This is a genomic window from Brevibacillus sp. AG (assembly GCF_028369215.1).
Classification (GTDB): domain Bacteria; phylum Bacillota; class Bacilli; order Brevibacillales; family Brevibacillaceae; genus Brevibacillus; species Brevibacillus porteri.
Genome location: NZ_JAQMYO010000022.1, coordinates 1 through 42,887 on the forward strand (window position 1 = coordinate 1; position 42,887 = coordinate 42,887).

Below are 42,887 nucleotides of genomic sequence, written 5' to 3' on the forward strand. Positions count from 1 at the left end.
GCATATCGTTCTTTTCTTTCGTCGTTAGCGCTTGTGGCGCCGACCTTTTAAACTATATCAGGTCTTCTTTTGAAAATCAAGAGTTATTTTTAGAAGTTCGAAGTTTTTTTCATTCTCTCTAAAATTCCCTTCAAAAGCGACAAGAGTTATCATACCAAGCCGGAAGCAAAAACGCAAGCATTATTACCTAGAATTTTATCCCACCCCCTGTTCATCCAGAACAGACAGCAATTCTCCCATAGAACCAATCACAATTCGCGGCATGAAAAGCTCCGGAAGCTCTGACAATAATGGATTCTTGCACTCCCTCCTCCACTTCTCCAAACAGAACAAACGCATTCTGTGATCATTTGCACGCATCTGCGGTTGGAACATCAACAATTCCTCTGGCAATTTTCGCTCTATTAATATAGAGGTCACATGACTGCGGTTAGCAAGTTGAATGTCATGATCCAAACGATCTCCTACATGAGCAAGTACTTTTCCCTGCAGTTTTTGCAAAATAACTGGGTCTGGCTTGCCAGTACCAGCTCGTTCTGGCGTAATGATCTCATCAAAGTACTCCAGCAAGCCTAATGCCTCCATTACTGGTGCCTGAAACTTGTGGAATCCATTTGTGACCACTGCCAGCGAAAAGCCCCGCTTCTTTGTCTCCTCGAGCATCTGGAGAATCCCACCCTCGAGCAAATTAACCTTGGGCATTACAGAGTGTTTCCGAACCAGCGATTCAATATCAATCTTTTTTTCTATACTCAATGCATCACATCTACTAACAAGGATATCATCCCAATCATACGCTTCTACGTAGCGTTCTTGGGACATACGCCGCTCATGCTCTGTTACCATTTCTGAAACAATGTCGTGCTCTCTCCCCAATTGACCGGAGATTACACGCGCAATCTCCGGAAATACCCACGCGCCAAACGGGTTTTGCATCAAGGTTCCATCCAGATCAAAGCTAATCCAGCGTTTGCTCATTTTATCGCCCCCGACGTAAGTCCTTCGATAAATTGCTTGGAAGCAAATCATCGGCAATGAATAGTGTAAGCACACTTAACGGAATGGTGCTAAAAGAAGTCATCCCACACTCCGATCAGATGAACTATCCTCACGATCGCCAGTTTCACATAAAAAAGAGACAGACGATTTGTCTGCCTCTCTTTGAAGAAAACGGCGCGCCGCTTTCTTACATCATGCCCATACCGCCCATGCCACCCATATCTGGCATGCCCATAGGAGCTTTGTTTTCTTCTGGTTTGTCAGCAATTACTGCTTCTGTAGTCAGGAACATAGCCGCTACAGATGCAGCGTTGGACAGTGCGGAGCGAGTAACTTTCGCCGCGTCAACGATACCAGCTTCGAGCATGTTTACATACTCTTCAGTAGCTGCGTTGAAACCAATGCCCACTGCTTCTTTTTTCAGACGCTCTACGATTACAGAACCTTCGAGTCCTGCGTTCGCAGCGATTTGACGAACTGGCTCTTCCAGGGAACGGAGTACGATTTGTACACCTACAGCCTCTTCGCCACCTACATTGATCGCTTCAACCGCTTTGATTGCGTTGATCAAAGTAGTACCACCACCAGGTACGATACCTTCTTCTACTGCTGCGCGAGTAGAGTTCAGAGCGTCCTCGATGCGGAGTTTTTTCTCTTTCAGTTCGGTTTCAGTAGCTGCACCGACTTTGATTACTGCTACGCCGCCAGCCAATTTAGCCAGACGCTCTTGCAGTTTTTCACGATCGAAATCGGAAGTCGTATCTTCGATTTGTTGACGGATTTGGGTTACGCGTCCCTCGATGGAAGCCTTGTCGCCAGCACCTTCAACAACAGTTGTGTTTTCTTTTGTAACCACGATTTTACCAGCGCGACCCAATTGCTCCAGCTTAGTGGATTTCAGATCCAGACCCAGCTCTTCCGTGATCACTTCGCCGCCAGTGAGAGCAGCGATGTCTTGCAGCATAGCTTTGCGGCGGTCGCCGAAGCCAGGAGCTTTAACCGCTACAGCTGTGAAGGTACCACGCAGTTTGTTCACTACGAGAGTAGCGAGCGCTTCGCCTTCAACATCTTCAGCGATGATCAAGAGAGGTTTGCCGCTTTGTACTACTTGCTCGAGTACAGGCAGAACTTCCTGGATGTTGGAGATTTTTTTGTCAGTGATCAGGATGTAAGGGTTGTTCAGAACCGCTTCCATCTTGTCAGTGTCAGTGATCATGTAAGGGGAAGCGTAGCCACGGTCAAATTGCATACCTTCTACTACTTCCAGTTCTGTTACGAATCCTTTGGATTCTTCAACAGTGATTACGCCATCTTTGCCCACTTTTTCCATTGCTTCAGCGATCAGGTTTCCTACTTCAGGATCATCAGCGGAAATAGCAGCTACTTGCGCGATAGAGGATTTGTTCTCAACCGGCTTCGCGATGGATTTGATTTCTTCTACAGCTGCACGAACTGCTTTTTCCATACCACGACGGATAACCATTGGGTTAGCGCCAGCAGTTACGTTTTTCAGACCTTCACGGATCATAGCTGCAGCAAGTACAGTTGCAGTTGTTGTACCGTCACCAGCGATGTCGTTGGTTTTGGTAGCAACTTCTTTAACCAGTTGCGCACCCATGTTTTCGTAAGCGTCTTCCAGCTCGATTTCTTTCGCAATGGTAACACCGTCGTTCGTGATCAACGGAGAACCGAATTTTTTCTCAAGAACCACGTTACGGCCTTTTGGACCGAGGGTTACTTTAACCGCATTTGCCAAAGTTTCAACACCGCGGAGCATGGAGCGGCGAGCGTCTTCAGAGAATTTGACTTGTTTAGCCATCTAAACTCAACCTCCTGTTATGTGTTTATTCGTTCGACTTCCTATGTTAAGAGCCTTAACCGATGATCGCGAGGATATCGGATTCGCGCAGCACGAGGTATTCCTTGTTGTCTACCTTTACTTCAGTACCAGCGTATTTGGAGAAGATTACTTTATCGCCTTCTTTTACTTCCAAAGCGATGCGCTCGCCGTTGTCAGCAACACGGCCAGAACCTACTGCGATTACGCGGCCTTCTTGCGGTTTTTCCTTTGCAGAATCAGGCAAAACGATACCGCTTGCAGTCGTTTCGTCTTTGGAGATAGCTTCGATTACCACACGGTCACCCAATGGCTTAAGCACTAAAAACACCCTCCTCAAAAAATGTAGGTAAACAATATTTCTGTTGTTAGCACTCGACTGTTATGAGTGCTAACACCCAATTCCTATAATAATGAATCACTATGTACTTTGCAAGTAGTTTCCCTCACTTTTTTCCATCTGCAACTGCTTGACCACTCTTCCTCCTATCAAATTGCACTCTCTAGCAAAAAGGTTCTAGTATTCGGACACGCTCATATAAATGAGACATAGAATCTGGCAAGCTCGCTAAGGAGGGAATTGTTCCATGCACAAATGGCTCTGGATTGGCTTAATTGCCCTGGGAGTCTTGGGAATCAGCCGACTCTTCACTTCGGATACTACTTCCTTTATACGGGTCAACCTTAACCCCGCCTCCATCTATTGGGATGGCCGTGAAATTGTCGCAAGCGAAAAGCCCGGGTACTACACGGAGGAAGGCAAGGAAATACCAGCTTCCTTCGAATACGAAGGAACATTATATGTACCTCTGTCCATGATCAGTCGCCACTTGAATAAACCTATCGGTTGGGATGAAACTTCCCAAACTGCTTGGGTCGGTCATACTCCTGTATTCACTATCGGACAGCCTGAAAAACAGACTACACCCGATGCGGTTCCTGCCTCTCTGCCGCTTCCCCAAAAGGCTGCAACAACCAAACCACCTGCAGCACCCATTCGAGTGGAGAAGCCTAACACGATTTTTGACATAGCTCTCGGCATGTCTTCTGAGGAAGTACACAAGCGATTAGGTGAGCCCGCCCGCAAAGAGCCAAGCAGTCTCGGCTATCAATGGTGGGTGTACAATCGCGAGCCTGCCCGATACATGCAAGTCGGCATCGCAAATGACAAAGTCGTCGATGTGTACTCACTCGCTCCGACAGCAAAGCTCGGAAACATCGGAGTCGGCACCAGCCAGCACTCACTCGAGCGTCAGTTGGCTGTACAAAACATTGTTTCTTTCTCTTTTCAGGGGGCACAAATCCAAATTACCAATCAAAAGCAGCAACGCCCTCTCGTCATGAAAGACGGTACCCCCTACATTTATTACTTGGACAAGCAGAATGGCAACAAGGTCACCGCTGTACGTATGATGGATACGCAAATGCTATTGCGCGGTAGTTTTTACGAAACGAAATGGTCCTATCAAGGTCAGGCGCCCAATTTTGATCCCCCGCCGCTTCGTGTTGGTGAACGAGAACAGGTCAATGCTGCATCAGAGAGGCAAATCCTCGATCTGGTCAATATCTCCCGCTACCGATACAAGCTCCCGCCCCTTCAATGGAACGAAAAAGCTGCCGATGTGGCACGAAAACACAGCATGGACATGGAGGGCAACAATTTCTTCGATCACATCTCTGCAACTACTGGGAGTAATCCATTTGACCGCATGAAAAGTGCCTCTCTCGCTTACAGCATGGCCGGTGAGAATATTGCAGCAGGCTACACGGATGCCATCGAAGCCCATGAAGGCTGGATGAACAGTCCAGGCCATCGCAAAAACGTACTCGAAAAAGGCTTTACCCAGTTAGGAGTGGGCGTATATACAGACTACTTCACTCAAACCTTCCTCACTCCCACGAAATAATCGAAAAGCCCGGTTCGTCGCTTTTTATGGACGACCGGGCTTATTTTTTGCAAGAAGAAGCGCCACTTTACGGCAATTTCACTTGCTCCCTCAGATGGTCAACTTTTTCGGTAAACTCCACAACGACCGTCTCATATTCTTTCGTGTGCAGAATCAGCCACGGACGACGCTCCCCTTTTTTGGGCATGATGACAAACATATCTGCAATCATCGCATCGAGATTAGCGGATTTTAGTTTCATCGACTTTGGGGGGACTAGCGGAATTTTCACGATCATGGCAGAATTCAACGATGGATTAAACTCTAAGACCCGCCCACTCACACTCTGCAAAATCTGCTGGGCTTCCTCCTGAAATCCAGCTGTATTTTCAAAGCTAGCCACAACACGCTGCTTGTCCGTATCAAACAGTTCGATAGGCTCTCCCAGCCCGGCGGCATGAGCAGTACTCCCTGAAAAGAGTAACGCCAAGCATACGATCAGCCACATATTCAGCACCTCCCGGATCATAACGTCCGTAGTATTTCCCAATTTCTGCTGAAATACAAAAAAGTCCTCTGCCACTCGGGACAGAAGACTTTTTTCATGCTCGTTATTGAACGGGTTCGTTTGTTTCCAGACTGCCGTATTCTTGTTCCCACGCTTCTTGTTCTTTCAATTGCTTGCGATAAACAACACGGGATAGCCAAATGCTCAGCTCGTACAAAAGCAGCAAAGGAATGATCACAAGAATATCGCTGACAATCTCAGGAGGCGTCAAGGTAATCCCAACGACAGCCAGTGCAAAGTAAGCGTAGCGTCGTGCCTTTGCCAGCCTCATTGGATTGAGGATGCGCAGTCTCGTCAGGAACATGACGATAATCGGCAACTGGAACAGTATCCCGAACGGAATGACCATATTAAACATGAAGCCAAAGTATTGCGCGATTCCGTAGTTCGGGTCTGCACCCATCGATGCTGTAATACTGGTCATAAACTGCATGACCATCGGGAAAACGACGTAGTAGCCAAACAGGATACCAACGATAAACAGAAAACAAGCCGCCGGGATGAAATAAAGCGTCCCGCGCTTTTCCTGTACTTCCATCCCTGGCGAAACAAAACGCCAAACGTGATAAAGTGCTACAGGCAGTGTAATGACAGCGCCCACTATGAAGGCAACCTGCATGTAAACACGAAGTGCGTCTGACGGATGCAACGAGACAATGGGCACGCCATCCGCAATCGGTTCTTGCTTTAAATAATCCACGAGTGGACCGGCGAGGAAAAAACCGACGATCAATGCGACAATAAACACGGCCAGCACCCATATGATGCGCTTGCGCAGTTCCGTCAGGTGTTCTACCACTGTCATTTCCTGATCCTTCATGGTAACCACCAACCTTACCTGTTACGCGTTCTTCTGCTCTTTTTCCATTTGCAGGCGCTCTAGCTCCAGCTTTTCGCGGATTTCTTTTTCCAAGCGCTCGCGTTCCATTTTTTCACGAACTTCGCGTTCAATTCGCTCCCGCTCCGCTGCTTCCTTCTCAGCGACAACAGGCGTTGTTTTGGCAGACGCTTCTTTGGAGGCTAGCTCCTTGCGCTTTTTTTCCTCATCGTCGTCTTCATCGTCGCTTGTCAGACTACGCGTAGCATTTTTGAATTCTTTCAAAGTATGACCTACCGCACGCCCCAATTCTGGAAGCTTTTTCGGACCGAAAAGCACCAAGGCTAAAACTAAAATTAAGATTAATCCAGGAATCCCAATTGAGCTCATACGTGTTCACTCCTTTTTCTTGTGAAGTCGTTTGCTTTTCGTTATTTGCCAGTCTAACCAGCTAGCACTTTCGTAAACCACCATATCCGAGTCTTGTCATATCGGATGCCACAATTCGCTCCCCAACCAGAATACGCGGCAAAAATACATCAAAGGAAGTAAACGTTTCATGCATGACCGCTCCCGGCAATCCGAGAATCGGCACTTCACCTTTGTAAGCAACCATCAACATGGAACCCGGCAGCATCGGCGTACCGTAGCGCACTACTTCCGCTCCTACTCCTGCAATCGCTCCCGGCGTGCGGTCATCTGGATCGACAGACATGCCCCCCGTGACCAAGATCAGATCGACCCCTTCATCGAGGAACGAATGAATCTGCTGTTCGATCGCTTCCTTGTCATCTGGCGCAAAACGCTGGTCTACTAGAGTAGAGCCGAGAGCTTCTACCTTGTTTCGAATGACAGGACCGAACTTGTCTGCAATTCTGCCAGAGAAAACTTCTCCCCCTGTTGTAACAAGTCCCACTCTTTTATCCTGAAACGTTTTTACTTGTACGATCGGTTCGTCAAACTGTTTGGCCAGTTGCTCCAGCTCGATGATTCGAGACTCTTCCATAATTAACGGGATGATTCTCGTAGCCGCCAATGTATGTCCCGGATGCACGACCTGATCGCCGTAAATCGTGGAGAACGCAATTCCTTCGAGCTTGTTCAACGCATGGACAGCTTCCTCATTGATTTTAGCTAAACCTGTTCTCGCGGCCTTCATCGACACCTTGCCCTCATAAGGAGGCGTCAAGGTCAAGCCTTGTCCGGAAACAGCCTTTGCAATACGAATGCCCGCTTCTTCCTCATGGATGTAGCCTTCTGGCATCTCCAGCACGTAAATATGCTCTTTGCCAATGGACAACAACGGCTCAATATCCGCCTCGGTGACAACATGTCCTTTTTTGAACAAGCGTCCTTTGAATTCTCCAGGTAAAATTTGTGTCATATCGTGAGGAAGCATCATGCCGATCGCTTCACGCACTGGCACTTCCCGCATCTGAGGTTTTTCTACCAATGCAATCCTCCCCAATCTTCGTTTGCTTCTCCCGTTCCTTGCAAAATGTGCAAAGCGTCGGACAGCATATCGCCAATCGCATTGAAACAGATTTCTACGCCTTTCGGATTACCAGGGAGGTTGATAATCAACGAATTACCCCTGGTTCCCGCAACTGCACGGGTCAACATCGCCCGTCGGGATTGCTTCAAACCAGCACGGCGCATTTCTTCGGCCAAGCCTGGGACTGGTCTGTCGATAACCCACGCAGTCACTTCTGGCGTTACGTCACGCGGGCTAAGTCCTGTGCCCCCCGTAACAATCAACAGATCGCATTTTTCGCGGTCTACGAGCTCAATCATATGTTCTTGCAAATCTTCCATATCATCACTAACGGCACGGTATACAGCGACATCTACTTGAAGCCATTCCCTTGTCAGATGACGAACGATTGGCATACGATCGTCCACACGATCTCCTCTGGCAATCGAATCACTTGCAGAAATAACGCCTACCTTCCATTTGCTCACGATACATTCCTCCGGTTTCTCATTCGATAGTATTGTACACTTTTCTGTCAAAAACGTCTCGTCGTTTTTCCTTGGCGGATAGCACCATTCGCTACAGTAGAAGGCATGACAAAGCTACCGACACAAAACATTCAAAAATGCAGAAGACCTTTTTCGGTGACAACTGCATCTAGCAAAACATCATGATACTCTAGGGGTACATGCTCCACAACCTGTATAGAGAAGCCGACTCCAACCAAGAACGGGAGCTTTTTCAGCGTTGCCAGAAAGCGGTCATAATAACCACCGCCATACCCCATTCGCCCGCCCTTGCTATCAAAAGCAACACCAGGAACAATGATCGCATCCAAGTGTGATACGTCCGCTTCCTCTGCCAGAGCAGGGTCTGGCTCCCAAATCCCGTATACTCCTTGCTTTAGCATGTGCGGTCCCGTATACCGATAGGGAATGAGACGTCTCTCGGCAACGTTTGTGAGAGGTAGCCATATGTCTTGGCCCCGCTTTTTTGCCTCATACAGAAAGGGCAAAATATCCGGTTCATCGCCAAAAGGATGGAAAGCCATGATTGCTTTGGCATCAGCCAGCCTTTCATGAGACAGCAAATGATCGCATACTTCTCTGGAAAGCTGCTCCCGTTCCTTTGCAGACATGGACTTGCGTCTCTCCAAAATATGGCTTCGCAGCTGTTTTTTATTCGTTTTTTGGTCCATGACAACCTCTTCCCTCTTTCGTCACGTGCATGGACATTCCCACGAGGCTTGTCCCATGCGCTCTCTCTAGGCTACACTGGCATTAGTATATAAAGAGGTGAATCCGATGATTTTGCTACAAGCTGAACATATAGAAAAAACGTATGGTATCGAAACCATTCTACAAGACATCTCCCTGCAAATTCAAACCGGGGAACGGGTTGGTCTGGTTGGCGTAAACGGTGCAGGAAAATCGACTCTGATGAAGATCCTCGCCGGCGAGCTAAGCTACGACAAAGGAATTATCCGCATTCCAAAGGATGTTACACTTGGCTATTTGGCACAAAACAGTGGCCTTGAATCGGAACGATCGATTTGGGATGAGTTGCTCTCTGTATTTTCCCATCTACAAAAAGAAGAGTTGGAGCTTCGTGAGCTCGAGGCCAAAATGGGCGATCCGACTATTCTCGCTGATGAGAAGCGTTACCAGCAACTGTTGGAAAATTACTCTCACCGCTCGGAAGCCTTTAAGGAAAAGGGCGGCTACAGCTACGAAGGTGCGATTCGTGGGGTTTTGCACGGCCTGCGCTTTGCGGACTTCGATTACACGACTCCGATCCGCACATTGAGCGGCGGACAAAAGACTCGTCTGGCACTAGCCAAGCTGCTGCTCCAATCTCCCACCATTCTCCTGCTCGATGAGCCGACGAACTACCTGGACATCGAGACGCTGACCTGGCTGGAGACGTATTTGCAAAACTATCAGGGCGCCATTCTCGTAGTTTCCCATGACCGTTACTTCCTGGACAAGCTCGTGACCGTTGTCTATGAAATCGAACGGACACGCGCTACCCGCTATGTCGGTAACTACAGCCGCTTCCTCGATGAAAAGGCGGCTCGGCTCGAACAGGATTTGAAGCGATTCGAAAAGCAGCAGGAAGAGATCGCCAAGCTAGAGGATTTCATCGCGCGAAACATTGCAAGGGCTACAACAACTAAACGAGCGCAGAGCCGACGCAAGACCTTGGAAAAGATAGACCGCTTGGACAAGCCGATTATGAACAACAAATCCGTCCACTTCTCCTTTGATGTGGCAAAAATGAGCGGCACCATTGTGATGAAAGCAAACAATGTCGCGATTGGCTATCCGGATGCTGTCCTTTCTCAGGGCCTTACGTTTGAAATCGAGCGTGAAGAACGTGTGGCCTTGGTCGGTCCCAATGGTATCGGAAAATCGACACTGTTAAAAACGATTGTAGAACAGTTGCCTAAGCTGCGGGGCGATATTCATTTCGGAAGCAATGTAACAATCGGGTACTACGACCAGGAGCATCGTAACCTGAACGAACGGAATACAGTGCTCGGCGAAATTTGGGATGAGTACCCGAACATGCTGGAAAAGGACGTCCGCACCTTGCTCGGCAACTTCTTGTTTAGCGGTGATGATGTACAAAAGAAGATCAGCGACCTGTCTGGAGGGGAGCGTGCACGCGTCTCTCTGGCAAAGCTCATGCTGAAGCAAGCAAACTTCCTGATCTTCGACGAGCCGACGAACCACTTGGATATTTTCAGCAAGGAAGTGCTTGAGAACGCCCTCTACGATTATCCGGGTACGATCCTGTTCGTCTCCCATGACCGTTACTTCTTAAACAAGATTGCCACCCGCGTCCTAGAGCTGACAGGTGATGGCGTGACCAGCTATTTGGGTAACTATGATTACTTCGTGGAGAAAAAGCAGGAACTGGAAGAGCTCGCAGCCGAACAAGCAGCGCAGCCCGCAAAAAAACAAGGCGGTACCATGGCGGCACAGCCTGAGAAATCCTCTTATGAGCTAGATAAGGAAGCGAAACGTCGCGAACGTCAACGTCAGCGCCGTTTGGAAGAGATTGAGGTCACGATCCAAAAACGAGAGGCTGACATTCTCAAATGGGAAGAAGAGCTCTGTCTCCCGGAAATTTATAGCGATCATGTGCAGGCAAAAGAACGCAACGATCAAATCCATGCCGCCAAAGAAGAACTAGAGCAGTTGTATGACGAGTGGAGCGCGCTATCAGAAGAGTAGTCCCCTCTTCACGTGGAACAGCGCTCCTGTGCAGGCTCCTCCAAGGCGGCATAGAGAGCAGGAACCACCAGAAAGGTAATACAGGTAGCTGCTGTGACGATGCCTGAGTCATTGAGGATCAGTCCAGCCAGTGCACCTACAATGACACCAGCAAAGCCTTTGACCAAGTAAGGCGTATCCTTCGCTAGATGATGCAAAAAGCGGTCATTTTTCAAGGTGAGAACGCCTAGAGCAATCAGGGAGACGACAAATGCTTTGCTCCAAATGGAAACGCGAATCAAACGGAGATTCATCGCCAGCTTGCGTTCAATCATCTGCCCTACCTCGGACCATTCACCATGTACAATCTGCTGAGAAAGCCGTCCAACATGGGTCAAGGGCTGATCTGACATGAGACTGATCGCCATCAAACTGCATACACCCATAACCAGGCCGCCTGCCAACAGCAGGAGGCCTTTTTTGCCGATTCGCCAGCCCTCAAGACGTGACAATGCCACGGTAAATCCGATCAGCCCAGCAAGAAAACCGCCTGCGTCTGTTCCCAGGTTCGGTGCCACCATGTAATAAAGCACGACACTGTATATGGCTGTGGAAACAGCAGGCAACCATTTATTTTCCCGACTTAGCTCCTTTTGTCCCCCACGAATTCTCTCGTACAGCGAAGCCACAAGCATGATCGTGCTGCCGATCAGGACCCCTTCGTATTCATTTCCTAGCCCGTAAAATCTCGCTCCGATTACTGGATCATACCCGAGGTACGATTGCCGCATCAAATGAGCGCCAGTCCATCCGTCCACGAGCAGAATGGCTGTCGTCACTCCGCTAACCGTCATCACGATTCGCGGGAGAGCATGGGCTTCCTGCCAAAAGGCCGCAATCAGGGCAGTCATGATGAGCCCCCCCAAGACAACCGCGCCAGAAACCTGCCAGTCGAGTAGGCTCTCTGCCAAAAGCATTGCGGGAAACCATAATAAAGCCAGCAGCGCCAGACGTATTCCTCTACGAAGTCGCAAAAGTCCTGCCCCTTCTCTCTCCCTCCCAAACCACCAAAGAACGACCGCACACCCAACAATGACAATCTGCAGCATGACGTAGGTATAGAGCACTGCTGACCTTGTCGCATACGTATGATGAATCTCACCTACCTGATTCTGAAAGGCAGTGAGACCATTCCCTTTTTCGATACGTATGACATGACCAGCCAACCCTTTTGGTACGGGTACGTCCAGCCAAGACAGTATGGTTGGTACCATATCGAGTCCACTGACCAATCCCGACTGCCTCGTGGTAGCTGATGTCAAAACTCCACTCGCTTTCTCTCCCCAAATGAACACTGGAGTTAAGAGAGCCTTTTCTTTTGTCGCCAAATGATTGACAGCTGGTGATGCCAATACAATGCGTTGGTGTGGTTTACGTTCCACAAGGAGCTGGTCAAGGAAAAGGGACAAGTCGCGCAAAACGCGCTGATACTGCCGGGTAAACTGACCTGGGTCCATATCCGCACTCAACTGGTATAACCGGGATAAATCTGAGAGTTGAGTAATGATCAAGCCCGCTTGACGCTCGCTGTGGATTTTCTCAAGCAGGTAAGTGTAGTTTGTCTTAATCCCGTACGGATAGCCACGAAGGAGCTCCATGCTTTTTGTAGAAATGTCCCCTGTCGGAACCCTTCCTTGCTGATCCATCGCAAACAAAACGGCATGTCTCTGTCGGGCATCCTCATAGTCACCGTTTCCATATAAAGCGACCTGAATGTTGTTTGCAGCAAGCACGGTCCCAAGGAGCCCGATTTGCGCAGAATACGGTTTCTCCCGATTATCTGCCAAGAGCCGGAAAATACCCGGAAAAATAATCGAAGAGCGCGCCACCTCCTGCGCCTGATCACTGCCCAGCTCTTGCGCCCGTTCACCGGCTGTTTCCCTGGTAGAGAGCGATTCATACGGATGATAGCCTGTCCCGCTCTTTTCAGAGTAAAGCGCTTGACCGCCGCTCCCCATGAGCAGGTAGCCGTTTGCGGCTGTGCGCGATCCGGATGTTCTTATGGACAGAGCCCCAGCTCCTGCATCACCCAACCATTTATCCACAGTAGATAACTTTTTGAGCTGCTCCAGATCATGAAACGACATCCCCTCCACAAACAGCAAGATGACCTGTTGTTTTTCCTTTGCTATCAATGGTTTTCCTATATTTGTAGCTAGAAACAATATCAGGAATGACAAGCAAATCAGCGCGAGTTTCTTTCTCACGAGTCTCCCTCCTGTTGATAACTCGACTTTTTTATCCACATTTTCCACAGAACAATCCACAGAGTACATGCGGTTTTCCCGGTCATTTTCTCGTGTTATCACCAGTATTCACAGGAGTATATGTGAACAATCCAGAAAGTTATCCTATGATGTGGATAAATCATATACAGATGGACGAAAAACAACTGAACCTTTTTGCCTCTGTTAGCGAATATAGGGGTGTAATACGTTCTGGAGGGCCCCCCATGAATGATAAAGAGTTACTCCCTTGGCTTGAAAAGATGCTGACGGGAGACGAAGCAGCTTTTCGCGTCGTTTATCAAGCCACGCACACCGATGTTCATCGTACGATCGCTTTTCTTGTCTACAATAAGCAAGACATCGAAGACATTGCGAACGAGACCTATATTCGTATGTGGCGTTCTTTTCACACCTATGACCAGAATCGGCCGTTTCGATTTTGGCTTCACGGGATCACTGTTCGTCAGGTGCAGGACTGGAAAAGGAAGGCTTGGCGAAGAATACGGCTCTTTGAACGAAACCGCCTCATGCACGATGAGCAATTTGATTGGACAGATTCCGAAGTAATCAAATCAGAGACACAGCTCGAATTGCTCGGAGTGGTTCGTATACTTTCGTACAAGTTACGCGTAGTGGTCATTCTGCGCTATTTTCACGATTATGCGCTGGATGAAATCGCCGAGTTGCTGCAAATCCCGCTGGGTACCGTGAAATCCAGGCATCATCTGGCACTGAAGGCACTACGCAAGCATTGCGAATTAACGGGAGGAGACTCTTATGTCCATAGACAAACAACTACGCGATGAGCTTCTTCAACATGCTAAATCGTTGAAAACCCCACCCGAGATCGAGAGTCGTGTGTACCTCTCCTATCAAAATGACTTCTTGCAAAAGAAAGGGAGATTATCGATGAAAAAACGTTTGGTAAGTGGAATCATAGCTGTGGCTATCCTAATTCCAACGGCAGCCTTAGCTACACCTTATTTGGCTGATCAAATCTTCGGGTCATCGCAAACTATCATCGAGCGTGGTGGCACACAGGAGGATTATCAGGAAATCGAGAAATTGTTTCAGGAAGCGAAAAGCAAGCTGACGGAAGAAGAGTACGCGGAGTTTTCGGCGGTTATGAAACAACTCATGGATTTAAAAATAAAGATTACGGATCAGAACGGGGTTATGCATGAAGATCAATTGACTGCTAAGGAACGGAAGCAGTTTGAAGAGATACTCCCCCAAAAAGCCGCACCCTATTTCGAAAAGATACGTGGTGGCAAATAAAAAAGAGGGACTATCCGTCTTGGGTGATCCCTCTTTTTCTTGTTTTGATATGTTGAAAAAAGCCGCGTAGGAAGAAGCGCATTTCCAGTCCAAGCGCCTCTGGAGCCCGCCCCAGCGTAGGATTGAATGTCGGGGAATTTCAGCTTCACTTATGAACGACTCCATCGAAACTTCTACGTTTGAAGCGCTCCCGACATTCAATCTGGAGCGAACAGTCTAACCTCTTGCGGGGCGTAGGCCGAAGCGTAAACTGGAAATGCGCTTCTTCCTCCCACTGCAGTTACTCATCAAACAAAAAAGCATCTCTGATTCAACTTCAGAGATGCTTTTCATCCATTCACTCTATTGTTCAGAAAGCGACAAGCTTGGGACCCCGTTCAAATCAAGCCCCTCAAACTGTCCTTTTTCATACTTGATAAAGCCTGCCGCCGCAATCATCGCCGCGTTATCCGTGCATAGCGTGAACGGTGGAATCACCAACGGAATTCCATCTGCCTCACACCTTGCTTGCAATCGCTCACGTAATCCGCGATTCGCCGCAACGCCGCCCGCCAGCAATACCTGCTTCGCTCCATGAGAACGAGCTGCCCGAATCGTCTTTTCTACGAGCACTTCTGTTACAGAATCTTGGAAGCTCGCAGCCAGATTCGCCGGTTCGATCGTCTCTCCTCGCTGAGCTGCATTGTGCAAGGTATTGAGCACAGCTGACTTCAAGCCACTGAAGCTGAAATCGTAGGAGTCTGGCTCCAGCCATGAACGAGGGAGCGGTACATTTGCCTCCCCTTCATGTGCGAGGCGATCAATATGAGGTCCTCCTGGATACGGCATATTCAGTGCTCGTGCTACCTTGTCATACGCTTCCCCTGCAGCGTCATCTCGCGTTTCCCCTAAAATCTCGAACTGACCGTGCGCCTTCATCCAGACAAGCTCTGTATGTCCGCCCGATACGACGAGTGCGATCAGCGGAAACTCCATTTCTTGCACCAGACGATTCGCGTAAATATGACCCGCGATATGATGCACGCCAATCAGCGGGATGCCTCTGGCCATGGAAATAGCTTTTGCTGCTGCCACGCCAACTAACAGGGCTCCGACAAGCCCAGGCCCGTACGTCACCGCAATTGCCTGGATGTCATCCAACGTTTTCCCAGCCTCAGTCAGTGCCTCTTCGATGGTAAGCGTAATATTCTCTACATGTCTACGAGAAGCCACCTCTGGCACGACTCCGCCAAACCTTTTATGGATATCAGCTTGGGAAGCAATGACGTTCGACAGCACCTCTCGGCCATCACGGATGACAGCAGCCGATGTCTCGTCGCAGCTTGTTTCAATTCCTAAAATATAAGTAGGAGCACCTGATTCCCTATGTGCTTCGTATTTTTGCTGTATGCGCTTCTCGTAGCGCGACGTATACGTCTTGTTCATTACAATGTCACCCACATAATGATTGCGTCCTCATTGTTATCCGAATAATATCCCTTGCGCCGCCCATGCTCTTTAAAGCCGAGCTTGATATACATGTTCCGCGCGACTGTGTTCGAAGGTCGAACTTCCAGCGTCATGCTATGGGCACCCTGCATCTTGGCAACACCCATCATTTTGATCATCAGCGCCAATCCAACCTTCTTTCCACGATACAGTGGATGGACGGCGATATTTGTAATATGTGCCTCATCGATCACGATCCACATGCCGCAGTAAGCGATAACCCTGTTTTGGTGAGCGACGACTACATAGCGTGCATTTGGATTTCTCGTCAGCTCGTTAACAAATGCATCATGCGGCCATGGAGTTGTAAAAGCCAAGCGCTCCAGCTCTGCTACAGCCCCAACGTCCTGCATCGTCATATAACGATATTCCAAATCGATTGGTTGACTCATGCTTTTACTCCTTTACGGCCCCCGCCTGCTTTTGGGCAAGCCACTTCGCTTCTGCTTCTGCCAGTTGCAAATACTCTGGAACCAGTTCATGCGCATTACCGCCGTCTTGAAGCTTGCGCAGTGCCACATAGCCGATATGGGCAGCCCGCGGATGATTGAACGCTGGGGAAGCAAATTGCGCCTGATTCCCGAGCTCTTGCACAATCGTCTCCCGATGCAGCCTTACATCTTCACCCAAGAACAAGATCGGTTCTCCTTGCGCCAAGTCTCGCAACAGTGGCAGCCATTCTCGCAACAGGATGATTTGTTCTGTGGACTGCGCTCGCACCGCCTCCATGCCATGGGAACGATAACAGCCGGTATACACTTGACCTCTACGCGCATCGAACAGCGGCACAATCAATCCAGAGAAGCCTGTGGCATTCATGGCGATTACCTCCAGACTGGATACACCGATGACTGGCACATTCAGTGACCAAGCCATGCTTTTCGCAGAGGCAACGCCGATTCTCACGCCCGTGTAGGAGCCCGGTCCGTTTGCCACCCCGAAGCCGCTGAGTTCCTCTGGTGCTGTTCCTGTTGCATCGAGCAGTTCACTGACGCAGTCCATCAGACGCACGGAATGATTTTTTTGCTGGTTCGTCGTCATTTCTGCCAAGACCCGCTCTTCCTCTACCACAGCTACACTTAGCACCAGATTCGATGTATCAATCGCTAGTACGCGCATCAAAATCAAACTCCTCACACAATTTCACATAACGATTCCCTTGAGGAACCAGCTCGATCATCCGCTGTTCCTCCCCATCTCTACGCAGGAAGACGGTCATCCGATCTGTCGGCAGGACATCCTCGATCAAAGACGCCCACTCTACGACACAGACACCTTCTCCAAAAAAGTAATCGTCCAGACCAAGAGAGTCTGGATCATCGCCTACCCGGTAGACATCCATATGATAAAGCGGCAAGCGCCCCTGATATTCTTTTATGATAGTAAAGGTCGGACTGTTCACTACTTGTCGGACTCCTAGTCCTTTAGCCAACCCCTGGGTAAAAGTTGTCTTGCCCGCCCCCAGATCTCCCTCCATCGCGAGGAAGTCGCCTGGTTCAAGCAGACCTGCCAGTTGCTCGGCAAAGCGCTGCGTCTCCTGCGCTCCCGTGAGCCTCCATGTATAGCTCATCTCTTTCATCCACTCCTAAAATGGTTGAATCCCGCTTTGGGTAACGGGAGCTGTTGATCATCGCGCCGAAGCATCAATTCTGGCTCATGCGTTTTTCCTACCACCTCACCGATGACAGTAAACGGGACACCACTAGCGGCAAATTGCTTGCTTACGGCTTCGTAGTGACTTTTCGCAAGCGTTCCGACCAATTGATAATCTTCACCGCCATAAAAAGCCCATTCCAGCGGATCTTTTTCTACGTGCTGTGCATACTCCCGAACTTCGTCATGGATCGGTACTGTTGCAGCATCGACCAAAATCGATACGCCGCTCGCCTCGGCAATCTCCCACAGCTCTGATGCAAGTCCATCACTGACATCATTCAGCGCACTGCATGCCCCTGATTCCAGGAGCAGTCTGCCCGCCTTTATTTGGGCAACGGGACGCTGATGGGCATCCATTAATGTCTCCCAAGGTAAAGAGACGCCTCTTTCAGCAGTCTCGCCTTGCAGGAGAAGATGTAGTCCTGCTGCAGAGGTTCCGACATGCCCTGTAACAAAAACAAGCTGCCCAGGCTTTGCCTGTGAACGACGAATGGCACGCCCTTTTTCTACCTCTCCCAGTACGGTGACACTCAGGTGTAGGGCATCAGGTGCAGAAACGGTATCGCCACCAATGACACGAACTCCATATGCCTGACAAGCCTCGTAAATACCTTCATAGATTTGCTGGCATTCGTCGGGCGTCCATTGCGGACTTACCGCGATACTGACAAGCGCATACCGGGCAACCCCGCCCATCGCTGCAACATCGCTCACATTGCTGATAACAGCCTTATATCCGATATCACTAGGATTCATCGTTTTCTTCAAAAAATGAACCGTCTCCACCATCGCATCGCAACAAGCCACGACTTCCGTTTCTGGCGCTGGGGAGAAAACAGCGGCATCATCCCCTATCCCGACGGTCAAACCGTTCCCTTCCTGCCCCGCAGAACGACTCGTCCATTGCCGGATCAGGGAAAATTCGTCGTGTGCCACTTCAAACGCTCCTTTTCCTTCGCGGAAAACATTTTTCGTCTGTTCATTATACCCCTGCTGTCAAAAGACGCGCAAGAAAGCCCAACCCCTCTGACTCTTTACGTCACAAGCTCGCGCAACAGCAGCTTTCCTTTGCAGCGTCCGCAACGATAGCGGCTTGGGTTCATCTTTCGTTTGCGTTTGTAGCTCATGCCACATGCCTTGCAAACCAGCTCGTAGCGATAAGGCAGGGTCGTCCGACCGTTTCCTACCTGTTGGCAGTATCGGCTTCCCCCCACTTGACGCAGAAGCAGTTGAAAATCCCGATCAACGTGACGATACCCGCGCTTTTCTATGTGCAAATGATAATGGCAAAGTTCATGCTTGATGATCGCAATCAATTCCTCCACACCATGCTCCTGCAAATGCTTCGGATTCAGTTCAATATCATGCGAGCGCAGCAAGTACCTTCCGCCAGTCGTGCGCAATCTGCTGTTAAAGCGGGCCTGATGGCGAAAGGGCTTGGCAAAAAATTCGCTGGATATCTGCTCTACCAGCATTTGCAGTTCCGAATCGGTCATCTCATCTCCTCCGCTCCCTTCCTTTCACCATAGCAGTTCCAGTTGAAAAGTGCCAGACAGATAGGCTACACTGAGTGCAAATAAACGGTTGTGACCGTTGATTTGCTGACCGCATGCGGTCATATCCTGTTTAATGAAAAACGTCTAAACGTTTTTCACAAATAAACGGTCATATCTAAAACGGTAGACAGAATGGTGGAGGAGCTCATGCGCTATTTGTTGTTGCAGTCCAGTGACGGACTACAGTTTGTCTCGTTGCCCGAATCGCATATGTACCAATTAATCGCTCTATTGAAACGACTTTACAAGGAAATTGACAAATTGACGATCACAGAGCGCCCGGAATTGCCTACTGTTCTGGCAGACTGTGCGGATGTGGAACGGTTAGAGAGCGGGCTTTCGATCGTGGATGGTTTGGAGTACGTCAGTGGTCTGGAGCGCCGCTTTGCTGCCCTACAAGAGACCGAGTATCCACTCATCTCTTTATTGACAGAGATCCGTGCCCTGCAAGCCCAATTGGAGTATTTGCACGAAGAAGAAGAGTAAATGAAAATTCTAGGCACCTCCTGCTCGTCTCGGCGCATACATTGCCTATAGACGAATATCTCCAGGGGGTACTTTCATGCCACAATGGATGCGCAGGCAGTTGCAACGTGCCTTTAATGGGAAGGACGTTCGCCAAATTCGTGTGCTCAACAGTTGCTGGTTCTTATATTTAGAAAAAAATGGCGGCCGCCCTGACTGACAGGAGGCCGCCTTTTAGTTCATGTTCAAAAAGTCGTCTTTTCAGCACCGAGAAAGTGGCGAGAACTTTATCCTTCCGTTGGTGCGATCATGGTCATCCCTACACGCTGACGTTTCTCGTCAATTTCTACTACCCATACATCTACGATATCGCCAACCGTCACCACTTCAAGCGGATGTTTCACAAAGCCCTTCTTCAAACGGGAAATGTGCACGAGTCCGTCGTTTTTCAGACCGATATCCACAAACGCTCCGAAGTCGACCACGTTGCGCACAGTACCTTGCAGCTTCATGCCCACACTTAGATCAGACAGCTGGAGAACATCACTTCGCAAGAGTGGTTTTGGCAGCTCGTCACGCGGGTCGCGACCAGGACGCAAGAGGCTGTCCACAATGTCTTGCAGCGTTGGCTCGCCAATCCCAAGCTTCGCAGCGGTCTCTTTTACATCCAAAGACTGTACGCGTTCCTTGCAGTTCTCACTGCCGATCTCTTGAGCGCTAATGCCCAGCATCGACAATAGCTGGTGGGTCGCATCGTACGATTCCGGGTGGATCGGTGTTTTGTCCAGCGGATTCGCTCCCTCCATCACACGGAGAAACCCGATGCACTGCTCGTACGTTTTAGCACCCAAGCGCGGAACAGCCTTCAGCTGGGAGCGCTCCGTGAACTTCCCGATCTCGTCCCGTTTTTTCACGATATTCCCCGCTACTTGACGGCTGATCCCTGATACATACTGCAATAGAGAAGGAGAAGCGGTATTCACATCTACTCCGACATGGTTTACCGCAGACTCAACCACAAACTGTAGGCTGTCTGCCAGCCGCGATTGGGAAACATCGTGCTGGTACTGACCAACCCCGACGGACTTCGGATCGATTTTGACCAACTCAGCAAGCGGGTCCTGCAAACGACGCGCGATCGAAGCCGCACTTCGCTCTGCTACATCCAAGTCCGGGAATTCTTCCTTGGCCAGGGGGGAAGCAGAATACACGGATGCACCTGCCTCGTTCACGATGATGTACATTACCTCTCGCTTCAGCTCTTTCAGCAGCGTGGCAATGAACTGTTCTGTCTCGCGCGAAGCAGTACCGTTCCCAATCGCCACAACCGTAACCCCATAGGTTTCGATCAACTGTTTCACTTTCACTGTAGCTTCTGCCACTTTATTCGCCGGAGGGGTCGGATAAACGACGGCAACCTCCAGCAGTTTGCCAGTTTCGTCTACAACAGCGAGCTTACAGCCTGTCCGAAACGCCGGATCGACCCCCAGTACGACTTTGCCTTTTACAGGCGGTTGAAGCAGCAAATTGCGCAGGTTTTCTGCAAAGATGTGAATAGCACGTTCCTCGGCTGCCTCAGTCAGCTCCGCGCGCACCTCTCGTTCAATAGAAGGAGCAATCAGACGTTTATACGCGTCCTCGACTGTCAATGTCAGCAGATCGCGGGCAACTGTATCACGAGGAAGGGTGCGTTTTTGCATCCAAGCCAAAATCTCTGCGACAGGCGCTTCAATGGAAACCTTCAAAATGCCTTCGTTTTCTCCCCGATTGATGGCCAACACCCGATGTGGAACGACCTTTTTCAGAGGCTCACTATATGCGTAATACATTTGGTATACATTTTTCTCGTCTGCTTCTTCGGCTTTCTGCTCAGTCAAAAGCAATCCTTTTTGCACCGAGCGTTGACGAACCCACTGGCGAATTTCTGGGTGATCAGACAGAAGTTCCGCCACGATGTCCATTGCTCCTTGCAGAGCTTGCTCAGTCGTCTCTACGCCTTTTTCCGGGTTGATATATGGTTTTGCTTCTTCTTCCGGATTCCCAGTTTTCGGTAAACTCATGAGGTAGTTGGCAAGTGGCTCTAGTCCCTTCTCCTTGGCCATGGTTGCACGTGTGCGGCGTTTTTGGCGGTAAGGGCGGTACAGGTCTTCTACCTCTTGCAGCTTTGTCGCACGCTCAATAGCTGCGCGCAGCTCGTCCGTCAGCTTGCCTTGCTCATCGATGAGCCGAACGACTTCTTCCTTCCGCACTGACAGGTTGCGTAAATAGCGAACGCGTTCCTCAATCGCTCGAATTTGCGTTTCATCTAGCTGCCCCGTCATTTCTTTGCGGTAGCGGGCAATAAAAGGAACCGTGTTTCCTTCATCCAGAAGAGCAACTGTGCGCTCCACCTGGTGAGGTTTGACACCCGTATCTTGGGCGATTGTCTGGATCATCAACGTAAGCTCCATACCTGTCCTCCTGCGCTCATTCTTCGTCGTTTATTGTATCACATTTGCTAACAAGGACTGGAAAAAGGGAAGAAAAAAGAGGAGCCACTTGGCCCCTCTACGTCGCGGTTTCCAGCTGTTCCACTTTCAATGCTTCTCTCAGCTTGCCCAACGCCCTGCGCTGAAGGCGGGAAATATGCATCTGCGACATCCCCATGATGTCCCCAGCTTGCTTCTGACTCAAATTTTGATAAAAAGTTAATTGAATGATTTCTTTTTCACGGTGATCCAAAATTTGCAGGGCTCGCTCCAGCATCAGATTCTGCTCGACTGCTCCGTACCCTTCTTCCGTCGTCCCCACTAGGTCGAGTAAAGAAATCGTATTGCCGTCCAGATCCGCTTCGAGCTCGCTGTCCATAGAGAGAGAATGGTAGCTGCGGCCCATCTCTAAGGTTTCCAGGATCGCTTCCTCTGTAACGCCGAGGCTGTTGGCAATGTCCGCAATTTGGGGAGATCGCTGCAGCTTGATCGTGAGCTCGTCGACCACCCGTTTGATCTTCGGGCTCAGTTCCTTTACTCTGCGCGGAACATAGACACTCCATGTCTTGTCCCGAATATAGCGCTTTATCTCTCCCACAATGGTCGGGATCGCAAAGCTCTCAAATGTCCGCTCAAAACTAGGGTCGAACCGACGAAAGGAAGCAAGCAGGCCGATTAATCCGACTTGCACGAGGTCTTCATACATGACTTGTCCGCGAACAAACTTCTTCGCTAACGATTCCACAAGAGGAGTATAGGCCCTCACCAGTTGTTCCTGTATCGCAGGATCTTTTGTTTCACCATACAGGTGGATGAGCTCCTTTAACTCCTCTGGACTATATTTCTGCTTCCGAGATTGTCCAGTCATTGCCAGCCACCCCATCCTGCCGAACATACTTGGTCATGGAGACTACCACCCCTGATTCAGAGCGAGTCTCCACCTCATCCATAAGCGTGTGAATGAGATAGAGCCCGAGGCCGCCCTCATCCAAATCCTCTAGGCTTTTCCCTGCAAAAATCGGCGTCAGTTGCTCAGCAATGAGCTCATTTGAAAATCCTACCCCCTGATCGCTTACCTCGATCACCAACCGATCTTCATAAACGTGGCATTGGATATGAATAGAGCCTGGATTCTCTGTTTCCTTGTATGCATGTCTTACTACATTCGTGCATGCTTCTCCGACGGCAAGCTTGATATCCTCAATCTCTTCATAAGAAAAGCCCATACGGTTGGCTATACCGGATACAGTCAGACGCGCTACTCCCAAATACTCCGCCTTGCTTGGCAAAGTCAATTGAATCACGTCTGCCTGAGGTCGATTTGGACCCATTACTCGCTCTCTCCTTTGCGGATGGCAATATGATCGTATAAGCCAGTGATGCGAAATAGCCTTTCCACACGCGGAGACAATTTGTGCACCTCAAATGTACGATTTCGTTGGATGCACTCTTTCATAATCCCGATGAAAATTCCGATTCCGGTACTGTCCATGTATTCTACGGCTTCCAAATCAACCGTAATGTGATTGATATCCGGCTTGGTGACGAGTGACATCAGTGTTTCCTTTACTTTCGGCGCTGTAAAAGCATCAATATCTCCACCAAGGACCACTCGGTGCTCAGTTTCAAGGCTCGTTGTCTTAATTAGCAGGTCCATCTGCGTCTACCCCCCGTACGTTGCTTAGGTTCTTCGAAGTACAATCATGGTGTAATCATCCAGCAGGTCAAATTGGGAGAGCAGAAGCAGTCTATTGTACAGGCCGTTTGCCATCTTTTGGGCAGATTCGCCCACCTCTTTTTGCAAATGGTGTACAAGCTCTTCCCTTTGCAAATAGTATCGGTTATTTTTGCATTCTGTTACACCATCCGTCAGAAGAATCAGAACATCATTTATCTCTAAATGAATCTCCTGAACCTCGTATGCACTGTTTGGGTGTAACCCGAGTGCATTCCCTCGCCCTTCGAGATCGTAGAACTCCCCTTCGGTCGACCTGTACAAAAATCCTGGCTCGTGTCCTGCCATCGCATAACGGAAACAGTGTTCCTTCGAGTCGTAACTGCCAAACAGCATCGTCACAAACATGCTCGGATCAATATTTCTTCCCACGATCCGGTTTAAATGGTGCAGCATTTCATCGGGACCCAGCTCCATTTGTCCAAGGCTGTCTATCGCATATTTCACCATCGACATACACATCGCAGCAGGCATTCCTTTTCCGGTAATGTCTGCTATGGCGAGGCCAAAACGCCCTTCACTTTGCTCAATGAAGTCGTAATAGTCGCCCGAGATTTGTTTCGCAGCAATACTCACTACGCCAATCTCCAGTTCTGGATAGACTGGAACCACACTTGGCAAAAGTGATTGCTGCATCGCTTTTGCCACCGCTATTTCTGATTCCATCTGCTGATGCCTATTGCGCCAGCTGTTTACGGATCGATGCTCGTTCCCATATTCAATCATGATCTCTGTCAAAATGGAGAAGGAGGAGCGCACAAACTCTGGCACTTCCCCGAGTTGCTCAAGCGCTCGCGCATGCAAATCAGTTATTTCTTCTGGCGAAATATCTTGAGAAAGCATCCATTTGCCCAACTGCTGGGCTCCGTAAAGCTGGTCCTCCCCTTGAGCACTCAGGTAATCCCGAAGAATTTTTACATACTCTTCCTGGAAGCTCCGGGTTACCATTTATCTCATTCCTCCTTTGCTTGATCGCTCCACTTCACAACAACGACACGAGTCCCTTCTCCCAGGGTACTGTGGATCTCAAATTCATCCATCATGCGCCTGACACCTGGTAATCCAGCCCCGAGGGCACCCGAAGTCGAATAGCCATCATCTAACGCCTGGCGAATATCAGGAATCCCTGGCCCACTGTCATTCGCTGTTATTTTCAAGCCGATCACTCCTTCGCGCTCAATCGGCGAAATGGTGATCGTCCCCGTACCCGCATACAAATAAATATTGCGAGCCAATTCAGAGATTGACGTGGCGATGCGGGACTGCGTGATCGTGCCAAAGCCAAACAACTTCGACATATTTCGCCCCACTTGCCGCGCCGTCACGATGTCTGATTCTTGTTCTATATTGATTGTCTCAGGAGAATTGTCTGCCACAACCAAAAAAACCCCTTCCGCCTCGCTTGGTAGGTAGAAATGAGTTTTTTCTCTACCTCGAAAAATAAATCATATTGTGTCACATTTTGTCTTATATTCTCTTTTCGAACAGTTCGCTGTTCACCTATAAAATCCCTGCAAATCTGACAGCAAAAAACCACTTGCTTCACTCAAGTGGCTTTTCCTATCCAATAGTCTGATCTTTTTTCACACGTTAAAAATCAATGAGTCCTAAACTGATTTGCAAGGATTCATTAACCCGATCCATCATCTCGTCATCGAGATGCGTTATTTTATCAGTTAGACGTTGTTTGTCAATGGTTCGTATTTGTTCCAACAGAATGACGGAGTCACGATCAAATCCATAAGTTTTTGCGTCAATTTCCACATGCGTAGGCAGCTTCGCCTTTTGAATCTGCGCTGTAATGGCTGCGACGATGACCGTCGGACTAAATCGATTTCCAATGTCGTTTTGAATGACTAAAACAGGCCGTACGCCTCCTTGCTCAGAGCCAACGACCGGGGACAGGTCCGCGAAAAATACATCGCCACGTTTGACAATCACCAGTCACACCCCGCTAACTAAGCGGACAAGAGTATGGTCAGCCTCTTGTTCAGCGCCAAAAGCCTCCGATGCCATATTCAGATTGATCTTCGCCATCTCCATGTACCCTTTTTGCATGGTCTCACGGATTGTGCGCTTTTTTCGCTCTTTCAAATACAAATGCATCGCTTGACGAATAAACTCGCTGCGATTGGATTTTTCCTTTTGAATAACGCCATCCACTTCCTGAAGCAAGTGTTGTGGCAAGCTGATCATGATGCGTTTCGTGTTTGACTTCGACAAGACAAATCCACCTCCAACCATGACCGTAACTTCCATCCGCTATGCTGGTTCTAGAAAGAACAGCCAATATGAACAATACCATTATGTCGAATCCATTGCAAAAATATACCTACTGTCGCTTTTTCGGTGAGAAAACGTGAGTGTAAACAATCCAAAGGTGCAGGTGAAGACTTCGTTTACCCAAAAAAGCCAGCTTTTTCGCTTAACTAGTATTCGTGTTCCACGGGAAAATTCCTGCTGATTTTCCTTGCTAGTTATTTACATTTTCACGGGACGAGTGCTTCATCGTCAATGGGTGAAATACGTCCGTTACTTTCTGGTAGCGCAAATAGAGGCGCGGAATTCGGTAATTCAGCATACAAGGAACCTCGTAATTAATTGTTCCCAGCAAATCGGCAATTTCATCCAAGGAGATTTCCTCGTCCCCCTGCTTTCCATACAAGACGACCTCATCATTGACCGCTGCTTCTGTCGAAATCAGGCTGACCATGATTTGGTCCATGCAAACTCTGCCTACAATTGGGTAGCGCGATCCATTGTACAACACCTCACCACGATTGGACAAAAGGCGAGAATAGCCATCTGCGTATCCGATCGGCAGCGTTGCAATCCATTCGTCAGGCTTTGCTGCATACGTAGCACCATAGCTGACCGTGAATGGCTCATCTGCCTTCTTTACGTGGGCAATTCTGGTCTTGAGTGCCAGGGCAGGGGCAAGAATGACTTCCGCACGTTCTTTCATGTACAAAGAAGGATACAATCCGTATAAACCTATGCCTAAACGAATCGTATCATACCCCCAATCGGGAAATGCGATTGCCGCCGCCGTATTGCAGCAATGGACAGACGGCAATGTTTTATTTGCTTCACGCAGCGCTTGCAAAAAGGATTGAAACAAGTCGTGTTGTCGTCGCACATGGGTTGTATCTGGTTCATCCGCGCAGGCAAAATGTGTAAAAATACCTGTCCACTTCAGCTTAGAGCATTCTTCAAGGGCATCTACAACCGCAAGTAAATCTTCCTTTGTCCGAACGCCCAAACGTCCCATGCCCGTATCGGTCTTTACATGAATCCCGATAGGCTTGTGATCATTTTTCTGAAGAATGTCGTTCGCTTCCGTGATCCATTCGACGCTGTAAGCGGTTAACTCCACTTCCAGCTCGCTTGCAGTGACAATGGATTCGACAGGTGTGTATCCCAACACTAAAATCGGCGCTGTGATCCCTGCCCTCCGCAAAATAAGCGCTTCATCGAGCAATGCGACTGCAAGTGAATCTGCACCGCCCGCCAACGCTTCTTTTCCAACATGGACAGCGCCATGACCATACCCGTCTGCTTTCACAACAGCCATAATACCCGTTTTTTCTGGCAAATGGCGTTTGAATGTCTCGAGGTTCGCCCGGATGGCATCCAAATCAACCTCTACCCAAGTGTCACGACAAAACGATTTCATTCCTATCTCCTCTTGTTCCCTTTTTTATAGTAAAACAAGCGTTCATTTAAATGACTGAGAAATTGCCTGGAAACCATCAGTGATTCCTTTTTGCCGCCTACACGATAAAAATGACGGCCTTCATAAATTTGCTCGACTTCAGACAGCGGGTAGCTCTTTTCCTGTCCTGACATGGATATAATCAGGTGGGTCTTGGTCAGCTTGTACACCGGACGAAATACCGATTTGTACAGAAACGGAGACAATCCAACAACAGCAATGGCAATGGCGAAAACAAGCACCTTAAATCTCGTGTCATTGGTCGGGAAAAATTGAGCGAGAATCATCATCCCCAGCACAAACATGACAGTCTCGTTAATGCGCATTTTCCAGCTTTTTCGCAGGAGCATGTCTTTGTAGGTCGATGCTTCCTCGTACAAAACTTCGTTAGACGGTTTCTTCATGTAAAGCATGCCACCTCATTCAATAAGTTACTCTGAATGTATCGTGTTTTCCCGCTGTGTGTCAATTCGCGGATTGTCCTTTCACCTCATTCGCACGTTGGTTTTTATGTACAAATCGACCCTCATCGACCAATCCCGAGAAAATAGAAAAGCAGATGGGATTCGCTCCCACCTGCTGACTTTTCTACATTGTTTTCTCCTGGTTTTTTCCCTCTTTTTCATGTCTTGGGAAAACGACTTTTTCAAAGCTGCCATCCACCATCTTTTGCACCATCGCTGTCAATTCCTCGCTGCGCTTGTCTGCCTGCTCCTGTGTGAGCTTGCCTGCCTTTACTTCTTCTTTTAGCTTGGCTTCGTGCTGACCTACCAAGAGCTCGATGACGTCATCCACTTCTACACCCTGCTTCTTAGCGATGGTTGCCAACGATTTCCCTGCTTTTTGCTCTTCCTTCAGTTTGTCTGCATCCAGCTTGAGGAGGGACAGCAGTTCTTCATTATTTTTCTCGAAGCCCATTCCTTTACCCGGTCCACGTCCTTGATGCGTGTTTTGCACCATTTCTTTTACCCGCTCACTGGCATTCTCATTCATTTTGTCGGCTTGTTCCTGTGTCAGCTTCCCGGCGGTTACCGCCTCTTTCAGATTGGCTTCTTGTTGTTTCACCAAAAGCGCTACCAGATCATCCACGGATACACCTTGCGCTTCTGCGATGGTAGCCAGCGATTTCCCTGCTTTTTGCTCTGCCTTCAGTTTGTCTGCATCCAACTTGAGGAGGGACAGCAGTTCTTCATTATTTTTCTCGAAGCCCATTCCTTTACCTGGTCCACGTCCTTGATGCGTATTTTGCACCATTTCTTTTACTCGCTCGCTCGCATTTTCATTCATCTTGTCAGCTTGCTCCTGCGTGAGCTTGCCTGCCGCTACCGCCTCTTTCAGCTTGGTTTCCTGTTGTTTTACCAACAAAGCCACCAGATCATCCACAGATACGCCTTGAGCCTCTGCGATAGCAGCCAGCGATTTGTCCGCTTTCAGTTGTTCTTGGAATTTAGCGGCATCCAGTTTCAAAAGGGACAGCAGTTCTTCATTTTTCTCGAAGCCACCGATGAAGCCACCTTTGCCTGAGCCACCTTTACCGAAGCCTTTATCCGGTTTCGTGTTTTCTACCTGTTCTTTTACGCGATCGCTCAGATTTTCAGACAGCTTATCTGCCTGCTCCTGCTTCAGCTTGCCTGCTGCTACTGCTTCCTTCAGTTTGGCCTCTTGCTGTTCAACCAGAAGTGCTACGACATCGGCAGTGTCGACTCCTTGGGCTTGTGCAATCGCTGCGAGTGTTTTCCCTGCCGCAAGCTCTTCTTTCAGCTTGTCAGCATCCAGCTTCAACAGCGAGAGCAGCTCTGTATTTTCTTTGAAGTTTTCTTTGAAGCCCACGCCACCGTGGTGGCCCATCTTGCCTGTTTTGAATTTTACTTCTGCCGGTTTATTCAATGAAGTTGGTTTTGCTGAATCGGCTGCCATTGCTCCGCCTATGCTACCCAGACTCAGAACCACTGCCATCGTTCCCATCAACATTCCCATTTTCGCTTTGCTAAACATATACACTCAACCCTTTCGTCTTTTCTCGTGAAGTGTGCTGCCTCTTTGGTACAAGACCAAGTGTACATGGGTATTTTTAGATTCCCGTTTGAGAAAAAAGGAAAACTTGAGGGAAAATCGTAAAAAACTATGAAAGGCATTTTAGTTTGAGTCAACATGGTGGAGGAAAAGAAAAAGCACAGTTCTCTTCGACTCTGACACGCCAGCGTGGGGGATTCACTGGCCGTCTCCACTCCAAAAAGGGGACCGTCGAGCCAAAGCCACCCTACGGGCGGAAGTTTCTCAAGGAAGAAGTGTTCGACAAGCGTGGTCCTCTTTTTGAAGTTCCGACTGGGTAGGCGTTGTCAAGGTCTGCGAGCCCTGTGCTTTTTCTTTTCGCCAGCTTTTTGGATTCGTCGCTCCCTTTAAAGCTTAGGAAGATCATCCTTTGAGTATCAACAGGGGGTACTTTTCTCAAATAGTAGAACAAAGCCGCTTGGGAAGAAGTGCATTTCCAGTCCAAGCGCCTCTGGAGCCCACCTGAGCGTAGGATTGAATGTTGGGGAATTTCAGCTTCACTTATGAACTACTTCATCGAAACTTCTACGTTTGAAGCGCTCCCGACATTCAATCCGGAGCGGACAGTCTAACCCCTTGCAGGGCGTAGGCCGAAGCGTAGACTGGAAATGCGCTTCTTCCCCTCCGCTACAGCCACTTTCTAATGCGAAAACAAAAGAGGACGGCATTCACCGTCCCCTCTCCCACACTTTTATTTTGCGCTGAGACCATATGTCGACTGTGCGACATTCACCATTTCTTCCTCAGGAAGATCCCCCGCGATTGTATACTCGATGCCGTCGAGCTCCCACGTCAGCAGTCGCTGATTTTCACCTGTCTGCGCAAGCACACCCACCGTAAAGCCGAGGTTCACAGGCATACCTTGCTCATACGACACAGATGCTGCTGTCGGGCGTCCTTCGATTACCTTGTAATTGTAGGCCCCTTTGTAGGTCAAGATGACTTTCCTCTCCCCATCACGGGTAACTGGCTCAATATCTCCTTGCTTAACCCCTTCTGGCATATACGTAGGGACGATGACACCGAATTGACTGTTCGGCTGTTTCACGACCTGTCCATTTGTTTTCGCCATTGTTGGGATCGTTGTCAACGAGCTCGTTGTCATGTTGCGCTCTTTGTCAAAGGCGTCTTTGTCAAACATAGGGTTGAACGAAAAATCAGTGAAATCAATCCGTACGAGCGGATTCATGCTAGCATCCATAATTTCGGCGTGCGTCGGTTTGAAATCTTCTGTCAGCCAAATTTTTTGCTTGGTCAAAGAACGATTGCCGCTGTAGTTCGCTTTCACTTCGAATACATACTGTTTTTCTTCCATCTCCATTTGGCGCTCAGTGTCATCGATAATGCTCTTGGCCAGTGTTTCGTATAGATACAACGGTCCGTTGTTCTCAGGCCAGCCACTTTGGAAGCGGAAGCTCTTGTTCAGATGCGGGGTCAGTACAAAGACTCCTTCATTGTTTCGCAAGATGATTTGTGTAATGCCACGCTGCTTCGAGGTGAGAGCTACCCGATAGTTGGTTGGCTTTTCATACCAGACCTGAACATCGTACTCCATGGGGGTAGAGCCTGTCTGCATGGTCAAAACAGCCTGAGACTTGTACCCAGACATTTTTCCCAGCGTACCGTTCAGGTCGCTCACCACATCTTCTGGTGTTTTCTGACCGAAACAACCGCCAAGGAACAGGGTGAAAACCAACAATAACACCAGTGGTAAAGCTACCCGTTTCATTCAATGAACTCCTCCTTGTCAATATTTTCGACAAAGAAGGGCATCCCTGTCTATTTCCTGGGAAATCTGTCAGTCTCTCGCCCATGCAGCGCACATCGTGTCAATGGTTGCAAAAAGGATACGAAGTTGGCGATATATCGCTTGGATCGGCTACAGACTTAGCCTTCCTGTGTAAGAGCAGGTAGTCCCTCCTGATCTACGCGATATAAATGTATGTCCATCCTCGTCCCAATATGCAGACAAGTTTATCGAGGTTGTTCAAAACATCTATCGTTGTTCTACAATGACTTGCGCAATCGCATGCGTTTGGCTATGCGAAATGCTCACATGAATATGAACGCGAGCGGGGTCCAGATCGAGTTTGCTGTATACCTCGTGCTTTATGGTCATGATCGGCTTGCCCGAATCATTCGGGAGGATTTCCATATCCAAAAAGCTAAGTACGGCTCCAATGCCTGTGCCAAGAGCTTTTGCTCCCGCTTCCTTGGCAGCAAATCTGCCTGCAACCATTTCCGCCTGTCTCGTCTCTGTCTTTCCATGCAGGAGCTGTTGTTCATCTGTGGTCAAAAAGCGTTTGATTGCACTCTCTTGTCTTTTTATCAAAGTAGCGATGCGCTCTATTTCCACTATGTCTACGCCTGTTCCAATGATCATGAGCAATTGCCTCCTAGTGGGCGGATTTACGAATCACAGTATCATCCACTTCCACGCTTTTGCAAGTGCGAGGATAGAAACCATATTCCACGCATAGACTTTCCGTAAAAATAAGAAAACCCCCGCAAATTGCGAGGGCCTTTTTCCGCTGGCTCCTACTCAGTAGCTTGGCCAGAAGATTGTTGTGCAGCCGATTGTTGGTTTTGACGGCGAACCTCCGCAACATTTGTCTCACTTGCGAACTCAGTCGCAGCGCCTTGGGAAGCAGCGCGTTGTGCGGATTGTTGGTTCTGACTACGAACCTCTGCTGCGTTTGTTTCACTTGCGAATTCAGTCGCAGTGTTTGCTGCTTGGCTAGCTTGGTTCGCTTTGCCCATACCCGCTTGTTTGTTTTGTTTAGGCATCGTTACTTTCACCTCCTCGACGTCACTGAATATAATTTGTACAGCCCCCTATGTGCGTATCCATCCTTATTTTTCCAAATTGTGCTGTTGTTGACTTGCTTTGTCGCGAACGATCATTCATATTGGAAAGAGCAAGGCTTCTACTCTGCTTTTGAAAGGAGCAATTCTGTATGGCTCACAAGGTTATTATCTATACCCAAGTCACTTGCGGTCCTTGTCAGGAAGAAAAAATGTGGCTGACTTCAAACAACATTGCTTTTGAAGACAGAGACATCCGACAAAACGAGGCTTATTTCCAGGAAGCCATTCAATTAGGCGCCAGCATGACACCTGTTACCTACATTGAAAAGGAAAACGGCGAGCAAATGGTCATTCATGGATTTGACAAGGAAGAACTAAAAAAAGCGTTGGATCTCAATTGATCCAACGCTTTTTACGACTGATCAGCCAAATGAAGGTTCACTTGCAACTGATTTTTGTTTGACGATTGGCGACATATCCGGCAAGTTAGACAAAATTTGCTTAACTTCAGGACCGCATTCTGTATTAACGGAGTAATATACCCACGGTCCCTTCCGACGCTCTTTGACCAAACCATGAGTTTTGAGCTTAGCCAAGTGTTGGGAAACAGAGGGCTGGGAAGTTTGCAAAATTTCCACGAGATCACGGACACATAAGGACTGTACTTGCAGGAGAGCCATGATCGTCAAGCGCGTCTTGTCACCAAGTAGCTTATAAGTCTCTGACAAAAACAGAACCTGCATCAAATCCATTTCCATAAGGATACCCACCTTTGCCTTACATATCTGTTTATCAGTATACTATATGGCTTATATGATGGGGAAGATGGAACGCAAAAGTTATGTGAACCCTACTTATACATCTTGCTTTTTCATCGCCTCAATGATCTTATCTGCAGTGCGCGCAGCCAGCGCCATGACTGTATTTGTCGGGTTGCTGCCACTCGAGGTAACGAACGTAGAAGCACCCGTTATGAAAAGATTGGGTATGTCATGTGACTGCCCATATTCATTCACAACAGAGGTTTCCCTGTCATTCCCCATTCGGCATCCCCCCATGAGATGAGCGGTATCCGATACCACATGCTCTGGCTGCCCACCCATCGCCTCTATAATCCTGTTCATTTGCCCAATAGCATGCTTGTACAGTTGTTTGTCGTTCTCCTGATAACTAAACGTTACCGTAGGGATCGGCATTCCATATTCATCTTTTTCCTCAGAGAGCGTCACTCTGTTATCGGGATGAGGCAACACTTCCCCGACCAAGGTGATCCGCGCATACATATTGTAATCCAGCATGGTTTCTCGAAGCTGTTTTCCCCATAAATACGAGCCGTCTTCCCTCTCGGCAGCAATAGCAGCCGCCATCCCGACTGGGCGTGCCCCGTGTGCACTCAATGTATATCCGCGGGCAAATCCTCGTCCCCGTTCCGTCTCATAAAAATGCTGGGTCAAAGCAAGGACAGGTGTTCCTTTATACAATCTCACTTCCTCCGGGAGTCGTCCGTATACATCATGACTGGAGTGAGGCATAATAGCTTTTCCTACCCATCCACTCGAATTCGCCAACCCTTGCGGAAACTGAGCATTCGCCGAACTGAGTAGCAATCTGGGAGTCTCCACCACAAACCCGGCCAAAATGACCACACGAGCCATTTGCCTGTGCGTCAAACCATTATGGTTGAACAACACGCCGCTGACCCGGTCTCCAGCCATCAAAATTTCCGTCACCATGCAGTCGGACAGCACCTCTGCCCCCTCCGCTATCGCTTTGGGGATATGATGAATCAGCCCGCTGTACTTGGCATTCGGCATGCAACCTTGATTGCAAAAGCCACGATTGATACAGGGAGGACGTCCATCAAAGGGAGCCGATAAAATCGCCAGAGGGGCGACCACACTCTCGATTCCCAGCTTCTCGCACCCTTCTCGGAACAGTTGGGCATTGGCACTGATTGGCTCCCGAACGGGGTACGGATACGGACCTTGAAAGGAACCCCACGGAAAATGATTGGGACCTGAGACCGCAATCTCCCGTTCAATCTTGTCGTAATATGGAGCAAGGTCCTGATACGTAATCGGCCAGTCTTCCCCTACGCCGTCTACGGTCTTCGTCTTAAAATCACTCTCGTGGAAACGCAGGAACACCCCCGTAAAATGCACGGTGCCTCCCCCAATTCCCCGTCCTGAGTTGTTATGTCCCAAACGCAGTGGATCATTGCCTGCTACCAGCCTTGTTTCCTGCCAGGCCAATCTCCGCATCGACAGCTCATCACTGGCAAAATCATGTTGAGGGTCCCAAAACGGCCCTGCTTCCAGTACAACTACACGCAACCCGGCCTTTGCCAGCTCATAAGCCAGTACGCCTCCTGCCGCTCCAGCACCTACGATGCATACATCTGCGTCATCGGCGTATTTTCTTTGATCCACAGGAGTGGGGCGATGAGTAATCGTACGATGGTCATGACTCGTCATTTGCTTTTGCCTCCCATGGGTCCGTCAATCCTTTTTCCACCCGTACATAGCCGCGCGGATAAGCGGGGCCGCCGTAGCCGATGTCCGACCAAACCAACGGATGTGAATAGTACGCACTGACTGTGTCATGCAGCAACCGCTTGAAAAAATCTGCGGGAGCCATGTCTGTCCACGCCTCCTGGTTTTGGATACCCCCATTCGCGACGTGCTGAAGAACAGCTTCCTGCTGGTCTAGCTTCAACGCAACAAAATCAGTTCCATAAGCGGCATGACTCTCCGCATCAATCCCTTTCAAGCCCGAGCGATAGAGCTCTTTTTGGGGTGGAACTCCGACCTTTCGTTGCGCCTCGCCAATATTACTAGCCGTCGTATTATCCAGATGCTCGACCACAAAGGTCAGCACCTCCAAACGGTGATCATGGACCAATACGCCTACAACTGTCTGTAAGAGCAAGGATTCAGGCTTCGTAAAAAATTGATTGGCAATCGCGGGCATTCGTCTGGCCCCTACTACTTTCCTTGTGTGAGCATCCCACTCTGTATGCTGGTCCCAAACATCATAGGATGGGTAACGCCCAGGCTTCTCCATGTCCACTCACCCCTTCGAAAACGATTTTTACCAAAACAGCGCAAGAAGCCCTAATGCTGACATTGCGGTGATCAGTAATGGAAGAATCACAGGAGGACCAACGAGAAAATTTTGACCTTGCGAATAACCTCCCACACGCTGCCCAACCCCGACCGTATGCAAATAGGCCCCGTACAAACCACCAGCCATGCCGACCACCATCATCAAAGCAAACCCCCAACGCAGCCAACCCGCATTCACAAACGATAAAACAATAGCAGTAACCGCAAATACAGGGAGCTCAAGCACGGGAATCCACATTGCCCAATGTCGGAAGTTTTGTCTGGAGTGAAAAAGCGTGACCTGAACCGCAATCAGGGCAAACGCCAATCCAGCAAAAAGTATCAGTACGCGTTCGATCGGCCAGCCATGCCACATGGAAACATCCTCCTTTTTACGTACGTTGCGCCTATTTTTTCCGTCCGTGCCAGGTCCTATTCTGCCTATTTCACTCAAGCAGCGTGATGAATAGAAAAAACCTGCTGACTATTAACCAGCAGGCTTTTCATTCCCTATGAAAAATAAACTAACGTCAAATACAATCCAAGCAAGGTTACCGTCAATGTCGGTACGGTCAAAATAACCCCCGTCCGAAAGTACTGTCCCCACGTAATCGTCACATCTTTACGTCCCAAAACATGCAACCAGAGTAAGGTCGCCAGTGATCCAATCGGAGTCATTTTCGGCCCCAAATCGCTCCCGATCACATTCGCGTAGATCATGGCTTCCCGCAACAATCCGTCTGCCTGTGTCCCGGCAATCGCTAGTGCGTTGAACATCACTGTCGGAAGGTTGTTCATGACAGAGGAAAGAACAGCAGCGAGAAAGCCCGTCCCCAAGGTCGTTGCCAATAACCCATGCGCCATAAACCAATCCAAGGTATCCTTGACCAAGTCAGTCAATCTCGCGTTGTGCAGCCCCCACACCACGACATACATGCCGATCGAGAAAACAACGACTACCCACGGCGCTTCTTTCATAATCCGCCGCATAGCGATCGCTTCACTTTTTCTTGCAGCCAGGCAAAAAATGATAGCTGCCCCCGCAATAATGATAGAAACGGGCGTATGGATGGACTCGCTCATAAAAAAACCAATCAACAAGACCGCAAGAATCGGCCACGCCAAGCGAAACATTCTGTGGTCGCGAATCGCTTCCTCCGGATTTTTCAGATGGGAAAGATCAATCTGCGCCGGGATGCTTTTGCGAAAATATAGGTACAAAACCAGCAGACTTCCACCAATCGAAAACAAAGTCGGAATGATCATTTTGGCCGCATACGCAGCAAAGCCAATATCAAAATAGTCAGCTGAAACAATATTCACCAGATTGCTAATCACAAAGGGCAAAGAACTCGTATCAGCAATGAATCCGCTCGCCATGACAAATGCCAAAACCGTTTTCCCATCCAGCTTTAGTGCCCGCACCTGTGCCAATACAATCGGTGTCAGGATCAAGGCTGCCCCATCATTCGTAAACAAGGCAGATACGAGTGAACCAAGCAGGATGACATAAACGAACATAAGCCGCCCATTCCCTTTGGCAAATCGAGCCATATGGAGCGCAGCCCATTCAAAAAAACCGATTTCGTCCAATACAAGTGAAATGATGATAATTCCGATTAAGGCGAGCGTTGCATTCCAGACAATCGAGGTGACCTCTGCGACATCCGCTATTGTGACTACCCCGATCGCCAAAGCCAACAGTGCTCCTCCTACAGCCGGATACCCAATCGACAGCCCCCGCGGTTGCCAGATGACCAATGTCAACGTGATCAGAAAAAGAAAAAATGAAATCCAAACCATTGCATGTATCTCCTTTCCAAAAACCAAAAAGAACGGACCTCGAAAAGTCCGCTCTCCTACCATACTACAAATTAAAATGATCCGAAACGTCCGGTAATGGAATCCTTTAAAGTAAAATGTGGCCACCTTCTACATGAAGAACAGTGCCGGTTACAAAACTATTTTGGAGCAGGTATAGTACGCTTTGTGCGACGTCTTGTGCTTGTCCAACTCGTTTCACAGGGAGCTTGTCTGCCAATGTTGCATAGAAATTATCGCGCACATCTTCAGGCATTTTACTGCGTGATGGCGTATCAATAATGCCAGGTGAAACGATATTCACTCGGATTGGTGCCAATTCCAAGGCGAGGGTTTGCCCCAGATTCGAAACGGCCGCATTGACTGCGCCGAGGGCAGACGAACCACTCATCGCTTTGTAGGCGACGACTCCGGAGAATAAGGTGATGGAACCGTTTGTTGAAATCTTCGGCGCTCCGTACTTCGTCGCGTAGTATTGGCCCCAGAATTTGTTATCGAACAACTTCCGCGCTTGGGCTGTATCCGTTTGAAGGAATGAACCGCCAGATGTTTCAGCAGCACTCACGACCAGATGATCAAACGTGCCTACTTTTTCAAAAAAGGCCTGAACTTGCTGCTCATCGGTGGTATCCAGCGTATACGCCGAGGCTTTGGAGCCCAGACTCTCTTTTGCCTTCTGCAATTTTTCTTCGGAGCGGCTGGCAATGATCACTTCAGCTCCTAGTGCTATTGCCTGTTTGGCTGTCTCCAAACCAATTCCAGAGCTTCCGCCGATGATGACTATCTTTTGATTGTGCAACATGATAGGATCTCTCCCCTTTCCTTTGAGATTTTCATTTAGAAACTCAATACTTGTTTGAGATGCGCCTCGAGTTCGGATACAAATCGATCGATCTGCGGATTTTTGATGACGTCATAGCAAGCAAAGCTCTTTACAGGTTGCATGCCCAAAAATTCCTTTACGCGGTGCAAATGGCTGATTGCATCTTCCAAGCTTTCCCCTTTAAAAAATTGGGTTGGATCGTTAAATGCTTTTTCTGGAGCATTCCAAGTCGTCGAGAACATATATTTTTTGTCGGTTAATAAACCGCCTCTTCCGTATTGATTCGCACCCTTGAAAAACAATCCGTACGCAAATACTTCATCCATATATGTTTTCAGTAACCCAGGGACACTGAACCAGTAGATGGGGGTTTGATAAATGACCATGTCTGCCCAAAGAAATTTCTCGTGCTCTTCTTCGATTTTGTATCCATTTTCAATAATAGTAGTTCGCACATGGTTCTCTTTCTCGAGCAGACTCACCATATGATCCATCAACGTTTGGTTCAGTTTCCCCTCTGATGAGCCATATTTTTGGTGACCATTGATGATTAGGATTTTTTTCATTTTTTACATCTCCTTTACGACGCCAATTTGTTGCATAAAGGTTAAATTGTCTTCCAGGTGCCAGTCTTCAACAAGCTTCCCATCCTTGATACGCAAAACATCGATCGCCATAAATTGAATGGGCTTCCCGGTCAAAGGTTTTCCCATAAACTCGCCTTTGCTCGTACCCGTAAAGGAAAGACGAGCTGTCACCTTGTCCCCTACTACCAATAAATCCTCAATTGTGCATTGCAAGTCGGGAACTGCTTTACGAAAGTTGCGAGAAGCGAATAACAGGCCATCGGGACCTTGAGGTCTTCCTTTCGGCAACGTGTTATCAATGAAACTTGGAGAAACGGTTTGTGCAATGAGATCCTCGTTCCCCGTGTTCCAGAATCCGTAGAAACGTTGAGCGGCCTGTACCATTTCGGTAGCTTCCGTTGCGTTCAATGAGGAGTCAATCGTCATTGAAACGGGTTGAGGAAGATCCTTCAATAGTTGAACGTCTGTCTTGACGGACAATTCAGCAGTTTGATTCTCATAAGCTGACGTTTTCGAATCATTTGCGCATGCTGTTGCGAACAGCATCGTCCCGAAGATGACAGCAATACCAGCTATCGAACTCATTTTTTTGGTGCGTGGAATCATGTTGTTCGGATCAACTCCTTATAGAGTGGAAGTATCGGTTCACATTGATATTGTAAATATACTAACTTTATTTATGGAAGTAGTGATATTTAATTCATATAGTTTCCGAAAAGATAGTATTGCGCTATACTAGGCCAAAGAATCCTAAAAAATATTTTGGAGGATATTCCGATGAACGTTCTTGAGCCAATCGAACTGAACAAAGGAACCCCGGGCCAACCTTGCCCCATTGCCAAAACGCTTGACGTAATAGGGACCAAATGGACCTTTTTAATCATTCGGGACCTGCTTATCGAAGGAACGCTGCGTTTCAGCGACCTGCTGAAATCCATGGATGGGATTAGTCCGAAAACACTTTCGCTCAGACTGAAGGAATTGGAGGAGCACGGCATATTGGAAAGGAAGGTGTTTCCAGAAGTCCCTCCGCGCGTGGAATATACGTTAACGGAGAAAGGGAAACGATTGGAAGGTATTTTCATTGAGTTAAAGAGATTTGGGTTACAGTTATAAACGTTTTAAAATTAAAAAGAGCGGACCTCAAAAAGTCCGCTCTCCTACCATCATGCCTATTAAAATTATCCGAAACGTCCGGTAATGTAATCCTCTGTTCTTTTGTCACGAGGATTTTGGAAGATCGTCGGGGTACTGTCAAACTCGACTAGCTCTCCATTCAAGAAAAACGCAGTCTTATCGGAAATACGTGCTGCCTGCTGCATGTTGTGCGTCACGATTACAATCGTATAACGGCTCTTCAGCTCTTCCAACAGCTCTTCGATTTTCGCAGTAGAAATCGGGTCAAGGGCAGAGGTTGGCTCATCCATCAAAATGATCTGTGGCTGAACAGCGAGTGCCCGTGCGATACAGAGGCGTTGCTGCTGTCCACCCGAAAGCCCTGTTGCTGGCTTTTTCAGTACATCCTTCACTTCATCCCAGAGGGCTGCTGCCTTGAGGCTTGTCTCTACCAACTCGTCCAACTTGTTACGATCGTTCATGCCATGGAGTCTCGGCCCGTACGTGATGTTGTCATAGATGCTCTTCGGAAAAGGATTCGGATGCTGAAACACCATGCCGATATTTTTGCGAAGTCGCTCAACCTCTACGCGAGAGCTATAAATATCCTCATCGAACACTTTTACCGTTCCCGTAATTTTGGTGTTCGGTACTGAATCGTTCATTCGATTCAACGTCCGTAAAAATGTAGACTTACCGCAGCCGGACGGACCAATTAATGCTGTAATGGAATCAGGCTCTACATCCAGATTTATATGATAGAGGGCTTGCTTATTACCGTAGAAGAGATTCAACTCTCTCACCGAAATAACGCTCATACGGTCTTCGCTCCTTCGTGATTGTTACGTCCTTTTACTTCCCCACTATAGCGCACCAATGTTAGGGTTCCGTGTGATGTTTATTAAGTTTCGATAAAGTTTTTGTTTTGGGACTTTTTACATAGGTCATTTTACATTAAGTTATGGTAAATCTTGCTGGTAAAGCATATACGCCCCCCTAAGTACCCCCTACAATGAAGCTGAACGTTTTGAAGAATAAGGGGAGAACAATGAATGCCAGACATAAGAAAACTATGGGGTCACTCGTCGTTTCATTATCGTTCAATTTTCACCAGGCTGTTCGCAGGCATTATGGGGATGGTAGTCTGCATGATGGCAATCGCCGCTTTCTTCATCAGCTATCAATCCGAAGCCACGCTTAATGAAAAAACAAAGCAGCAATTACACGAGGCATCAGGTGCAGCTCTACAGAAAGTACATAGCAGGGTCTATGACATCGTAACCGCCTTGCAATCATTTGCTTCCACTTATAAAAACAGCACGGTTACCAACAGTCAGATCTTTGGCATTTTTACAGATATGTCTGCCAGCAATCCTACGATTTCTGAGTTACAGATCGTCACCACAGACGGACGGTATTTAACCTTTCCAGGATCACCCCTCGACAGTTCCTACGATCCGCGAAAAATGGACTGGTATGAGGGCGCATTGAATCAACCAAACCAGGGGATTTTTGTCTCAGATGTCTTCCAGTTTTCCGAGACGGAGTTTCCCAAGATCGCCGTCTCACTCCCTTTGCGCAATGAAGACGAGGAGCCCGTAGGCGTCGTCGTGGCATTTGTCTCTGTCCCGAAGCTGAGCGAATCCATCGGGCAGATTAAACTAGGGGAAACTGGATATGCCATGATTGTTGATCAACAAGGCAAGCTGGTCGCTCATCCCGATCAGTCCTACGCGTTGCAGCGCCCTCTTCTCTCAGAGCTTGCGATCGTGCAAAACGTCATCGCTGGTCAATCTGGCTACGAACCGAGCAGGATTAATGGAGTGGACTCTTTTGCCGCCTATCAATTTGACCCCTCCCTAAAATGGGGAGTGATCGTCGCACAGTCGGTATCCGAGGTAAAGCAAGAAGTCCGTCGCCTTCAGCTAACCATTTTGGCCGTCTCACTCGTCGGACTCGCTGCACTTGCACTCATGCTGTATGTGTACGTACGTCGAATCATCAAGCCGATTAAGGAAGCACAACAAAAAATGTCCGCCTTTAGCGAGGGCGATCTCCTGCAAACCATGTACGTACAAAGCAATGATGAAATTCGCCAGTTGGCCGACAGCTTCAATCGAATGAGTGAACAAATCCGGACGATCATCGGTAAAATCCAGTATGTCATCTCAGACGTCAAACAAGTAGCCGATCATGTGGGAAAAGGCTCTCGCCATTCTCACGCCATGCAGTCAGAAGTCGTATCCGTAACAGAGCGACTTGCCCAAGAAATGGACAACCAGCAGGAGCAGATCGATGATATCCACGCCACGATGGCCGGCATCACGCAAGAAATGTCTCGAATCACAGACTCCATGGAAAAAGCAATCGTACAGAGCCAGGAATCACGTCAGCAAAATGCGAAAGCAGCAACCTCCATTGATTTGCTAAAAGAAAATATGCACAGTATCTCAGAGGATATGAAAGCTTCTATGCATGCCATGTCCTCCATGAGAGAAAGCATGAGCGACATCAACGAAATGCTCGGTCTGATTTCCGCCATCTCCAAGCGAACCAAACTTTTGTCCTTCAATGCTCGAATCGAAGCTTCCAGGGCTGGACAAGCCGGAATCGGCTTCAGCGTCGTAGCAGACGAGATTCGCTTGCTGTCTGACCAGACCGAAGAAGCATCGGCCCGCATTCAAAAGGTAATTGAATCAGGGGAAGAACGAATGGAGCATGTAGCCTCCTGCTTGCAAACGACCGATCACGCTACTGTAAATGGCATTCAAACCTTACACCAGGCCGCTTCTATCTTTCACAATACGATCCAGCTCAGTGAAGCGTTGACTGCGCAATTTGAATCGATCAGAACGCTCACAGGAACAATCTCGACACAGAGCCAAGCCATTTCACAGCGGGTAGACAATCTGTCTGCGTCTGCACAGCAAGTCGTATCAGGCACACAGCAAGCCGTAGCCGCCAATCAAGAAAGTTTATCTTTATCGGAGCAATTTCTCGATGACTCCCTGCGTTTGGCAGATATCGTTGAGGATCTGGAGCAAGCGATCAAATTTTTCAGAGCGGAAGACAGTCCCTCTTTTCAAAAACATTCATCCTGATAAGAAAAAGCCCTCCTGCAAGCACAT

Annotated in this window: 48 protein-coding genes; 9 read left to right on the forward strand and 39 right to left on the reverse strand. The window is 48.6% G+C overall.

Annotated elements, in window-relative coordinates; genetic code table 11:
• Positions 1-195 precede the first annotated feature (195 nt).
• From POF51_RS30745 to groES, 3 genes are all read right to left on the reverse strand, one after another.
• Entirely contained in the window at positions 196-978 is a 783-nt protein-coding gene (locus tag POF51_RS30745; protein ID WP_069852156.1) for an HAD family hydrolase, read from the reverse strand.
• A gap of 208 nt (positions 979-1,186) precedes the next feature.
• Positions 1,187-2,818 carry a chaperonin GroEL gene (gene groL / locus POF51_RS30750; RefSeq protein ID WP_017246591.1) on the reverse strand — a complete coding sequence of 544 codons (1,632 nt, stop codon included), beginning with the start codon at positions 2,816-2,818 and terminating at the stop codon, positions 1,187-1,189.
• A 55-nt stretch (positions 2,819-2,873) separates the two neighbouring features.
• Positions 2,874-3,158 carry a co-chaperone GroES gene (gene groES / locus POF51_RS30755; protein ID WP_007721023.1) on the reverse strand — a complete coding sequence of 95 codons (285 nt, stop codon included), beginning with the start codon at positions 3,156-3,158 and terminating at the stop codon, positions 2,874-2,876.
• A gap of 265 nt (positions 3,159-3,423) precedes the next feature.
• Between groES and POF51_RS30760 the strand changes: the two genes are divergently transcribed.
• Positions 3,424-4,743 (forward strand): CAP-associated domain-containing protein, encoded by a 1,320-nt coding sequence (locus tag POF51_RS30760; RefSeq protein WP_069852154.1) that lies wholly within the window; start codon positions 3,424-3,426, stop codon positions 4,741-4,743.
• A gap of 67 nt (positions 4,744-4,810) precedes the next feature.
• On the opposite strand, the gene POF51_RS30765 is transcribed toward POF51_RS30760, so the two are convergent.
• The 6 genes from POF51_RS30765 to POF51_RS30790 all read right to left on the reverse strand — a co-directional run bounded on the left by POF51_RS30765 (position 4,811) and on the right by POF51_RS30790 (position 8,779).
• The gene (locus POF51_RS30765) at positions 4,811-5,230 is read right to left on the reverse strand and encodes a hypothetical protein (RefSeq protein WP_069852152.1); all 420 of its coding nucleotides are present in this window, start codon (positions 5,228-5,230) and stop codon (positions 4,811-4,813) included.
• A gap of 103 nt (positions 5,231-5,333) precedes the next feature.
• The gene (gene tatC, locus POF51_RS30770) at positions 5,334-6,110 is read right to left on the reverse strand and encodes a twin-arginine translocase subunit TatC (protein ID WP_069852150.1); all 777 of its coding nucleotides are present in this window, start codon (positions 6,108-6,110) and stop codon (positions 5,334-5,336) included.
• Positions 6,111-6,131: 21 nt separating this feature from the next.
• Entirely contained in the window at positions 6,132-6,497 is a 366-nt protein-coding gene (tatA, locus tag POF51_RS30775) for a twin-arginine translocase TatA/TatE family subunit (RefSeq protein ID WP_069852148.1), read from the reverse strand.
• Positions 6,498-6,558: 61 nt separating this feature from the next.
• On the reverse strand, positions 6,559-7,560 hold the full coding sequence (locus POF51_RS30780; RefSeq protein WP_069852146.1) for a molybdopterin-binding protein: 1,002 nt from the start codon (positions 7,558-7,560) through the stop codon (positions 6,559-6,561).
• Positions 7,554-8,069 carry a MogA/MoaB family molybdenum cofactor biosynthesis protein gene (locus POF51_RS30785; RefSeq protein ID WP_012684262.1) on the reverse strand — a complete coding sequence of 172 codons (516 nt, stop codon included), beginning with the start codon at positions 8,067-8,069 and terminating at the stop codon, positions 7,554-7,556. The genes POF51_RS30780 and POF51_RS30785 overlap by 7 nt, the downstream gene beginning before the upstream one ends.
• Positions 8,070-8,200: 131 nt before the next feature.
• Positions 8,201-8,779 (reverse strand): 5-formyltetrahydrofolate cyclo-ligase, encoded by a 579-nt coding sequence (locus POF51_RS30790; RefSeq protein ID WP_069852144.1) that lies wholly within the window; start codon positions 8,777-8,779, stop codon positions 8,201-8,203.
• A 106-nt stretch (positions 8,780-8,885) separates the two neighbouring features.
• Here POF51_RS30790 and POF51_RS30795 point away from each other — a divergent pair, with 106 nt between their 5' ends.
• Positions 8,886-10,820: an ABC-F family ATP-binding cassette domain-containing protein gene (locus POF51_RS30795; protein WP_069852142.1), complete on the forward strand. Its 1,935-nt coding sequence runs from the start codon at positions 8,886-8,888 to the stop codon at positions 10,818-10,820.
• Between the two features lie 8 nt (positions 10,821-10,828).
• Here the strand turns inward: POF51_RS30795 and POF51_RS30800 are convergent, their stop codons facing one another.
• The gene (locus POF51_RS30800; protein ID WP_069852140.1) at positions 10,829-13,066 is read right to left on the reverse strand and encodes a hypothetical protein; all 2,238 of its coding nucleotides are present in this window, start codon (positions 13,064-13,066) and stop codon (positions 10,829-10,831) included.
• A 245-nt stretch (positions 13,067-13,311) separates the two neighbouring features.
• Between POF51_RS30800 and POF51_RS30805 the strand changes: the two genes are divergently transcribed.
• Together POF51_RS30805 and POF51_RS30810 are read left to right on the forward strand one after the other, a co-directional pair.
• Positions 13,312-13,893 (forward strand): sigma-70 family RNA polymerase sigma factor, encoded by a 582-nt coding sequence (locus tag POF51_RS30805; protein WP_069852138.1) that lies wholly within the window; start codon positions 13,312-13,314, stop codon positions 13,891-13,893.
• A complete protein-coding gene (locus tag POF51_RS30810) occupies positions 13,865-14,365 on the forward strand; it encodes a DUF3600 domain-containing protein (RefSeq protein ID WP_069852136.1) in 501 nt (166 codons plus the stop codon). The genes POF51_RS30805 and POF51_RS30810 overlap by 29 nt, the downstream gene beginning before the upstream one ends.
• Positions 14,366-14,707: 342 nt before the next feature.
• Here the strand turns inward: POF51_RS30810 and tsaD are convergent, their stop codons facing one another.
• The 6 genes from tsaD to POF51_RS30840 all read right to left on the reverse strand — a co-directional run bounded on the left by tsaD (position 14,708) and on the right by POF51_RS30840 (position 19,005).
• A complete protein-coding gene (tsaD, locus tag POF51_RS30815) occupies positions 14,708-15,790 on the reverse strand; it encodes a tRNA (adenosine(37)-N6)-threonylcarbamoyltransferase complex transferase subunit TsaD (RefSeq protein ID WP_069852134.1) in 1,083 nt (360 codons plus the stop codon).
• Positions 15,790-16,245, reverse strand: coding sequence for a ribosomal protein S18-alanine N-acetyltransferase (gene rimI / locus POF51_RS30820; protein WP_017246603.1), 456 nt, complete (start codon positions 16,243-16,245; stop codon positions 15,790-15,792). Before rimI ends, tsaD begins: the two co-directional genes overlap by 1 nt.
• Positions 16,246-16,249: 4 nt before the next feature.
• Positions 16,250-16,972 (reverse strand): tRNA (adenosine(37)-N6)-threonylcarbamoyltransferase complex dimerization subunit type 1 TsaB, encoded by a 723-nt coding sequence (gene tsaB / locus POF51_RS30825; RefSeq protein ID WP_017246604.1) that lies wholly within the window; start codon positions 16,970-16,972, stop codon positions 16,250-16,252.
• On the reverse strand, positions 16,953-17,423 hold the full coding sequence (gene tsaE, locus POF51_RS30830) for a tRNA (adenosine(37)-N6)-threonylcarbamoyltransferase complex ATPase subunit type 1 TsaE (protein WP_026042899.1): 471 nt from the start codon (positions 17,421-17,423) through the stop codon (positions 16,953-16,955). Before tsaE ends, tsaB begins: the two co-directional genes overlap by 20 nt.
• Positions 17,424-17,428: 5 nt before the next feature.
• Positions 17,429-18,445: a thiamine-phosphate kinase gene (gene thiL / locus POF51_RS30835; RefSeq protein WP_069852132.1), complete on the reverse strand. Its 1,017-nt coding sequence runs from the start codon at positions 18,443-18,445 to the stop codon at positions 17,429-17,431.
• Positions 18,446-18,543: 98 nt separating this feature from the next.
• Positions 18,544-19,005, reverse strand: a complete 462-nt coding sequence (locus POF51_RS30840) for a SprT family protein (protein ID WP_017246607.1) — start codon at positions 19,003-19,005, stop codon at positions 18,544-18,546.
• Positions 19,006-19,212: 207 nt separating this feature from the next.
• Here POF51_RS30840 and POF51_RS30845 point away from each other — a divergent pair, with 207 nt between their 5' ends.
• The gene (locus POF51_RS30845) at positions 19,213-19,551 is read left to right on the forward strand and encodes a hypothetical protein (RefSeq protein ID WP_017246608.1); all 339 of its coding nucleotides are present in this window, start codon (positions 19,213-19,215) and stop codon (positions 19,549-19,551) included.
• A 76-nt stretch (positions 19,552-19,627) separates the two neighbouring features.
• Positions 19,628-19,750, forward strand: coding sequence for a cortex morphogenetic protein CmpA (gene cmpA, locus POF51_RS30850; protein ID WP_012684250.1), 123 nt, complete (start codon positions 19,628-19,630; stop codon positions 19,748-19,750).
• A 67-nt stretch (positions 19,751-19,817) separates the two neighbouring features.
• Here the strand turns inward: cmpA and POF51_RS30855 are convergent, their stop codons facing one another.
• The 14 genes from POF51_RS30855 to POF51_RS30920 form a co-directional block, all read right to left on the reverse strand.
• A complete protein-coding gene (locus POF51_RS30855; protein ID WP_069852130.1) occupies positions 19,818-21,980 on the reverse strand; it encodes a Tex family protein in 2,163 nt (720 codons plus the stop codon).
• A 97-nt stretch (positions 21,981-22,077) separates the two neighbouring features.
• Positions 22,078-22,866 carry an RNA polymerase sigma factor SigB gene (sigB, locus tag POF51_RS30860; protein WP_007721066.1) on the reverse strand — a complete coding sequence of 263 codons (789 nt, stop codon included), beginning with the start codon at positions 22,864-22,866 and terminating at the stop codon, positions 22,078-22,080.
• Positions 22,835-23,329: an anti-sigma B factor RsbW gene (rsbW, locus tag POF51_RS30865; RefSeq protein WP_069852128.1), complete on the reverse strand. Its 495-nt coding sequence runs from the start codon at positions 23,327-23,329 to the stop codon at positions 22,835-22,837. The genes sigB and rsbW overlap by 32 nt, the downstream gene beginning before the upstream one ends.
• Positions 23,329-23,655 carry an anti-sigma factor antagonist gene (locus POF51_RS30870; RefSeq protein WP_069852126.1) on the reverse strand — a complete coding sequence of 109 codons (327 nt, stop codon included), beginning with the start codon at positions 23,653-23,655 and terminating at the stop codon, positions 23,329-23,331. Before POF51_RS30870 ends, rsbW begins: the two co-directional genes overlap by 1 nt.
• A 24-nt stretch (positions 23,656-23,679) precedes the next feature.
• A complete protein-coding gene (locus tag POF51_RS30875) occupies positions 23,680-24,681 on the reverse strand; it encodes a PP2C family protein-serine/threonine phosphatase (protein WP_069852124.1) in 1,002 nt (333 codons plus the stop codon).
• Between the two features lie 5 nt (positions 24,682-24,686).
• Positions 24,687-25,115 (reverse strand): anti-sigma regulatory factor, encoded by a 429-nt coding sequence (locus POF51_RS30880; RefSeq protein WP_069852122.1) that lies wholly within the window; start codon positions 25,113-25,115, stop codon positions 24,687-24,689.
• 208 nt (positions 25,116-25,323) lie between these two features.
• Positions 25,324-25,674 (reverse strand): type II toxin-antitoxin system PemK/MazF family toxin, encoded by a 351-nt coding sequence (locus tag POF51_RS30885; RefSeq protein ID WP_005830205.1) that lies wholly within the window; start codon positions 25,672-25,674, stop codon positions 25,324-25,326.
• Between the two features lie 3 nt (positions 25,675-25,677).
• A complete protein-coding gene (locus tag POF51_RS30890; RefSeq protein WP_016740787.1) occupies positions 25,678-25,977 on the reverse strand; it encodes a CopG family ribbon-helix-helix protein in 300 nt (99 codons plus the stop codon).
• Positions 25,978-26,206: 229 nt separating this feature from the next.
• The gene (gene alr / locus POF51_RS30895) at positions 26,207-27,409 is read right to left on the reverse strand and encodes an alanine racemase (RefSeq protein ID WP_069852120.1); all 1,203 of its coding nucleotides are present in this window, start codon (positions 27,407-27,409) and stop codon (positions 26,207-26,209) included.
• Positions 27,410-27,411: 2 nt separating this feature from the next.
• Positions 27,412-27,852: a hypothetical protein gene (locus POF51_RS30900; RefSeq protein WP_017247295.1), complete on the reverse strand. Its 441-nt coding sequence runs from the start codon at positions 27,850-27,852 to the stop codon at positions 27,412-27,414.
• A 184-nt stretch (positions 27,853-28,036) separates the two neighbouring features.
• Entirely contained in the window at positions 28,037-29,443 is a 1,407-nt protein-coding gene (locus POF51_RS30905) for a hypothetical protein (protein ID WP_069852118.1), read from the reverse strand.
• Positions 29,444-30,191: 748 nt separating this feature from the next.
• Positions 30,192-31,229 (reverse strand): outer membrane lipoprotein-sorting protein, encoded by a 1,038-nt coding sequence (locus POF51_RS30910; RefSeq protein ID WP_069852114.1) that lies wholly within the window; start codon positions 31,227-31,229, stop codon positions 30,192-30,194.
• A gap of 267 nt (positions 31,230-31,496) precedes the next feature.
• The gene (acpS, locus tag POF51_RS30915; protein WP_069852112.1) at positions 31,497-31,883 is read right to left on the reverse strand and encodes a holo-ACP synthase; all 387 of its coding nucleotides are present in this window, start codon (positions 31,881-31,883) and stop codon (positions 31,497-31,499) included.
• Positions 31,884-32,038: 155 nt separating this feature from the next.
• Positions 32,039-32,287, reverse strand: coding sequence for a gamma-type small acid-soluble spore protein (locus tag POF51_RS30920; protein ID WP_069852110.1), 249 nt, complete (start codon positions 32,285-32,287; stop codon positions 32,039-32,041).
• 170 nt (positions 32,288-32,457) lie between these two features.
• On the opposite strand from POF51_RS30920, the gene POF51_RS30925 reads away from it, so the two are divergent.
• Positions 32,458-32,709: a glutaredoxin family protein gene (locus POF51_RS30925; RefSeq protein ID WP_069852108.1), complete on the forward strand. Its 252-nt coding sequence runs from the start codon at positions 32,458-32,460 to the stop codon at positions 32,707-32,709.
• Positions 32,710-32,730: 21 nt separating this feature from the next.
• Here the strand turns inward: POF51_RS30925 and POF51_RS30930 are convergent, their stop codons facing one another.
• The 8 genes from POF51_RS30930 to POF51_RS30965 all read right to left on the reverse strand — a co-directional run bounded on the left by POF51_RS30930 (position 32,731) and on the right by POF51_RS30965 (position 39,249).
• Positions 32,731-33,066: an ArsR/SmtB family transcription factor gene (locus POF51_RS30930; protein ID WP_048036218.1), complete on the reverse strand. Its 336-nt coding sequence runs from the start codon at positions 33,064-33,066 to the stop codon at positions 32,731-32,733.
• Positions 33,067-33,162: 96 nt separating this feature from the next.
• Positions 33,163-34,782 carry a GMC family oxidoreductase gene (locus POF51_RS30935; protein WP_069852106.1) on the reverse strand — a complete coding sequence of 540 codons (1,620 nt, stop codon included), beginning with the start codon at positions 34,780-34,782 and terminating at the stop codon, positions 33,163-33,165.
• Complete coding sequence (locus tag POF51_RS30940) at positions 34,769-35,371, reverse strand: gluconate 2-dehydrogenase subunit 3 family protein (RefSeq protein ID WP_069852104.1); 603 nt, start codon at positions 35,369-35,371, stop codon at positions 34,769-34,771. The genes POF51_RS30935 and POF51_RS30940 overlap by 14 nt, the downstream gene beginning before the upstream one ends.
• Before the next feature lie 27 nt (positions 35,372-35,398).
• Positions 35,399-35,788, reverse strand: coding sequence for a hypothetical protein (locus POF51_RS30945; protein ID WP_069852102.1), 390 nt, complete (start codon positions 35,786-35,788; stop codon positions 35,399-35,401).
• A 134-nt stretch (positions 35,789-35,922) separates the two neighbouring features.
• Positions 35,923-37,215 (reverse strand): arsenic transporter, encoded by a 1,293-nt coding sequence (locus POF51_RS30950; RefSeq protein WP_069852100.1) that lies wholly within the window; start codon positions 37,213-37,215, stop codon positions 35,923-35,925.
• Between the two features lie 106 nt (positions 37,216-37,321).
• Positions 37,322-38,035, reverse strand: a complete 714-nt coding sequence (locus POF51_RS30955; protein ID WP_069852098.1) for an SDR family oxidoreductase — start codon at positions 38,033-38,035, stop codon at positions 37,322-37,324.
• 35 nt (positions 38,036-38,070) lie between these two features.
• On the reverse strand, positions 38,071-38,622 hold the full coding sequence (locus POF51_RS30960; protein ID WP_069852096.1) for an NAD(P)H-dependent oxidoreductase: 552 nt from the start codon (positions 38,620-38,622) through the stop codon (positions 38,071-38,073).
• A gap of 3 nt (positions 38,623-38,625) precedes the next feature.
• Positions 38,626-39,249, reverse strand: coding sequence for an ester cyclase (locus POF51_RS30965; RefSeq protein WP_069852094.1), 624 nt, complete (start codon positions 39,247-39,249; stop codon positions 38,626-38,628).
• 171 nt (positions 39,250-39,420) lie between these two features.
• On the opposite strand from POF51_RS30965, the gene POF51_RS30970 reads away from it, so the two are divergent.
• Positions 39,421-39,759, forward strand: a complete 339-nt coding sequence (locus tag POF51_RS30970) for a winged helix-turn-helix transcriptional regulator (RefSeq protein ID WP_017247281.1) — start codon at positions 39,421-39,423, stop codon at positions 39,757-39,759.
• A 65-nt stretch (positions 39,760-39,824) separates the two neighbouring features.
• Here POF51_RS30970 and pstB read toward each other — a convergent pair whose 3' ends face one another.
• On the reverse strand, positions 39,825-40,577 hold the full coding sequence (gene pstB, locus POF51_RS30975) for a phosphate ABC transporter ATP-binding protein PstB (protein WP_017247280.1): 753 nt from the start codon (positions 40,575-40,577) through the stop codon (positions 39,825-39,827).
• Between the two features lie 234 nt (positions 40,578-40,811).
• Here pstB and POF51_RS30980 point away from each other — a divergent pair, with 234 nt between their 5' ends.
• Complete coding sequence (locus POF51_RS30980; protein WP_271756711.1) at positions 40,812-42,860, forward strand: methyl-accepting chemotaxis protein; 2,049 nt, start codon at positions 40,812-40,814, stop codon at positions 42,858-42,860.
• The last annotated feature ends 27 nt before the right edge of the window (positions 42,861-42,887 follow it).

Coding starts and splice junctions, on each gene's coding strand:
- POF51_RS30745 (WP_069852156.1), bottom strand. CDS start 978: ATGAGCAAACGCTGGATTAGCTTTGATCTGGATGGAACCTTGATGCAA.
- groL (WP_017246591.1), bottom strand. CDS start 2,818: ATGGCTAAACAAGTCAAATTCTCTGAAGACGCTCGCCGCTCCATGCTC.
- POF51_RS30760 (WP_069852154.1), top strand. CDS start 3,424: ATGCACAAATGGCTCTGGATTGGCTTAATTGCCCTGGGAGTCTTGGGA.
- POF51_RS30765 (WP_069852152.1), bottom strand. CDS start 5,230: ATGTGGCTGATCGTATGCTTGGCGTTACTCTTTTCAGGGAGTACTGCT.
- tatC (WP_069852150.1), bottom strand. CDS start 6,110: ATGAAGGATCAGGAAATGACAGTGGTAGAACACCTGACGGAACTGCGC.
- tatA (WP_069852148.1), bottom strand. CDS start 6,497: ATGAGCTCAATTGGGATTCCTGGATTAATCTTAATTTTAGTTTTAGCC.
- POF51_RS30790 (WP_069852144.1), bottom strand. CDS start 8,779: ATGGACCAAAAAACGAATAAAAAACAGCTGCGAAGCCATATTTTGGAG.
- POF51_RS30795 (WP_069852142.1), top strand. CDS start 8,886: ATGATTTTGCTACAAGCTGAACATATAGAAAAAACGTATGGTATCGAA.
- POF51_RS30805 (WP_069852138.1), top strand. CDS start 13,312: ATGAATGATAAAGAGTTACTCCCTTGGCTTGAAAAGATGCTGACGGGA.
- POF51_RS30810 (WP_069852136.1), top strand. CDS start 13,865: ATGTCCATAGACAAACAACTACGCGATGAGCTTCTTCAACATGCTAAA.
- tsaD (WP_069852134.1), bottom strand. CDS start 15,790: ATGAACAAGACGTATACGTCGCGCTACGAGAAGCGCATACAGCAAAAA.
- rimI (WP_017246603.1), bottom strand. CDS start 16,245: ATGAGTCAACCAATCGATTTGGAATATCGTTATATGACGATGCAGGAC.
- tsaB (WP_017246604.1), bottom strand. CDS start 16,972: ATGCGCGTACTAGCGATTGATACATCGAATCTGGTGCTAAGTGTAGCT.
- tsaE (WP_026042899.1), bottom strand. CDS start 17,423: ATGAGCTATACATGGAGGCTCACGGGAGCGCAGGAGACGCAGCGCTTT.
- POF51_RS30840 (WP_017246607.1), bottom strand. CDS start 19,005: ATGACCGATTCGGAACTGCAAATGCTGGTAGAGCAGATATCCAGCGAA.
- POF51_RS30845 (WP_017246608.1), top strand. CDS start 19,213: ATGCGCTATTTGTTGTTGCAGTCCAGTGACGGACTACAGTTTGTCTCG.
- cmpA (WP_012684250.1), top strand. CDS start 19,628: ATGCCACAATGGATGCGCAGGCAGTTGCAACGTGCCTTTAATGGGAAG.
- POF51_RS30855 (WP_069852130.1), bottom strand. CDS start 21,980: ATGGAGCTTACGTTGATGATCCAGACAATCGCCCAAGATACGGGTGTC.
- sigB (WP_007721066.1), bottom strand. CDS start 22,866: ATGACTGGACAATCTCGGAAGCAGAAATATAGTCCAGAGGAGTTAAAG.
- rsbW (WP_069852128.1), bottom strand. CDS start 23,329: ATGGGTCCAAATCGACCTCAGGCAGACGTGATTCAATTGACTTTGCCA.
- POF51_RS30870 (WP_069852126.1), bottom strand. CDS start 23,655: ATGGACCTGCTAATTAAGACAACGAGCCTTGAAACTGAGCACCGAGTG.
- POF51_RS30875 (WP_069852124.1), bottom strand. CDS start 24,681: ATGGTAACCCGGAGCTTCCAGGAAGAGTATGTAAAAATTCTTCGGGAT.
- POF51_RS30890 (WP_016740787.1), bottom strand. CDS start 25,977: ATGGTTGGAGGTGGATTTGTCTTGTCGAAGTCAAACACGAAACGCATC.
- alr (WP_069852120.1), bottom strand. CDS start 27,409: ATGAAATCGTTTTGTCGTGACACTTGGGTAGAGGTTGATTTGGATGCC.
- POF51_RS30900 (WP_017247295.1), bottom strand. CDS start 27,852: ATGAAGAAACCGTCTAACGAAGTTTTGTACGAGGAAGCATCGACCTAC.
- POF51_RS30905 (WP_069852118.1), bottom strand. CDS start 29,443: ATGTTTAGCAAAGCGAAAATGGGAATGTTGATGGGAACGATGGCAGTG.
- POF51_RS30910 (WP_069852114.1), bottom strand. CDS start 31,229: ATGAAACGGGTAGCTTTACCACTGGTGTTATTGTTGGTTTTCACCCTG.
- acpS (WP_069852112.1), bottom strand. CDS start 31,883: ATGATCATTGGAACAGGCGTAGACATAGTGGAAATAGAGCGCATCGCT.
- POF51_RS30920 (WP_069852110.1), bottom strand. CDS start 32,287: ATGCCTAAACAAAACAAACAAGCGGGTATGGGCAAAGCGAACCAAGCT.
- POF51_RS30925 (WP_069852108.1), top strand. CDS start 32,458: ATGGCTCACAAGGTTATTATCTATACCCAAGTCACTTGCGGTCCTTGT.
- POF51_RS30930 (WP_048036218.1), bottom strand. CDS start 33,066: ATGGAAATGGATTTGATGCAGGTTCTGTTTTTGTCAGAGACTTATAAG.
- POF51_RS30935 (WP_069852106.1), bottom strand. CDS start 34,782: ATGACGAGTCATGACCATCGTACGATTACTCATCGCCCCACTCCTGTG.
- POF51_RS30940 (WP_069852104.1), bottom strand. CDS start 35,371: ATGGAGAAGCCTGGGCGTTACCCATCCTATGATGTTTGGGACCAGCAT.
- POF51_RS30945 (WP_069852102.1), bottom strand. CDS start 35,788: ATGTGGCATGGCTGGCCGATCGAACGCGTACTGATACTTTTTGCTGGA.
- POF51_RS30950 (WP_069852100.1), bottom strand. CDS start 37,215: ATGGTTTGGATTTCATTTTTTCTTTTTCTGATCACGTTGACATTGGTC.
- POF51_RS30955 (WP_069852098.1), bottom strand. CDS start 38,035: ATGTTGCACAATCAAAAGATAGTCATCATCGGCGGAAGCTCTGGAATT.
- POF51_RS30960 (WP_069852096.1), bottom strand. CDS start 38,622: ATGAAAAAAATCCTAATCATCAATGGTCACCAAAAATATGGCTCATCA.
- POF51_RS30965 (WP_069852094.1), bottom strand. CDS start 39,249: ATGATTCCACGCACCAAAAAAATGAGTTCGATAGCTGGTATTGCTGTC.
- POF51_RS30970 (WP_017247281.1), top strand. CDS start 39,421: ATGAACGTTCTTGAGCCAATCGAACTGAACAAAGGAACCCCGGGCCAA.
- pstB (WP_017247280.1), bottom strand. CDS start 40,577: ATGAGCGTTATTTCGGTGAGAGAGTTGAATCTCTTCTACGGTAATAAG.
- POF51_RS30980 (WP_271756711.1), top strand. CDS start 40,812: ATGCCAGACATAAGAAAACTATGGGGTCACTCGTCGTTTCATTATCGT.